Genomic DNA, 56814 nt, shown 5'->3' on the forward strand with positions numbered 1-56814 from the left:
GCCGGACTGGTCGCGCCAGAACCGCTTCAGATGAGATCGCGCAGAAACGCCACCAGCGGGGCGTCCGCCGGCGGCATCGGATAGTCCGTGAGCTTGTCGGGTTTGACCCACGCCAGCGCCTCGTGCTCCAGCGCCGTGACAAAACCGTCCCAGCGCCTGCACAGATAGAGTGGCATGAGCAGGTGAAACGAATCGTAACCGTGGGACGCGAAGACGAACGGGGCCAGGCAGGCCTCGGTGACGTTGATGCCCAGCTCTTCCTTCAGCTCTCGGATCAGGCAGGCTTCCGGCGTCTCGCCGGCCTCGACCTTGCCGCCGGGAAACTCCCAGAGGCCGGCCAGTTGCTTGCCCTCGGGGCGCTGGCAGATCAGCACGCGGCCGTCGGTGTCGATCAGGGCCGCGGCGGCGACCAGCAGGAGAGGCTTTTCCGTCATGCCTCTCCATTCCGCGCCTTGGCTGCAAATGCAACAGGACGGGACAATCTGAGGGCTGGGCGCCTCTCCCGACGACTTTGGGTTGACTTCGCACCTGCGAAGGACGATGTGTGCGTTGCGCCCTGATTGGCGCTATCGGTGCTCCAGCCCGCGTGAGGGCCTCCTGAAACGGGGGTTCGGCCTGTTGAGCGCCCTAAGAGATCGCATAGATCGCCCCGCCACGCGGGGGCTTTCCCCAAACTGACCCGCGTCCCGCGGCCCTTGCACAGCAAGCGGCCGCCTTCGGCGCACTCCGAAAGACTGTAAGTCACTTGACCCAATTTTCTGAACTCGGCCTGGCCAAGCCTCTTTTGAAGGCCCTGGCCGACCAAGGCTATGAGACCCCGACCCCGATCCAGGCCAAGGCCATTCCGGGCGTGCTCTCCGGCCGTGACATCCTGGGCATCGCCCAGACCGGCACCGGCAAGACCGCCGCCTTCGCCCTGCCCATCCTCCATCGCCTGGCGGCTGATCCCAAGCCCGCGCCCCGTCGCGGTTGCCGGGTTCTGGTCCTGTCGCCGACCCGCGAACTGGCCACCCAGATCGCCGAGAGCTTCCGCACCTATGGCCAGCACCTGGGCCTGACCGTCACCGTGATCTTCGGCGGCGTGAAATATGGCGGCCAGATGCGCGCCATGGCGGGCGGCGTCGATGTCCTGGTGGCCACGCCTGGCCGCCTGATCGACCATCTGGGCGAGAAGACCGTCACCCTGCAGGGCGTCGAGACCTTCGTCCTCGACGAAGCCGACCAGATGCTGGACATGGGCTTCATCGTCCCGATCCGCCGCATCGTGAAGCACATCCCCGCCCAGCGGCAGAACCTGTTCTTCTCGGCCACCATGCCGACGGAGATCGGCAAGCTGGCCGGCGAGCTGCTGAAGGACCCGCTGAAGGTCTCGGTGACCCCGCAGGCGACCACCGTCGAGCGCATCAGCCAGAAGGTCCTGTTCGTCGAACAGACCCGCAAGCGCGCCCTGCTGGCCGAACTGTTCGCCGAGAAGGACTTCAAGCGCGTCATCGTCTTCACCCGCACCAAGCGCGGCGCCGACCGGGTCTCCAAGAGCCTGGAACAGGGCGGCGTGGAAGCCTCGGCCATCCACGGCGACAAGAGCCAGGGCCAGCGTGAGCGGGCGCTGGCCGACTTCAAGGCCGGCAAGATCCGCGCCCTGGTGGCCACCGACATCGCCGCCCGCGGCATCGATGTCGATGCGGTCAGCCACGTGGTGCAGTACGAACTGCCCAACGTGCCGGAGGCCTATGTCCACCGGATCGGGCGGACCGCCCGGGCCGGCGCCGACGGCTCGGCCATCGCCTTCTGCGCCGATGACGAACGCAACCTGCTGCGCGACATCCAGAAGGTGACGCGTCAGACCATCCCGTCCTTCGATCGTCGCAACGACAAGGGCCTCGCCCTGATGACCAAGGCCATCGCCGACGTCACCCCGGAAGAACCCCGTCAGGCCTCGGGCCGTTCGCGCGATCCGCGCAATGACGTCCCGGCGGCCCTGCGCCAGACTCGTGGCCGGCGTCCCGACCAGGCCCGCGGCGGCGGTGAAGGCCGTGGCGGCGGTCAGCCCCGTCGTGACGGCGCCAAGCCGGCCCAGGGCGCCAAGGCCAGCGCCGGCGCTGGCGGCGGCGGCGGCGGCGATCGTTTCCGCGGTCCCAAGCGCGAAGGCGCGGCCAAGGCCTGGAGCCCGATCGACTAGGATCGCGCTCTGCCCACCTCTCCAGCACGGGCGGCGACCTGTTCGCCGTCCGTGCGTTGGTGTCTGGGCGACCAACAGGACCTGCGATCCCCTATGAACCTCAGAACCACCCTGCGGACGGCCACGCGCCAGGATCACGAGCGCGTCGACCAGCTCGGCGGCGGCTTCGACCTGGCCAAGCCCGCTGACTATGGCGCCTTTCTCCTGGGCCACGCCGCGGTGCTGCCGCCGCTGGAAGCCGCATTGGACGCCGCCCCGCCCCAGGACCTCCCGCCCGGATGGCCAGAACGCCGCCGGGCCAAGGCCCTGCTGGCCGATCTGGCCGAACTGGGGCTTACAGCGCCACCTCCCTCGCCTATCGCCGTCCCCGCCACCTCCGCCGCGCGTGTGGGCGCGCTTTATGTTCTGGAGGGCTCCCGCCTGGGCGGGATCCTGCTGCGTCGTCGGCTGGCCCAGGCGCAGCCCGGCGCCCCCTCCGCTTATCTGGCGCACGGAGACGGCCAGCCCCTGTGGCGCACCTTCCTGGAATGGCTTGACAGCCGCGCCTTGGACCCCGCCGAGACCCATGCGGCCATTGATGGCGCCCGCGGCGTGTTCGCGGCCTTCGAGGCCGGTTTCAGACATGCAGCCACCCGGCCCGCCTGAGCCGAAGCCCCCGAAAGCGTCCGCTACCCGACAGACCTGCGACCGGATTTGATATTCTATTGGCGGTGAAGCTCCCCGCCGACGCCGCGTTGCGCGTCTAGACCTCCCCCTGGAATTGGATCGTTCGCGGCCTTGTCCGAAGTCGACCTGACGAACTGTGATCGCGAACCGATCCACCTGCTGGGCGAAATCCAGCCGTTCGGCTTCCTGCTGGCGGTCACCGGCCAATGGATGGTGGCGCACGCGTCCGACAACACCCAGGCCTTCCTCGGCGACGCCGCCGAGGACCTGATCGGGCGTTCCCTCACCGAGGTGCTCGACGGCCACGCCGTGCACGAGATCCGCGGCCGCCTGCAGATCATGCGCGGCGCCGATTCGGTGGAGCGGGTGTTCAACCTGCCGCTCCGGGCCGGCGGCGAGCCCTTTGACGTGGCCGTCCACTATTCCGGCGACCTGCTGGTCATCGAGGCCGAGCCCAGCCGGGCGGAATCTTCGCTGGAAGCCGCCTCGGCCGTGCGCTCCATGTCCAACCGCGTGGCCGAGCGGAAGACCATCGAGGACATCGTGCACGAGGCCGCCCGCCAGGTGCGCGCCCTGACCGAGTTCGACCGGGTCATGGTCTATCGCTTCGACCAGGACGGCGCCGGCGAGGTGATCGCCGAGTCCGTGCGGCCCGGCATCGGGTCCTTCCTGGGCCAGCGCTATCCGGCCTCGGACATCCCCAAGCAGGCCCGCGCCCTCTATGAGCGCAGCTGGCTGCGGATCATCGCCGACATCGACGCCGAGACCCCCAAGGTTCGCCCGGCGCTGGGTCCCAGCGGCGGGCCGCTGGACCTGTCGATGTCGATGTTGCGGGCGGTGTCGCCGATCCACATCGAATATCTGCGCAATATGGGCGTCGGCGCCTCGCTCTCCATCTCGATCCTGCGCCAGGGCAAGCTGTGGGGGCTGTTCGCCTGCCACCACTATGGTCCCCACCACGTCTCCTATGAGCGGCGGACGGCGGCCGAACTGTTTGGCCAGATCTTCTCCTACATGCTGGAAAGCCGCGAGCAGGAGGTCGAGGCCCGCCATGTGGAGCGCGCGCGCAACCTGCACGACCGGCTGGTCAGTTCGGTGGCCACCGCCTCGGGGCCCGAAAGCCTGAAGCCGTTCCTGGGCGAGCTCTGCGCCCTGGCGGGGTGCGAGGGCGTGACGCTGCACATGGGCGGCCAGACGGCCAGCCATGGGGACGGCCTGGACGCCGACCGGCTCAGGACCCTGGTCGCCTTCCTGGACGGCCATCCGACGCTGGGCGTGTTTCACACCCACCATCTGGCCGCCCATCTGCCGGAGGCCGAGGGCTGGCGCGACGCCGCCGGGATCATCGCCGTGCCCCTGTCGCGGGAGCCGGGGGATTATCTGATCTTCCAGCGCGCCGAGGTTATCCGCGACGTGGCGTGGGGCGGCGATCCCAACAAGGCCGTCACCGTCGGGCCGCTGGGCGCCCGACTGACGCCGCGCGAGAGCTTCGAGACCTGGAAGGAAACCGTCCGAGGCCAGTCCAAACCCTGGTCGGCCTCGGAGCTGGCGGCCGTGGACAGTCTGCGCCTGACCCTGCTCGAGGTGGTCATGCGGCTGACCGACCTGGCCCATGCCGAGCGCGGCAAGGCCCAGCATCGGCAGGAAATCCTGATCGCCGAGCTGAACCACCGGGTGCGCAACATCCTGGGGCTGATCCGCGGCCTGATCTCCCAGAGCCGCGACGGGGCGACCAACGTCCAGCAGTTCTTCGAGGTGGTGTCGGGCCGGGTCCAGGCGCTCGCCCGGGCCCATGACCAGATCACCCAGCAGCACTGGGGCCCCGGCGCCCTGAATGACCTGATCCGGAGCGAGGCCGAGGCCTATCTGGCGGCCAAGGCCGACCGGCTGATCCTGTCGGGCCCCGACGTGCTGATCGAGCCGCAGGCCTTCTCGACCCTGTCCCTGGTGGTCCACGAGCTGGTGACCAACTCGGCCAAGTACGGCGCCCTGTGCGACAGCCGCGGCAAGGTGCATGTGAACTGGACCACCGACGCCTCCGGCGCCCTGGATCTCACCTGGCGCGAGGAGGGTGGGCCGGTGGTCCAGGCCCCGTCGCGGCGGGGCTTCGGCTCGACCATCATCGAACGCTCCATCCCCCATGAGCTGGGGGGCGAGGCGCAGGTGACCTTTGATCCTGCAGGTCTGCGGGTGGCCCTGCGGGTCCCCGGCCGCTTTGTCGTGGAGGGTCGCCCGGCCGATCCGGGCAAGATGGCTGCGCCGGTCGCTGATGGCCGCATGGCGGGTCCCAACCACGTGCTGGTGGTCGAGGATAATATGATCATCGCCCTCGACCTTGAGGGCGTGCTGCAAAAGCTCGGCGTGGGCCAGGTCAGCATGGCCTCCACGGTCGCCTCGGCCTTTGAGGCGATCGCCGACGACCGGCCGGACTTCGCCTTCCTCGACCTGAACCTGGGGGAAGAGACCAGTCTGCCGGTGGCCGAGCATTTGAAGGCCGAAGAGATTCCCTTCGCCTTTGGCACCGGTTTTGGCGATCAGGCCGACCTGCCAGATCACCTCTCTGGCATGACGATCATCAGCAAGCCCTATTCCGAAAAGGCCCTGCGCGACGCCCTGCGGGCGGCGGTGGCGCCGCGGAGCTAGGTCAGGACCGGTAGTCGCCGTTAATCGCCACGTACTGCTTGGTCAGGTCGCAGGTCCACATGGTGGCCGTGGCCTTGCCGACGCCCACATCGATGAAGACCTCCAGTTCCTGGCGCTTCATGTAGGCGCTCATCTTGGCCTCGTCATAGGTGGGCGAGATCAGGCCATCCTGGGCGGCCCAGTGCTCGCCGAAGCGCACCGACAGCGCGTCGCGGTTCACCGGCTCGTCGGCCCGGCCCACGGCCATGACGATCCGGCCCCAATTGGCGTCCTCACCGGCGAAGGCGGTCTTGACCAGGGGGCTTTCGGCCACCGTGCGGGCGATCTTGCGGGCTGAAACCGGGTTCTCGGCGCCGGCCACGGTGATCTTGACGAACTTGGTCGCCCCTTCCCCGTCCCGGACCAGTTGCTGGGCCAGGTCCATCAGCACCCCTTCCAGCTTGTCGCGGAAATCGGCCAGGCGCTTGTCGCCGGCCCGGGTGATCTTCGGCGCGCCGGACTGACCGGTGGCGAACAGCATCAGGGTGTCGTTGGTCGAGCGGTCGCCGTCCACCGTCACGCAGTTGAAGGTGGTGCGGACATAGAGGTTCACCAGGCTCTGCAGGGCGGGCGCGGCGATGGCCGCATCGGTGGCCACAAAGGCCAGCATGGTCGCCATGTCGGGGGCGATCATGCCCGAGCCCTTGCAGATACCGGCGATCCGCACCTTGGTCCCGTCGATCTCGGCCTCGGCCACGGCCCCCTTGGGGAAGGTGTCGGTGGTCATGATGGCCCGGGCGGCCCCGTCCCAGCCGTCCGGCTTCAGCTTCTGTTCCACCTCCGGCAGGCGCTGGGTGATCTTGGCGTCGTCCAGCAGCACGCCGATGACGCCGGTGGAGGCCACCATCACGTCCCGCTGGCGGCAGTCGAACCGCTTGGCGACCGCCGAGGCGACCCGGCGCACGGCGTCGGCGCCGGGCTTGCCGGTGAAGGAATTGGCGCAGCCGGCGTTGACCACCAGGGCGCGGACCTCGGTCCCCTTGGTGGCCGCCAGCTGCTTCTGGCACCAGTCCACCGGCGCCGAGCCCACCTTGTGGCGGGTGAAGACGCCGGCCGCCGTGGTGCCGGCGTCAAAGCTCATGACCAGCAGGTCGTCGCGCTCATGCTTGTAGAAGCCGGCCCGGCCGGTCGCCAGGCGCACGCCCGCCACGGGGGTCATGGCGGGAAACGGCACGACCAGGGGCGAGACGGGCAGAGCGCCCTTGGCGGGCTTGGGCGCCTGTTGTGTGGAATCCAGGGCGCGGCTGGTCTTGTCGGCCCGCTTCAGGGCGGCGCGCTTGATGGCGCTGGCCAGGGGATCGAGGGCGCGCTCGATCTTCTGGCCGACGGCGTCGGTGACGCTTTCGGACGGGCGGGGCGCGGTCTTGGCCGGGACGGCGGCGACAGGCTTCGCCATCTTAGGCGCCTTGGGCTTGTCCGTGTTCTTGCGCGCCATCACTTGGCCTCGGGAGTCTTGGCCACAGGGGCCTTGGCGGCGGGGGCCTTGGCGGCGGGGGCTTTCGCCGGCTCGGCCGCCTTGGGGGCCTCGGGCGCCGCATCGGCGGGCTCCACCGGCGCGCCGGGGACGTCTTCGCCGGCGCCGATCAGGGTTTCGACCTTGGCGCGGCCGCGCAGCTTCTCCAGCAGATCGCGGACCTGGTCATAGGTGAGGAAGCGGATGATCTGCGGGCGGGCGGCCTCAAGCGTGATCGGCTCTTCCAGGCGACGGTCCTCGATACGGACCACGGCCCAGCCGCCTTCGACCTCGAAGGGGCCGACGATCTCGCCGGTCTTGGCCGCCTTCAGGGCGCCCTCATAGGCCTCGGGCATGACATCGGTGGTGAAATAGCCCAGGTCGCCGCCGTTGAAGCGGGTGGCCGCGTCGGTGGAACGCTCCATGGCCAGGGCCTCGAAGGAGGCGCCCGTGGTCAGCAGGTTCTTGACCGCCTCGCCCTCTTCCGGCGTGGCCACCACGATCTGGCGAGCGCGGATTTCTTCAGACTGACGGGCGAGCTTGAGTTGCTCCTGATAGAGGCCGCGGATGGCGTTCTCATTGACCGCGTCGGACACCACGCTCTCCACCAGCATGTCGCCGAGGATGCGTTCGCGGGCCGCGGCCAGCCGGCGCTGGGCCACCGGATCCTCGTCCAGGTTGCGCGACAGGGCCTCGGCGGCCAGCAGCTTCTGGTCGATCACCTCGTCCAGCACCCGGCGGAACAGGTCCGAGGAGATGTCCAGAGGCTCGCCCTCGCCGATCAGGCCCTGGGCCACGGCCTCGCGCTTGACGTCGGAGGCCCAGACGGCCCTGCCGTCCACCCGGGCCACAGCTTCGTCCCCAGGCTGGGGCGGACGATCATCGCCCCCGCGATCGCCACAGGCGGCCAGGGTGAGGCCAACGACCACCAGAAGGGCCGCCAAGCCTCCGAAACGAGAGGGCTTTTCAACGATCATAGGCTGCTTCCCATGGACCCGGGACGAGAGCGCGGGCGCAGTCCGTCCCTAGCCATTTCCCTCGCGGGATGCAAAGGTTGCCGCGATCATAGCCAGGCGACCGCACCACAAGCGGGCCGCCGGATCGCATTCATTTGGGAGAATTTCGTATGCGCGAAGCCGTTATCGTTTCCTATGCCCGCACGGGGCTCGCCAAGTCGGGCCGCGGGGGCTTCAACATGACCCCGACCATGAGCATGGGCGCGCATGCGGTGAAACACGCCGTTGAGCGTTCGGGAATCGACGCTTCCGAGATTGAAGACTGCATTATGGGCAATGTGTCCCATGGGGCGGGCAATCTCGGGCGCCAGGTGGCCCTGCTCGCCGGCCTGCCGATCACCACCTCGGGTTCGACCGTCAACCGGTTCTGCTCCTCTGGGCTGAACACCATCGCCACGGCGGCCAACTATGTGCGCAATGACGGCGCCGATGCGGTCGTCGCCGGCGGCGTCGAGTCCCTGTCGATCCCCGGCGGCGGCGGCGGTCGCGACAACATCGACCCGGTGCTGGTGAAGCAGTATCCGGCCATCTTCATGCCGATGATCGACACCGCCGACATCGTCGCCGAGCGCTACAACGTCAGCCGTGAGTCCCAGGACCAGTACTCGCTGGAATCCCAGCAGCGGATGGCTGCGGCCCAGCAGGCGCAGAAGTTCAAGGACGAAATCGTCCCCATGAAGACCAAGATGAAGCAGGTCAACAAGGAGACGAAGGAAGAGACCATCGTCGACTACACGGTCGATCGCGACGAGTGCAATCGTCCCGAAACCACCCTCGAAGGCCTGGCCAAGCTTCAGCCGGTCCGCGGCGAAGGCAAGTTCATCACCGCCGGCAACGCCAGCCAGCTGTCGGACGGCGCCGCCGCCGTGGTGATCATGGAAGCCAAGGCCGCCGAGCGTAAGGGCCTGAGCCCCATGGGCGCCTTCAAGGGTTGGGTCGTCGCCGGCTGCGAGCCCGACGAGATGGGCATCGGCCCGGTCTTCGCCATTCCGCGCCTGCTGGAGCGCCATGGCCTGAAGGTCGACGACATCGACCTGTGGGAACTGAACGAAGCCTTCGCCTCGCAGTGCCTCTATTCCCGCGACCAGCTGGGCATCGACCCTGAGAAGTACAACGTCAATGGCGGCTCCATCGCCATCGGCCACCCCTATGGCATGACCGGCGCCCGTCTGGCCGGCCACATCCTGCAGGAAGGCAAGCGCCGCGGCGCCAAGAACGTCGTGGTGTCCATGTGCATCGGCGGCGGCATGGGCGCGGCCGGCCTGTTCGAAGTCTACTAAACACCAGACGACCTGTTCCTCGGGGCGGAGGCCACGCTTCCGCTCCGAGGACTTCCTTTACCGGTCCTGCGGTAATTCTCAGATCTGCTTCGTCTGTCCGATCGCCCCTGGCGCTGGATGACGATCTGATCGCTGGGAACGCCACGAGGCCGTCATGAAGATCGCCACCGCCTTCAGCCTCGCCGATTGCGCCGAGCAGGCCGCCTTCGAAACCTCCCGCGATCTGCACGGCCGGCTCGGGGGCGCCCCCCAACTCCTCATCCTCTACGCCACCGAACACCGCGCCGAGCCCGCCCTGGTCGCCGCGCTGAGCGCCCATCTGCCCGGCGTCCAGATCGTCGGCGGCACCTCCTGCGGCGGGGTGATGACCGAACAGGGCTTTCACAGCGGCCCGGACGGCGCCGTCGGCGTCCTGGGCGTGACCGACGCCGAAGGCGCCTATGGCGTCGGCGCGTCCCCCGTGGGCGAGGACGCTCATGCCGCCGGCGCCGCAGCGGTCGAGCGCGCCCTGGTCGCCGCCGGCCGCGACTTCGAGATCCCGACCCTGGTCTGGTGCTGTCAGCCGCCGGGCTGCGAAGAGGGCGTGCTGGCCGGCATTCAATCGGTGATCGGCGCCCAGACCCCGATCATTGGCGGCAGCTCGGCAGATGAATCCATCGCCGGCGCCTGGCGGCAGTTCTCCAGCGACGGCGTGCTGCAGGACCATGTGGTCGTCGCCGTCCTCTTCCCCAGCGCGCGTCACGGCGCGGCCTTCCAGAGCGGCTACGCCCCCACCGGCCTGTTCGGCGTGGTCACCCGCGCCCATGATCGCCAGGTGCTGGAGATCGATCATCGGCCGGCCGGCGAGGTCTATGGCGCCTGGACCTGCGGCGCGGTGGGCGGCGATGGCGCAGGCGCCATCCTGGCCAAGAGCACCCCCACCCCCCTGGGACGGGTCGCCGCCGAGGTTCAGGGCGTGCCGATGTTCGTCCTCTCCCACCCGGCCCTGCTGGGGGTGGCTGGCGACCTCTCCCTGTTCACCGACATCAGCGAGGGCGATGTGGTCCACATGATGCGCGGATCGCCGGAATCCCTGGTCAAGCGCGCCGGGCTGGTGATCGACGACGCCTGCGCCATGGGCGGATGGGCCGGCGCCGACAGTCTCGGCGGCCTGGTCATCTATTGCGGCGGCTGCATGCTGCATGTGCGCGACCAGATGGACGAGGTGGTCGAGGAAATCCGCCGCGCCATGCCAGGCGCCCCGTTCCTCGGCGCCTTCACCTTCGGCGAACAGGGGGCGATCGTCGATAACTGCAACCGCCACGGCAACCTCATGGTGTCGGCCCTGACCTTCGGCTGATCATGCTCGACCCGGACAAGGAACAACTCCGCGAGGCCCTGGCCTCGGCCAAGCAGATCGAGGCCTCCCTGCGCGAGCGTCTCCGTGAGCAGGACCTGGTCCTGGGCGGGCTCGAGGCGCTGCAGGGTGAGGAGGACCCCGCAGCCCTCCAGGCGCGGGTCTTCGATCTCCTGAGCCGCAGCGTGGCCTTCAACCTCGCCCTGGTGATCGAGCCTGAGGGCGAGGGTTTCGTCTGCACCGCCGCCACCGACCCCGCCGCCGTCGGCGCGCGCTGGCCTGGCGGCGGCTTCTTCAGCCGCGTGGCCCACGGCCGCGCCGCGGTTGTGCCCGACAATCGGCGGGTTCCGGAGTGGGCCCAGTGCGAGAGCCTGTCACCCCTTCCAGGCGCCGGCATCTATGCGCCCATCCTGGCGGCGTCAGGCCCCGGCCTGCTCGTGCTCTGCTGTCATCAGCCCGGGGCCTACAGCGCCCGCGACGGCGCCCTGGTCTCCCGCCTGAGCCTGCTGGTCTCCCAGACCCTGGCCGCCGCCCAGCGCCGTCGCCTGTCCGAGGCCGCACGGTCCGCAGACATGGCCCGCCAGGCGGCCGTCGAGGCCAGCGAGGCCAAGTCACGCTTCCTGGCCAATATGAGCCACGAGATCCGCACCCCGCTTAACGGCGTCACCGCCGTGGCCGACCTGCTGGCCATGACTGACCTCGCCCCGCGGCAGCAGGAGATGGCCCAGTTGATCGCCCAGTCGGGCCGGATGCTGGAGCGGCTGCTGAACGATGTGCTGGACTTCGCCAAGATCGAGGCGGGCCAGCTGGATATCGAGTGCGAGCCTTTCGACCTTGAGCCTGCGCTCCACGCGATGATCGATCTGTTCACCGCCAAGGCCGACGCCAAGGGGCTGACCTTCAGGGCGAATATCGCTCCGGCGGCGGCGGGGGCCTTCGCGGGCGACAGCCTGAGGGTGCGGCAGATCCTGGGCAACCTGCTCAGCAATGCGGTGAAGTTCACCGAGGCCGGCGAGGTCAGTCTCGACGTTTCGGCGCAGGACGGCCCCGAGGACTCCCTGATCACCCTGCGGGTCACCGACACCGGCTGCGGCTTCACAGTCGAACGCGGCGCGCGGCTGTTCGACCGCTTCGAGCAGGGGGATGATTCCATGACCCGCCAGTTCGGCGGCACGGGCCTGGGATTGGCGATTTCCCGCTCCCTCGCCGAGATGATGGGCGGCGCCATCACCTGGCGCTCCACGCCCGGCCAGGGCTCGACCTTCGAGGCGAGTTTCCGCGCAAGGCGGCTGCGGGACGCCGGTCCTGCGATCACCGAAGCCAACGCCCCGCCCCGTCCCCAGGACCTGAGCGTGCTGGTGGTCGAAGACAATCCCAACAACCGGCGGATCGTCGCCATGGTCCTCGATCTGGTCCAGGCCCAGGCCACCTATGCCGAAAACGGCCAGGAGGCGCTCGATGTGTTCGAGCCCGGTCGTTTCGACATCATCCTCATGGATCTGCAGATGCCGGTCATGGACGGCCTGAGCGCCACCCGGCGAATTCGCGAGCTGGAACTGGCCGCCGCCGCGGCCCCGATTCCGATCATCGCCCTGTCGGCCAACGCCATGACGCACCATGTGGCCGAGGCCCTGGCCGCCGGCGCCACCGCCCATGTGGCCAAGCCCATCCTGCCCGCCCGGCTGATCCAGACCATGATCGACCTGGTCCAGGACGGCCCTGCTCCCACCGCGGTCAAGGCGGCGGGCTAGGCGCGGCGTTCTGCGCTCCATGCCGCGCCTGCGTTGACACTGGGGAGGCCGCTGCTTAAGTCTCGGCCTCGCTCAAAGAGCGGGACTCCGGGCAGGCGAAGGTCAGACGGCGCGCCGTGCGAAACGCCCGCGACCCCGCATCGACTGCATCTCGGACGCCCCCACACATGTTCTTCCAACGGCTCTTCGGCTCCGCACCCGACCGCAAGGTCAAGGCCTTCCAGGCCCGGGTCGCCAAGATCAACGCCTTCGAACCCCAGCTCGAGGCCCTCTCCGACGAGGCCCTACGCGGCAAGACCGAAGAGTTCCGCGCCCGCCTGGCCAAGGGCGAGACCCTGGACCAGCTACTGGAAGAAGCCTTTGCGGTCGTCCGCGAAGCCTCCAAGCGCACCATCGGCCTGCGGCACTTCGACGTGCAGATGGTGGGCGGCATGGTCCTGCACCGGGGCGGCATCGCCGAGATGCGCACCGGTGAGGGCAAGACCCTGGTCGCCACCCTGCCGGTCTATCTCAACGCCCTGGAGGGCAAGGGCGTCCACGCGATCACGGTCAACGACTACCTGGCCCAGCGCGACGCCGAGTGGATGGGGCAGATCTACACCTTCCTGGGCATGACCGTGGGAGTCATCGTCCACGGCCTGTCGCAGGGCCAGCGTCAGGCCGCCTATCAGTCAGACATCACCTACGGCACCAACAACGAGTTCGGCTTCGACTATCTGCGCGACAACCTCGCCTATGAGATGAGCGAGATGGTCCAGCGCGGCCACAACTTCGTGATCGTCGACGAGGTGGACTCCATCCTGATCGATGAGGCCCGCACCCCGCTGATCATCTCCGGCCCCACCGAGGACCGCAGCGAGTTCTACAAGACCATCGACGTCCTGGTTAAGGAGCTGATCAAGGACCCGACGAACTTCGATCTCGACGAGAAGCAGCGCCAGGTGCTGCTGACCGAGACCGGCTCTGAACGCATCGAGGAGATGCTCGAACAGAGCGGCCATCTGGTGGAGGATTCCGCCGGCCTCTACGACCCGGCCAATGTGTCGGCGGTCCACCATGTGAACCAGGCCCTGCGCGCCAACGTCCTCTATACCCGCGACAAGGACTATATCATCCGCGCCGGCGAGGTGATCCTGATCGACGAGTTCACCGGCCGCATGATGCAGGGCCGGCGGCTGTCGGAAGGCCTGCACCAGGCCATCGAGGCCAAGGAGGGCGCCCGGGTCCAGCCCGAGAACCAGACCCTGGCCTCGGTGACCATCCAGAACTATTTCCGCCTCTACAAGAAGCTGTCGGGCATGACCGGCACGGCCTCGACCGAGGCCCAGGAGTTCGGCGACATCTACAAGATGGAGGTCGTCGAGATCCCCACCAACCGGCCCGTCAGCCGGGTGGACGAGGACGACGAGGTCTATCGCACCGCCGCCGAGAAGAACCAGGCGATCCTCAAGCAGGTCGAGGAATGCTATGTCCGCGGCCAGCCGATCCTGGTGGGCACGGTCTCGATCGAGAAGTCCGAACTGCTGTCGGAAATGCTCAAGACCCACGTGTTCGAGTACCAGGGCAAGAGCCAGACCGGCATCCCGCACAATGTGCTGAACGCCCGTTATCACGAGCAGGAAGCCCTGATCGTCGCCGACGCCGGCGTGCCGGGCGCGGTGACCATCGCCACCAACATGGCCGGCCGCGGCACCGACATCCAGCTGGGCGGCAGCATCGACATGCGCCTGGCCAAGTGGCGCGACGAACAGCGCGGCCTGGGCATCGAGCCCGGCGCCGAGGCCACCCAGGCCCGCCGCGACGAGATCGAGGCCGACATCGTCGAGCTGAAGGAAAAGTCACTGGCCGCGGGCGGCCTCTATGTGCTGGGCACCGAGCGCCACGAAAGCCGCCGGATCGACAACCAGCTCCGCGGCCGGACGGGCCGCCAGGGCGACCCGGGCCGCTCGAAGTTCTTCCTGTCCTGCGAGGACGACCTGCTGCGCATCTTCGCCGGCGATCGGCTGGACTCGATCATGCGCACCTTCGGCGTCCAGGAAGGCGAGGCGATCACCCACAAGTGGCTGAACGGCGCCATCGCCACGGCCCAGAAGCGAGTCGAGCAGCGCAACTACGAGATCCGCAAGAACCTGCTCAAGTACGACGACGTGGTGAACGACCAGCGCAAGGCCGTGTTCGAGCAGCGCCAGGAGTTCATGGAGGCCCAGGACCTCACCGACGTCATCGCCGAGATGCGCGCCGACACCATCGAGGACATGGTCAACCGCCACCTGCCGCCCAAGGCCTATGCCGAGCAGTGGGATGTGGACGGCCTGGACGAGCGGGTCCGGGAACTGCTGGGCCTGGAGCTGCCGATCCGCGAATGGGCGGCCGAGGACGGCATCGCCAACGAGGAGATCCACGAGCGGATCACCCAGGCGTCGGAAGCGCGCGCCGCCGAGCGCGAGGTGATGCTGAGCCCCGAGCGGATGCGGCTGCTGGAAAAGAGCTTCCTGCTGCAGACCATCGACCTGCAGTGGCGCGAGCACCTGATGCATCTCGACCATCTGCGCAATGTCATCGGCCTGCGCGGCTACGGCCAGCGCGACCCGCTGAACGAATACAAGACCGAGGCCTTCTCCCTGTTCGAGAAGCTGCTCACCGATCTGCGCCACAACGTCACCAAGTGGATGATGAATGTGGAAATCCGGCTCGAGCCGCCGCCCGAACCCCTCCCGCCGGAGCGCCTGACGGAGGTCCACCTCGATCCGCTGACCGGCGAAAACGCCGCCACCGCCGGCGCCCTGCCCTCCGGCATGGCCCGGGACCAGCGCGAGGCCCTGCCGTTCTCATCCCTGCCCGCCGGCTGGGAGCAGACCGGCCGCAACGCCCCCTGCCCCTGCGGTTCGGGCAAGAAGTTCAAGCACTGCCATGGGGCCCTGGTCTAGATGAGCGCCGCGCCGTTCCTGGAGTGCCCGGGCTGGTGTCCCGTGTGCGAACAGGACGTGGTGTTTGCTTCCCCCGACGCCTGGCTGCGGGACGGGCTCAAATGCTCGGCGTGCGGCTCGATCCCGCGGGAACGCGCCCTGATGCGGGTCTTGGCTGAACTCGCCCCCGACTGGCGTCGGTTGGCCCTCCACGAGAGTTCAGGCTGCTCGATCTCCAGCAACCGGCTGCGTGAGCAGTGCCCCGGCTATGTGGCGACCCAGTACGATCCGGCCACCCCCTGGGGACACAAGCATCCCAACGGCTATCGCAGCGAGGACCTTGAGGCCCAGACCTTCGCCGACGAGACCTTCGATATCGTCGTCACCCAGGACGTGTTCGAGCACCTGTTCGCACCTGACCGGGCGATCGCCGAGATCGGCCGCACCCTGAAGCCGGGCGGCTTCCACATCTGCACCGTGCCCATCGTCCGCAAGGCCGAAGGCTCTGTGCGTCGCGCGCGGCGACGGCCGGACGGCTCGGTGGAGCATCTGGCCGAGCCCGAATACCACGGCAATCCCATGGACCCGGACGGCTCCCTGGTGACGGTCGACTGGGGCTATGACATCGCCGACTATCTCGACCAGGCCAGTGGCCTGTCGACCACCATCCATACGATTGACGACCTCAGCCAGGGCATCCGCGCCGCCTATATCGAAGTGCTGGTGTCCCGGAAGACCCTTCCCTCTGCAGTCGACCTGGACGGGGCGAGCGACCGCCGCCCCCGTCGGCGGAAGCCCTTCGCCGCTCTTGCCCGCCGGCTGCTGGGCTGACCCCGGCCCGGTCTCATCAGTTGCCATGCTAGTTATAGTATAACATCATTCGGGCGCCGGTTGACCGGCGGGGGCCTTGGGGAACGACGATGTTGCAGCTGGACTTCTGGACCGGGCGGATGCGCCTGCTGGGCCTGATTGCGGTGGCGATCAGCATCCTGACCTGGACCGCCGAACTCACCGGCTTGGTCTATGTCTGTCCCTATTGCCGGACCCAGCGGACGGTGATTGGCCTGCTCGGCCTGCTGATGCTGACCCCCAATCCCGGCTTCTGGATCACCCGGTATCTGGGCTCGGTCCTGGCGGTGTTCGGCCTTGTGGTGGGATCGACCCAGCACTTCAACGGCTGGCGCAAGGTGATGAAGGGCGAGTTCGTCCTCTCGCCCAAGATCTATGACGACGCCTTCCTGCTTTCCGGGGCGGCCATCTTCATCATCGTCGCCCAGGTCCTGCTGCTCTACGCCTATCGCAAGCCGGCGGCCGCGGCGGAGCCCGTCACCCCCGCAGGGTGACGAAGGTCTCGCTCTCGATCAGCCACTGACCGCGGACCTTGGCCCAGACGGCCAGGTACCAGCCGGCCATGTGCTCGCCCTGGCTGCGGGAGACCGCCACCCAGCTTCCGCGCTCGGCGGCGCGTTCACCGGCGGCGTCCAGTTCGACCGCCTCAGGCGTGCGGACGAAGGCCTGGAAGTCGGGATCGGCGAACTGGGCGGCGAAGGCCGCGATCACCGCCTCGACGCCGCTAATCACCCCGCCGTCGCCGACGATCACCGTGACGGCGGGATCGAAGAAGGGACGCAGGCGGGCGGCCTCCTTGGCGGCGATCAGCCGGTTGGTCAGGCGGCGGCGCGCCAGGATGGCGTCCTGGGGGGTGGTCACGGCTCGACCACCACCGTGCCGACCTTGGTTCCGGCCTCCACGGCCTCGTGGGCCGCAGCGCAGTCTTCCAGCGGATAGGTCCCGGCGACCGACAGGACAGCCTGGCCCGTGCCGATCCAGGCGGTGATGTCGGCCTGGGCGCGGCGCCTCGCCTCATGCGGGCTGACCGGCAGATAGACCCCGTGGATCGAGAGGTTCAGCCCCATCAGCACGCCGGCCGGGATCGCCGGCTCGCGGGACCCCTTGGTGGCGTAATAGGCCACAGAGCCGTTCAGGCTGACGCTGGCCAGGGTGGCCGCGGCGTTGCCGCCGAAGTCCACCTCGACCACGTGATGCACGCCCTGGCCGCCGGTCAGGTCCCGCACCTTGGCGGCCACATCCTCGCGGCGATAGTCGATGGTGTGATCGGCGCCGCCGGCCCTGGCCCGTTCGGCCTTGTCGGCGTTGGAGACGGTGGCGATCACCGTGGCGCCGGCCCACTTGGCGAGCTGCACCGCATAGTGGCCCACCGCGCCGGCCCCGCCTGTCACCAGGACGGTGCGCCCCTGGACCGGACCGGCCAGGAACAGCGCTCGGTGGGCGGTCATGCAGGGAATGCCCAGGGTCGCCCCTTGCGCGAAGGACACCTCATCGGGCAGGGCGCGGATCAGATCCACGTCCAGCTCGATATAGTCCGCCGCCGCCCCGAAGGCCCGGCCGTTGCGCTGGCCGTTATAGAACCAGACGCGGCGCCCGACCCAGGCCGGCGAGACGCCCGGCCCCACGGCCTCGACCACGCCGGCGCCGTCGCTGTGGGGAATGATCCTGGGATAGGCCATGGGCGCGCCGGACGCCCCGCCGCGCATGCCCACATCGGAGGGATTAACGCCCGAGGCCTTCACCGCGATCAGCACCTGCCCCTGGCCGGCCTGGGGCTTGGGCTGTTCGCCCAGTTGCAGGACCTCCCGGGCGGGACCTGTTCTGTCGTACCAGACGGCGCGCATGTGACCTCCCGCAATGCTCATCGCCCCTGGATGGCCCGCTGGGCCGAGGGATACAAGCCGGGCCTTCCGCTACGGCGCCCCTTCGTTGCGGCGACAGCCTCGTCTATGAACGGGGTTCACCTGACGCCGGAGACGAGACCATGGCCGCGCCCGACCTGTTTGCGCCCCTCAGCTTCGCCCACGGGCCTGCGATGAAGAACCGCTTCATGCTGGCGCCGCTGACCAACACCCAGAGCCATGCCGACGGGACCCTGTCGGACGAGGAGTTCCACTGGCTGACGATGCGGGCCAAGGGCGGCTTTGGCCTGACCATGACCTGCGCCTCCCACGTCCAGAAGATCGGCCAGGGCTTCCCCGGCCAGCTCGGCGTATTCTCCGATGACCATCTGCCGGGGCTGAGCCGCCTGGCGTCCGCCATCAAGGCGCAGGGCAGCGTGGCGGTCCTGCAGCTGCATCACGCCGGCAACCGCTCGCCCAAGGAGCTGATCGGCGAGGCGCCGGTCTGCCCTTCCGACGACCCGGAAACCGGCGCCCGGGCGCTGAGCGAGGCCGAGGTGGCGCAGCTGATTGAAGCCTTCATCGCCGGGTCCGAGCGCTCGAAGGCGGCGGGGTTTGACGGGGTCGAGGTGCATGGCGCCCACGGCTACATTCTGTGCCAGTTCCTCTCGCCGGAGCTGAACCGGCGCACCGACGCCTATGGCGGCTCGCCCGAGAACCGCGCCCGGATTATCGTCGAGATCGTCGAGGGGATCCGCGCCCGCTGCGGCGCGGACTTCCTGCTCGGCCTGCGCCTGTCGCCGGAGCGCTTTGGCCTGAAGCTGGCCGAAATCCGCGACCTGGCCGCCCAGATGCTGGTCCATCCGGCCCTCGACTTCCTCGACATGTCGCTGTGGGACGTGCGCAAGGAGCCGACGGAGGCCGAGTTCAAGGGCGCCAGCCTGATGTCCTATTTCACCGATCTGCCCCGCAAGGATGTGCGCCTAGGCGTGGCCGGCAAGATCATGACCGGCGCCCAGGCTCGCGACGCCCTGACCGCCGGCGCCGACTATGTGCTGATCGGCCGGGCCGCCGTCCTGCATCATGACTATCCGCTAAAGGTCCAGGCCGATCCGGACTTCGAGCCGGTCGCCCTGCCCGTCAGTCGCGCCCATCTGGCCGCGGAAGGCCTGAGCCCCACCTTCATCACCTATATGAATAACTGGCCGGGCTTTGTGGCCCAGGACCAGACGGAGGACGCCCTGTGAGACAAGACGCCGAGTTCGACATCATCGTCTATGGCGCCACCGGCTTCACCGGCCGGCTGGTGGCCGAGCACCTGGCCAAGCGCTACGGCGTCGGGGCTGAGGTCAAATGGGCCATGGCCGGGCGCAGCGCCGACAAGCTGGCCGCCGTCCGTGACGAGATCGGCGCCCCGGCCGACACGCCTCTGGTGACAGCCGACGCCGACGACAAGGCCTCGCTGAAGGCCATGGTCGAGCGGACCAAGGCGGTGATCACCACGGTCGGTCCCTATCAGCTCTACGGAAACGACCTGGTCGCCGCCTGCGTCGAGGCCGGGACCGACTATCTCGATCTCTGCGGCGAGCCCGTCTGGATGCGCCACATGATCGACGCCCACGAGGCGAAGGCGAAAGAGACCGGCGCCCGGATCGTCTTCTCCTGCGGCTTCGACTCCATCCCCTTCGAGCTCGGCGTCTTCTATCTGGCTCGGGAAGCCAAGGCGAAGTTTGGCCACGCCCTGCCCCGGGTGAAGGGGCGCGTGCGCAAGATGAAGGGCGGCTTTTCCGGCGGCACCGCCGCCAGCCTGAAGGCCACCATGGCGGCCCTGTCCAAGGACCCCAGCCTGTTCGCCCTGATGGTCGACCCCTTCGCCCTGACCCCGGGGTTCAAGGGCCCCGAGCAGCCCCGGGGCGACAAGGTCGAGGAAGACAAGGACCTGGGCGCCACGGTCGGCCCGTTCGTCATGGCCGCCATCAACACCCGCAACGTCCACCGCTCCAACCTGCTGACCGGCCACGCCTATGGGGAGGGCCTGGTCTATGACGAGATGGTGGTGGTCGACCCCAACGCCCCGCCGGCCCCGGCCCTGGGCGCCGAGGGCGGCCCCAAGCCCGGCGAAGGCCCCAGCAAGGAGGAGCGGGAGACCGGCTTCTTCGACCTGCTGTTCATCGGCCTGGGCGAAGGCGGCGAGCAGATGCGCGTGGCCGTCACCGGCGACAAGGACCCCGGCTATGGCTGCACCTCCAAGATGATCGGCGAGGCGGCCATCTGCCTGATCACAGAGGCCCTGGACACCCCGGGCGGTGTCTGGACGCCGGGCGCAGCCATGGGGATGAAGCTGGTGGAGCGCCTGCGCGCCAATGCCGGCATGACCTTCGAGGTGGAGGCTTAAGGGGCGCCACCCCACGCGCGGCGGCGGGCCGCAGGCGATCCTGGTTGATTTTACGACGTAAATGTAACAGTGAGGGAGTCACACCCCTGCTGATCAGCCAGCCCTGCGAGCCCGATGCCCCGCATCCTCTCCGAGTCCGACGTCGCCGACTTCCGTGACCGGCTGTGCGACGTGGCCGAGCAGCTGTTCGCCGAAAAGGGGCCAGAGGCGGTGACCATGCGCCAGCTGGCCTCGGCGCTGGGGGTCAGCCCCATGACTCCCTATCGCTATTTCAAGGACAAGGACGACATCCTGGCCGCCGTGCGCACGGCTGGCTTCGACCGGTTCGCCGAGGCCCTGGAGGCGGCCTACGCCCAGCCCGGCGACGCCCGGGCCAAGGGGGCGGCGGTGGGCGAGGCCTATGTGACCTTCGCCTTCGAACATCCCCAGACCTACAAGCTGATGTTCGACATGTATCAGCCCAATGAGGTCGACTATCCGGAACTGGCCCGCGCGGCCGGCCGGGCCCGCCAGACCATGAGCCAGTATGTGCGCAGCCTGGTGGAGACCGGCCATCTGGCGGGTGACGCCGTGCGGATCGGCGAGATGTTCTGGGCCTCGACCCATGGCTGCATCGTGCTGGAGATGGTGGGCAAGCTGCCGCCGGGCGGCGCGCGCAAGCTGATCGCCGAACTGATCCCGGCCATCTCGCGGGGCCTGCGCCCTGCCGCCTGATCGGCCTTGACGCGCCCCGGGTCAAGCCAGGCACCTTCGGGCAAACAGAAGCTGGAGGGAGCGCGCCATGAGCCAGGTGAAACCGTTCGAGGTTCGGTGGGATGAGGGCGAGGTCGCCGCCGTGCTGGACAAGGTCTCCGCCTATGCGTGGCCGCCGATCCCGCAGGTCCCCGACGGCTGGGCCTATGGCTGCGACGGCGCCTGGCTGAAGGGCCTCTGCGACCACTGGACGAGCGCCTATGACTGGCGCGCCGCCGTGGCCGAGCTCAACCGCTTCCCGCAGTTCACCGCCCGGGTCGAGGATTTCGACCTGCATTTCGTCCATGTGGTGGGCGAGGCTAAGGGTCAGCGCCCGCTGCTGATGTCCCACGGCTGGCCAGGCTCGCACTACGAGTTCTGGGGTGTGATCGAGAAGCTGGCCTTCCCCTCGCGGTTCGGCGGCGATCCGGCTGACGCCTTCGACCTGGTCATTCCCTCCCTGCCCGGCTTCGGATTCTCGTCCAAGCCCTCGCGCCCCATAGGCCAGCGCAGCACGGCGCGGCTGTTCAACACCCTGATGACGCAGGTGCTCGGCTATCAGACCTATCTGGCCCAGGGGGGCGACTGGGGGTCCATGATCACCTCGTGGCTGGGGCTCGATCACGCCGCCCACGCCCGCGCCATCCACCTGAACATGATGGCCTTCCGCGCGCCCGGCGGCCCCCAGACGCCGGAAGAGACCGCCTGGATGACCCGGCAGGCCGGCATGATGGACGTCATGGGCGCCTATTTCCGCCTGCAGGCCTCCAAGCCCCAGTCCCTGGCCTGGCTGGGCGCCTCGAACCCGGTGGGCCAGGCCGCCTGGATCGCCGAGCGGTTCCACGACTGGTCGGACCTGCGGAGCAAGGCCTTCGACGCGGTCTATTCCAAGGACCAGTTGCTCACCAACATCATGCTCTATGTGATGACCGACAGCTTTACGACCGGAGCCTGGTACTATCGCGGCATGCTGGAGGAAGGCGGGATCGCCCTGCAGCCGGGCCAGCGGTGCGAGACGCCGACCGCCTTCGCCAACTTCCCCGGCGAAGCCCTCTACCCCGCTCCGCCCCGGTCCTTCGCCGACCGCGGCTACAATATCGTCCGCTGGACCGACATGCCGAGCGGTGGCCATTTCGCCGCCATGGAGGAGCCCGATCTCTTCGTGGACGATGTGAGGGCCTGGGCTAGAACGGCGGGATGAACCCCCGCTACGACTTCGCCTCCGACAACACCGCCCCGGCCGCGCCGGAGGCCATGGCCGCCCTGACGGCCGCCAATTCCGGCTTCGCCGCCAGCTATGGGGCGGACGGGACCACCGCCCGGGCCGCCGATCTGATCCGGGAGATGCTGGACGCCGACGCCGAGGTCCGCTTCGTCACCTCGGGCACGGCGGCCAATTCCATCTGCCTGGCGGCGCTGGCCCGGCCCTTCGAAGGCGTCCTGGCCCATCGGAACTCCCACGTGGCCACCGACGAGACCGGCGCGCCGGGCTTCTTCGGCCACGGCCTGGCGATCCAGGGGCTGGACGGCGCCTCGGGCCGCATCGACCCGCAAGCCCTGCACGCCGCCCTCGCTCGCCCCGAGAGCGCCCACGCCCAGCCGCCAGCGGCCCTGTCCCTGACCCAAGCCACGGAATACGGCACGGTCTATTCGGTGGAGACCCTGTCAGCGTTGGCCGGGCCGGCGCGCGAGCGCGGCCTTGGCGTGCATCTGGACGGCGCCCGTCTCGCCAACGCCGCAGCCGCCGGCTTCGACCTCAAGGCGATTGCGGGCCTCGGCGTCGATTTGCTGGTGATCGGCGGGACCAAGGCGGGCATGACGCCGGCCGAGGCCATCGTCATCTTCCGCAAGGACCTCGTCCCCCGCTTCGACGCGCGCCTGAAGCAGTCGGGGCAGTTGCCGTCCAAGGGCCGCTTCTACGCCGCCCCCTTCGTCGGCATGCTGGAGAGCGGCGCCTTCATAAGCCGCGCCGCCCACGCCAACGCCATGGCCGCCCGCCTGGCCGAGCTCATGCCCCTGCCCCTGCGCCATCCCGTGGAGGCCAACGCCGTCTTCGTGGAGATGGATGAGCCAACCCTGAAGCGTCTGCAGGCCAGAGGCTGGTTCGTCTATCGCTTCATCGACGGTTCCGTGCGGTTCATGTGTTCCTGGGCCACGACGATCGAGGCCATCGAGACGCTGATCGCAGCGCTCACGGACGTTCTGCCCTAACCGACCTCGTCGGCCGCCAGCCAGGCCAGGATGTCGGGCCAGTGCTTGTGGGCCAGATAGTGTCCCACGCCTTGGACCACGCGGACCTCAGCGCAGGGGCGGCCCAGCCAGGCCAGCATGCGCTCGGGCGAGCCCCCGGGGTCGTCGGCGCCATACCAGACGCTGACCGACGCACTCAGCCGCGGCAGGTCGAGGCGGGGCGTGTTGGCGCAGAGCACCAGCTCGCGAGCCGCCCCCTTGGAGCCGCGGCTCAAGGCCTCGCTCATATAGTCGTAGATGTAGGTCGTCACGTCGGGGTGGCTGCGCAGATAGGCGCCGTCGCTGGGCGCCGAGGCGGCCGTGCGCACCATGGTCTCCACCTGCCTGAGCGAGAGCCTGCGGCGCAGCAGGGCGTAGAGCGGTCCGACCGCCCAGGCCGACCGCGCCATGCGCCGGCGCAACAGAATGATGGGATGGCTTCGGTCGCCCTCGGTTTCCGGCTCGGCGCCGGTGGGCCGAGCCGAGGCCAGCAGAAGACGCCCGGCCCGCGGCCCCAGGGCGTTGGCATAGGCCAGGGCGAAGGCCGCCCCGTTCATGAAGGCCGCGATCCGCACCCGGTCCAGACCGAGGGCGTCGGTGAGACCGACGAGATCCTCGGCGATGGCGGCGAAGCTGGGCTCCTGGCGGGGATCGGAGCGGCCAGTGCCCGGGCGCTCGGCGCAAATGATATACAGGCCAAGGTCGCGGGCGAGCTGGTCGGTCCCCCGGGGCAGCAGGCTCGACCCCAGGCCCTGGTGAACCATCATGCAGGCGCGGCCGGCGGAATCCCCATAGGCGCGATAGGCCAGGGCGCGGCCATCGGGCAGGCGGTGGGTCAGCACCGGCGGCGCCGAGGCCAGGGCGCCAGCCTCGGTGGCCGCGACGGTGGCGGGCGCGGCCGACTGCAGAGATGAGGACAGGGCGCTGAGCTGGGCCAGCGCCCGAACCAGCTCGCTCTGGCGGTTGAGGCCCATCTTCTCGAACACCGCCCGCAGCTGGTTGCGTACGGTGTTGAGGGAGACGTTCAGGTCCTCGGCCGATTCCTTCAGAGTCAGGCCGTCCTTGAGCCGCGCCGCCAGCCGGGTCTCGGCCGGCGTCAGGCCGAAACTCTCCCGGATGGTGCGCCAGAGGTGGTCGGTGGTCTCCACGGCCGGGAAGATCAGGGCCGCCGAGGCGCGATCGGCGCCGGGAATGTCGATGATCATCTGCGCCGGCGTCGCCGACAGGGGCGCCATATAGGCGAAGTGCGGGTCGTCGTCCTCGGCCTGGACGAACTTGACGATCACCTGGCTGGCGCGGGAGTCGGCCAGCCGCGCCCGGGCGTGGGCCAAGGCCTCGTGGTTGGACGGGTTGAAGAAGCGCAGCCCCCGGCTTTCGACCACCCCCAGACGGTCGCGGAACACCGCCTCGCCCGCACTGTTCCAGCCGACGACGCCGCCGGCCGGCGACAACAGGATCACCCCAAGGTCCGGCTTGCCCCCCGATGGGGCGTCGTCCTCCAGGCCACGGAGATTGGCCAGGGCCGCATCGGCCTCGGGGCCAGCCTGGGGGGCGGCGCCCACGGCGGCGATGATCTCCTCCCATCGCTCCGGCCGCGCAGCGACGGCGTAGATGGTCTCGATCAGCTGAGCGGCGTCAGCTTTCGGCGCGACGGAAGGGGACAAGGGCGATCATACTATGGCTGGGGCCGCCCAGATTACACGGGTCGGCATCTTGACCAAGCTTGCTGATGATCGCCCCCAAAAGTCAGGCCAGCGCAGGCGCCCGGTGGCCCAGCATCCGCGAGAGCCGCGCGTCGATGATCTCTTCAGCCTCACGGACGATCCGGCTGACCAACTCCTGGCAGGTGGGGATGTCGTGGATCAGGCCCTGGATCATGCCGGCCGACCAGATGCCGTGCTCGGGATCGCCGGTCTCATAGACCACCCGGCCGCGGGTCCCGGCCACCAGTTCGCGCACGTCCTCGAACTTGGCGCCGGAGCGCTCCAGCTCGACCACCTGCCGACTGATGTCGTTGCGCGCCACCCGGCTGGTGTTGTGCATGGTGCGGAAGATGAGGTCGGTGGCCCGTTCGTCGTTCTCGACGATCTGGCGCTTCACGTTCTCATGGATCGGGCTTTCCACCGTGCACATGAAGCGGGTGCCCATGTTGATGCCCTCGGCGCCGAGGGCGAGGGCGGCGGCCAGGCCGCGCCCGTCGCCGAAGCCGCCCGAGGCGATCATCGGGATCTTCACCTTGTCGGCGGCGGCCGGGATCAGGATCAGGCCGGGAATGTCGTCCTCGCCCGGATGGCCGGCGCATTCGAAGCCGTCGATGGAGATGGCGTCCACCCCCATCCGCTCGGCCGACAGAGCGTGGCGGACGGCGGTGCACTTATGGATCACCAGGATGCCGTGCTTCTTGAATTCTTCGACATGCTCGGCGGGCTTGTTGCCGGCGGTCTCGACGATCTTGATGCCTGCGTCGATGATCGCCTGGCGGTATTCCGCATAGGGCGGCGGGTTGATGGCCGGCAGGATGGTCAGGTTCACGCCGAAGGGCTTGTCGGTCATGGACCGGCAGCGCTCGATCTCCTTGACCAGGTCCTTGGGCGTGGGTTGGGTCAGCGCGGTGATGAAGCCCAGGCCGCCGGCATTGGCGACGGCGGCCACCAGCTCGGCGCGGCCGACCCACTGCATGCCGCCCTGCACGACCGGATGCTCGACGCCGAACATCTCGGTGAAACGGGTCTTCAAGGCCATCACGTCCTCCCAAACAATTGTTTGAGACACTCAAGCCGCTGAACGCCGTTCAGGCAAGCCGCGCTGTGCAAGCCTTCGAAATCGGCCCGCGGAAGGGCCTGGGTCGGCCCGCCCGTCAGAGGCCGGAGCGGCCGATGGCGTAGAACCGCTCGGCGCGGGCGGCCCGCAGCTGGTCGGGGGACAGGCCTTGCAGGGCGTCCAGCTCCTCCTCCAGCACGTCGCCCAGGATCTGCAGCATGGCCGCAGGGTCGGAATGGGCGCCGCCGGGGGGCTCGGGCACGATGCGGTCGACGATCTTGCGCTTCAGCAGGTCATGGGCGGTGATCTTCATCGCCTTGGCCGCTTCTTCGGCGGTGCGCGAGCCGCGCCAGAGGATGGAGTTGGCCCCCTCCGGCGAGATCACCGAATAGACGGCGTGCTCCAGGATCAGCACCCGGTTGCCCGCCGCAATGGCGATGGCCCCGCCGGACATGCCTTCGCCGGTGATGAGGCAGACCATGGGCACGCTGAGGGTCAGACACCGCTGCGTCGACCGCGCGATCGCCTCGGCCACGCCGCGCTCCTCACTGCCCACGCCAGGATAGGCGCCCGCCGAATCGATGATGCTGATGACCGGCATGTTGAAGTTCTCGGCCATGTCCATCAGACGGATGGCCTTGCGATAGCCTTCGGGGCGCGCGGAGCCGAAATTGTGCTTCACGCGGCTGGCGGTGTCGTGGCCCTTTTCGTGGCCCATGATCACCACCGGCCGGCCGCGGAACCGGCCGACGCCCCCCAGCAGGGCCTGGTCGTCGGCATACTTGCGGTCGCCGCGCAGCTCGACGAAGGCCTCGATCAGGCCTTCGGCATAGTTGACGAAGTGCGGTCGCTCGGGGTGACGAGCCACCTGCATCTTCTGCCAGGGATCGAGATTGGCGTAGGCCTTAACGCGAAACTCCGCCGCCCGCGCCCGCAGGGCGGCGATCTCGGCGTCCATGGCGCCGCCTTCCGCCGTCTCGGAGAGGCGCTGGAGTTCCTCGATCTTGGCTTCGAGCTCGGCGATGGGGCGCTCAAACTCGAGATAATGGGCTGCCATCGAGGTGTCTTGTCCTTGGCTGTGCGCGAAGCGCGGGAAGTTAGGCGGGAACCCGCACGGTCACAAGGGCGCCCTCGTCCCAGGGGAAATGGGGGTCGTGGCCAAGCGTTCCTTTTGTCAGGGCGGACCCGCCACATCCGGCGACGCGGTTTCTGGTCCCGCCTCCGGGTCGGGCTCGGGATCAGGCTCGGGCAACGGCCGCGAGACATCCTCGGCGGCGTCATTGACCGAGGCCGGCGGGGGCTCGACCGGCGCCGCAGCGTGCGGCATCTTCAGGCCCAGGGATTCCAAGGCGCCCTCGCCCTCGTGGCCGAAGAAGCTACGGATGCGCAGGTCCTGCTGCGGATAGGGGATTTCGATATTGGCCGCCCGCAGGGCGTCGTCGATGGCCCAGGTATAGGCCGCCAGCATGCCGTTCGGCCGCTTGGCCGCATTGAGATCGGGCCAGACCAGCAGCTCAAAGTTCAGCGCCGAATCGCCGAAGCCCACCAGCCAGACCTGCGACTTGTGCACGTCGCTCTCAGGCAGGGTGAAGGGCAGGGCCCGGGCGGCGGCCAGGACGGCGTCGCGCACCTTGTCCTTGTCCGCCCCATAGGCCACCGAGAAGGGGATGTGAATCCTGCGGGTCGCCCCGTGCAGGGTCCAGTTCACCAGGGTCCCCTCGATCAGATGCGAGTTGGGGACAATGATGTCGATATTGTCGTTGTTGCGGAGCCTTGTCGCCCGAGGTCCGATCTCCTGAACCTGTCCGCGCTGGCCGCTCTCCAGCTCCACATAGTCGCCGATATTCACGACCCGGTCGAAGATCAGCACCAGACCGGAGACGAACTCCTTCACCACCCCTTGCAGGCCAAGACCCACCCCCACGCCGACGGCGCCGGCGAAGATCGCCAGGGACGAAAAGTCGAGGCCGACGGTGGAAAGCCCCGCCACCAGGCCGATGATGACCACCCCATAGGTGACCAGCTTCTCGACGATATAGAGGGCCGCGCCGCCGTAGCGGGCTCGGGCGCGAAGCCGCCGGAGACCCTGGGCGGCGGCCCAGGCCACGCCGAAGGCCACGACCACCACCAGGGCGCCGGCGATGATGCCGCCCAGGGTCACCGGGGTGCGGCCGATGGTGAAGAGGATGAACTCTTCAAGGCCTGCGAGGTCGTCCTGCATTCAGCGCTTACGCCCCAGTGGATGTTTCGTTTCCACCACCTCGCGCAGATGGTCGCTGGCGAGGTGGGTGTAGATCTGAGTGGTGGCGCTGTCGGCGTGGCCCAGCAGGGTCTGGACGACCCGCAGGTCGGCGCCGCCCTCCAGCAGGTGGGTGGCGAAGGCGTGGCGCAGGACGTGGGGGCTGACCCGCGCCGGATCGACGCCGGCCTCCCGGGCGGCCTCGTCCAGCAGCTGCGCCAGCCGCCGCGGCGTCAGCCGCCCCCCCTGGCCGCGGGAGGGAAACAGCCAGGGATTGGCGGCGTCGCCCTTGGGCAGGAAGGTTTTGCGGACCTCGAGATAGGCCTTCACCGCCGTGCGCGCGGCGTCATTCAAGGGGGCGAGCCGCTCCTTCCCGCCCTTGCCCTTGACGATCAGATAGGCCGGGTCGCGGGCCAGAACCGCCAGGGGCAGGGCCGTCAGCTCCGACACCCGGAGGCCCGAGGCGTAGAGCAGCTCCACCATGCAGGCCAGGCGCAGGCCCTGGGCGCCGTCCCTGGCCGCGGCGGCGGCGATCAGGGCGTCCACCTCGGCCCGGCTGAGCACCCTGGGCAGCGGGCGGCCCTTGCGCGGCGCGTCCACCCGGCGGGACGGGTCGTCGGCCCGCCAGCCCTCCCCCAAGACGAAACGATAGAACTGCCGCACGCTGGCCCGGCGACGCGCGGCCGTCGCCGGGGCCAGGCCCCGGGCGCCGAGCTCGGCGAAATAGGCCTCGATGTCCTCGGCCGCCGCCTCGGCGAGGCTGGTCCCCTGCCCCGCCAGAAAGCCCTGGGCGTCGCTCAGGTCCTTGCCATAGGCCGTCAGGGTGTTGCGCGCCGCCGCCCGCTCCACGGCCATCATCTCAAGGAAAGCCTCGACCCAGCCCTCGGCGGTTTGTGCGCTCATCGCAGGGCCAGCAGGCCTTCCACCGCAAAGGCCCGCGCATGGTCGGCCAGGCCTGCGGCGCTGAGGGCGGCGATGATGCGCGCCCGGTCGGCGGGGGCAGGTCCGGTCGCGCCGGCCTCGGCGCTGGTCCACAGGGCCAGCAGGGCGGTCTCGCCCTGAAGGGCGCTGCGGGCCGCCTGCTCCATGGCGAAGATCCGGGCCGGGGGCGCCTTGGGCGCGGCGATGGCGAAGGCCGCGAATTCCCCGCGGGCCTGGGGATCGAACGGCGTGCCCAGGGCGCTCAGCAGCAGGGCCGCATCCTGGGCGCGACGGCGATCGCGGGCCTCGCCGATCCCGCCCCGCTCCACCAGCCGGTCCAGGGTCGGCCGGTCATGACGGCCGGCCGCCGCGGCGATCAGGGCGTCCAACAGGGCGAGATCGAGCACCTCGGCCTGGGGGATCTCGTCCTGGATCAGGGTGGCCCGCACATTTTCGGCGAGCGCCAGATCGCCCTGGGCCAGGACGGCGACGGCGGCGGCCACCGGCCCCTCGGTGGCGATCACCGGCCAGCGGGCGGTCTGCGGCGGAGCCTCGCCGGCCAGGGCCGCGGCGATGGGGGCGGCGATGGGGGCGGCGGGCTCGGCCTCCGAGAGATCGAGGCCCAGATTGCGCGACAGGGCATAGTCCAGGCTGTTGCGCAGGGACGGCGCGCCGGGATCGCCGGAGCCCGCCAGCCGAGCCCCCAGAAGGCGGCCAAACACCGCGTCGCGCTCGACGTTCTGGGCCAGGTCCAGGGTCAGCTGGGCGGCAGGCGCGCCGGCCAGGGCCTGGCAATAGGCCCGCAGCCGCAGCCAGTAGATCTGGTCGCGATCGACGCTGAGGGCCTGGGCGGCCTCACAGGCGGCCGCATCGTCGCCGGCCAGAAGGGCCGCATCGGCGGCCGCCCGCGACAGCCCCTCGTGACGCTCGACGCCGCCCGAACGCGCCAGAATGCTGCGGGCGGCGGCGATCTCGCCCAGCACGATCAGCGTGCGGGCCCGGGCCGCAGCCATGCCCAGCTCCTCGCCGGCGCCCCGCGGTCCTCGCGCGCCTGTCGCCAGGACCGCCCGGGCCAGGGCCGAGGCCGCCGGGCTCAGAGGTCGCTCGGCCAGCAGGGGGATCACCGTCCTGGCGGTGGCGGCCGAAGCGTCCTGCCAGAGGTCGGGGCCAAGCCCCGTGTCGCGCCCGGCGGCCGAGAACAGGTCCGGCGCCTGCAGGGTGGTGACTGTCACCGTCTCACCCGAAACCTCCGCGGGCGTCTGGGCCAAGGCTGCAGACGGAAGGACCAGGGCGCAGGCGGTCAGGGCGGCGAGAATCCGGGGGCGGGCGATGTGCATGGGACCACCTTAGGCCAGCCACAGCGGGCGTCATGCCCCTTGCGGAGAATTTCGGATGACAGCCCCGGCGTAAACCGAGCTTCACTGGTTTCGAGGATCACCAGGAGAGCCGCCGATGACCGCATCCGCCGAACCGACCCATGAGGACATGCAGCGCGTCCTCGCCCGCCAGAAGGCCGCCCAGCTGGCCGAAGGCCCGCCCTCGGCCGAGCTCCGCGCCGCGCGGCTGGACCGCTGCATCGACCTGCTGGTCGATCATGCCGAGGCCATCGCCGAGGCGATCAATGACGATTTCGGCTCCCGCTCCAAGGCGGTCACCGGCCTGACGGACGTCGCCGCCTCCATCGGCCCGCTGAAGCACGCCAAGGCCAATCTGCGGAAGTGGATGGCGCCGGAGAAGCGCAAGACGACGCCGGCGATCCTCGGCCTGTTCGGCGCCAAGGCGCAACTGCAGTTCCAGCCCAAGGGCGTGGTGGGCGTGATCAGCCCCTGGAACTTCCCGGTCAACCTGACCTTCGGGCCCCTGGCTGGCGTCCTGGCGGCGGGCAACCGGGCGATGATCAAGCCTTCGGAGTTCACCCCGAAGACCTCTGAGCTGATGAAGACCATGTTCGCCAAGGCCTTCAGCGAGGACGAGATCGCCGTCTTCACCGGCGGACCGGAGGTGGGCCGGGCGTTCTCCAGCCTGGCCTTCGACCACCTGATCTATACCGGCGGCACGGCGGTGGCCCGCCACGTCATGCGGGCGGCGGCCGACAACCTGGTTCCCCTGACCCTGGAGCTTGGCGGCAAGAGCCCCGTCATCCTGTCGGAGGGCGCCGACATGGGCCTGGCCGCCGCCCGCATCATGGCCGGAAAGACCCTCCACGCCGGGCAGATCTGCCTGGCGCCCGACTACGTCCTGGCCCCCGAAGGCCAGGTCGGCGCCTTCGTCGAAGAGGCCCGCGGCGCGGTGGCCCGCATGTTCCCGACCCTGAAGGACAATCCCGACTACACCGCCATCATCGCCCAGAACCACTATGATCGGATCACCGGCTATATCGAGGATGCCCGGGCCAAGGGCGCAGAGGTGGTCGAGCTCAATCCCGCCGGCGAGGACTTCAGCCAACAGCCCTTCCGCAAGATCCCACCGACCCTGATCCTCAACCCCACCGACGACATGGCCGTCATGCAGGAGGAGATCTTCGGCCCCGTCCTTCCGGTGAAGACCTATCGCGGGACGAAGGCCGCCATCGACTATGTGAACAGCCATGAGCGGCCCCTGGCGCTCTACTGGTTCGGGACCGACGAGGCCGAAAAAGACCGGGTGCTCACCCAGACCACATCAGGTGGGGCGACGGTCAACGACGTGATCTTCCATGTGGCCCAGGAGGACCTGCCCTTTGGCGGGGTCGGCCCCTCGGGCATGGGCTCCTATCACGGCCATGACGGCTTCAAGGAGTTCAGCCACCGCAAGTCAGTCTACAGCCAGCTGAAGAAGGACATCGGCCCCCTGCAGCGGATGCGGCCGCCGTACGGGCCAGCCATCGCCGGCTATCTGAAGGGCGCCGTCAAACGCTGACGCCTAGACTTTGAGTTTAGAGCCTGGCTCGACCGTGCTGCGCAGCGCCGAGGTCCAAGATCGAGAAACTGTCTTCCGTCGCCAGGGGGATGTGGATGACGCACCGCACGCCCTCGGCGGAAAAGTCGATGTGGGTGCGGCCATCCCCATCCTGCCCGAAACTCCGGGCGATCAGGCGCATGCCGAAACCATCCTGGCCCTGGGGCGGCGCGATCGGAATCGGACCACCCCGCTCGGCCCACAGAAGCGTCATCCGCCGGCCGCCCGCGCCGTCATGGGCGAGGTTCCAGCTCAGGCTCACCCGGCCCTCGGGAACCGACAGGGCGCCGTGCTTGATGGCGTTGGTGGTCAGTTCGTGCAGCACCAGGGACAGGGGCACCGCCTGTTGCGGACTGAGCAACACCCGCGGCCCGTCCACCTCGAAGCGGTCATCCTCGGCCTGAACATGGGGGGCGAGCGCCCGCTCCACGATCGTGTGCAGGTCGGCGCCGGCCCAGTTGTCATCGACCAGGACGTTATGGGCCTCCGCCAGGGCGATCAGGCGGTCGGTCAGGGCCCGGCGGGTGCGCAGGGCGACGCCTTCGGCGCGCAGGGTCTGCTCGATGATCGACTGGACGGTGACCAGGGTGTTCTTGATCCGGTGGTTGAGTTCATTGAGCAGCAGGACCCGCTGGTCCTCCGCCAGCTTGGCGGCGGTTTCGTCACGCAGGACCTTGATCAGCTCGGGGCGGTCGCCCAGGCGCATGGTCACCCCGTTGGCCCAGAAGCGGCGGCCGTCCTTGCGGCGATGCCAGCGGGTGTCCTCGGCGCGGCCCAGGCTCAGGGCCCGATGGAGTTCGGCCTGGGGCACCCCAGCGGCGATATCGGAGTCCAGGAACAATTCCTCGAAGCTACGCCCCACCACCTCATCCGCCGGAAAGCCGAAGACATGCTCGGCGCCCGGCGACCAGGCGATGACCCGCCCCTCCGGCGTGAGGGTGAGGACGGCATAGTCGCGGGCGTTGTCGAGGATCAGATAGGCCAGGTCGGGATCGATCACGGCGCTCACCCGGTTTGTTGAGTTGAGCACAGCAACGTTCGAACGCGGGAAAGGTGTCGGCGTCGGCGTCTGGCTTCGCGTCGCGGTTGGCGCGGACCGGGCGGCTCGTGTAAAGCCTTGCATTTCATGGATCGCTACGCCCCCCTCCGCACCCGCACCATCGCCCTCGTCGGCCTGATGGGAGTCGGCAAGTCCAGCGTGGGCCGCCGGCTCGCCAACGCCCTTGAGCTGCCCTTCCGGGACGCTGACGCCGAGGTCGAGGCCGCAGCCGGCCGCTCGATCAAGGAAATCTTCGCCGAGCTGGGCGAGGCGGCCTTCCGCGATGGCGAACGCCGGGTCATCCAGCGCCTGCTGGAAGAGCCCCCGCACGTTCTGGCCACCGGCGGCGGGGCCTTCATGAACGACGACACCCGCGCTTTGCTGACGTCCCAGGCCCTGGTGGTCTGGCTGAAGGCCGATCTCGACCTGCTGGCCCGGCGCGTCGGACGCAAGGACACCCGGCCCTTGCTGCAGGATTCCGATCCCCTGACCGTGCTCAAGAGCCAGGCCGAGATCCGCTATCCGTTCTATGCGCAGGCCCATGTGACCGTGGAGACCGGCGACACCGCCCACCACGTCACGGTGGGCCAGGTGATCGAGGGACTGACCCGCTATCTGGAGGGCGACAAGGCATGAGCGCGGCGGTGAATGTCGGCCTGGGCGACCGAGCCTACGAGGTCATGATCGGTCCCGGCCTCGTGGCCGGCGCCGGCGCCCACATCGCGCCTCTGCTCAAGCGTGGCCGGGTGGCGGTGATCAGCGACGAGACGGTCTGGCGCCTGCATGGGGCGCGGCTGACGCAAGGCCTGGCGCAGGCCGGCGTGGCGGCGAGCCCCATCCTGGTTCCGCCGGGCGAAGGCTCCAAGAGCTTCGAGATGCTGGCGAGGGTCAGCGACGACCTGCTGTCCCTCGAGCTCGACCGGGGCGACCTGATCGTGGCGTTCGGCGGCGGCGTCGTGGGCGACCTCGCCGGCTTCGCCGCGGCCATCTACAAGCGCGGCGTCGACTTTGTTCAGATCCCCACCACCCTGCTGGCCCAGGTGGACTCCTCGGTGGGCGGCAAGACCGCCATCGACACCCCCCGGGGCAAGAACCTGATCGGCGCCTTCCACCAGCCCCGGCTGGTCCTGGCTGACCTCGACGTCCTGGCCACCCTGCCCGTCCGCGAGATGGGCGCCGGCTATGCCGAGATCATCAAGTACGGCCTGCTGGGCGACTTCGCCTTCTTCGAATGGCTGGAGACCGCCGGTCCCAAGGTGATCGACCGCGACGCCGCAGCCCTGGACCGGGCCGTGCGCCGCTCGGTGGAGATGAAGGCCGAGATCGTCGCCCAGGACGAGCGCGAGGCCGGCCGCCGCGCCCTGCTCAACCTCGGCCACACCTTCGGCCACGCCCTGGAGTCGGAGACCGGTTACGGCGACGCCCTGCTGCACGGCGAAGCGGTGGCCATCGGCATGGCCATGGCCTTCCGGTTCTCCGCACGACAGGGTCTGTGCGCCGGCCAGGACGCCGAGCGCGCCCAGGCGGCGATCGCCGCGGTGGGCCTGCCGGTGCGGCTGGACCAGTTGGCTGGCCACCCGTTCGACGCCGCTCGCCTGCTGGCCCATATGGGCCAGGACAAGAAGGCCGAGGGCGGGCGGCTGACCTTCATCCTCGCCCGGCGCCTGGGGGAGGCCTTCGTGGCCCGCGACGTCGATCCCGCGGCCATCCATGAGTTCCTGATTGCGGAGGGCGCCGGTTCAGCCGGCGCGGCGGCATGATCACAGCGATCCTCGTCGGCCTGGCGCCGGCCATCGTCATCCTGCTGTTCTTCTCGGCGGTGATCTCGGCCACCGAGACCTCGATGACGGCGGCCAGCCGCAGCCGGATGCACCGCCTGGAGCGGGATGGCGACAAGGCCGCCGCCCGGGTCAACAAGCTGATCGGCAACCAGGAGAAGATGATCGGGGCGATTCTCCTCTCCAACAACGCCATCAATATCGGCGCCTCGGCGCTGGCCACCACCGTGCTGACCGCCGCCATCCCCGGGGCGACGGGACCGCTGATCGCCACGGTGGTGATGACCGCCCTGGTGGTTATCTTCGCCGAAATCCTGCCCAAGACCCTGGCCATCGCCCAGCCCGACCGGGCCGCCCGGCTGCTGTCGATCCCGGCCACCTGGGTGGTGAAGATCTTCGGCCCGCTGGCCAATGGCGCCCAGTGGGTCGTGCGCCTGACCCTGCGCCCCTTCGGCATCCGACTGGACATGGCCACCGACGTCCTGGCCGCCCACGAGGAGATCCGCGGCGCGGTGGACTATCACCATTCCGAGGGGCTGGTGGAGAACCGCGACCGCCTGATGCTGGGCGGGGTGCTGGACCTGGCGGACATGGATGTGGGCCAGGTGATGGTCCACCGGAAATCGATCTCCATGATCGATATCAGCATGCCGGTGCGCGAGTTCGTGGCCGCGGTGCTGGGCAGCGCCCACACCCGCATGCCGGTCTATCGGGACGAGCCGGAGAACATCGTTGGCATCCTGCATGCCAAGGACCTGCTGCGGGCCATGGCCGAGACCGACGGCCGGATCGACAGCCTGGACATCGCCAGCTTCCTGCGCGAGCCCTGGTTCATCCCCGACACGACCAACCTCAAGGACCAGCTCAACGCCTTCCTCAAGCGCCACACCCACTTCGCCCTGGTGGTGGACGAGTATGGCGGCCTGAAGGGCCTGATCACGCTCGAGGACATCCTCGAGGAGATCGTGGGCGAGATCGAGGACGAGTACGATGTGGCCGTGCCGGGCGTGCGGCCCCAGCCGGACGGCTCGGTCAATGTGGACGGCTCGGTGCCCATCCGTGACCTGAACCGCGCCATGGACTGGGAATTGCCCGATGAGGACGCCGTGACGGTGGCGGGCCTGGTGATCCACGAGGCCCAGACCATCCCGCGGGTGGGCCAGACCTTCATCTTCCATCGGCACCGCTTCCAGATCGTCCGGCGCGAGCGCAACCAGATCACCGCCCTGCGGGTCTCGCCACCGATCGAAGCGCCGGTGGAGGACTAGACTGCAAGTCTTTGGCGCGGTTCGTCCGATAACCGGTTTCCAATTACCAGAACCCGGCCAGGCGCGGGGCGGGAACCCAAGCGCGGCTATAGCGTTTTCTGCGACCGGGCCGGAGGAAGACGTCTGAGCATGAGTATCGCCAGAGCCAGGGCGCAAGCCAGCAAGATCCCTGCGGCGCTGTCGCCTCGCGCCCTTTGCATTTCTCCAAGCTATGCTGCAACACTTGCCGGCCGCGCTGGCCTCCTGGAGCCTCGTCTATGACCGACCTCGCCAAGCTCGCTGGCCTTCGGGTTCTCGTCGTCGAAGACGAGATGATGGTTTCGATGCTGATCGAAGACATGCTCAGCGATCTCGGCTGCAAGGTGATCGGGCCGGCCTCGCGGCTGGAGGAAGCCATCGCTCTGGTGGGATCGAGCGAGCTGGATTGCGCCGTGCTCGACGTGAACCTGGGCGGACAGCCGATCTTCCCCCTCGCCGATATCCTGCGGGAAAAGGGCGCGCCCTTCGCCTTCGCCACCGGCTATGGCGATGCCGGCCTGCGCGACGTCGACAAGGGCACGCCGGTTCTGCAGAAGCCCTTCCGCGAGAGCGACCTGGCCCGCATCCTGGGCGAACTCCACGCCCGCGTCTGAGCCGAAACGCCCCGCCGCTTCAGGGCAGGGCGGCCAGGACCTTTTCCGGCGTTAGGGGATATTGCCGGATCCGCGCGCCGCAGGCGTTGTAGACCGCATTGGCGATAGCCGCGCCTGCGCCCGCAATGCCGAGTTCGCCCACCCCCTTGATCCCCATGGGATTGGCCTTGTCGTCCACCTCGTCGAGGAACATGGCCGAGAGATCGGCGATGTCGGCATGGGCGGGCACGTGATAGCCGGCCAGATCCTGGGCGATGAACGAGCCGTAGCGGGGATCGACCGCGTTGTACTCGTGCAGGGCCGTGCCGACGCCCCAGATCATGCCGCCGGTGATCTGGCTCATGGCGGTCTTGGCGTTCAGGATTCGGCCGGCGGCGAACACCCCGAACATGCGGCGCAGGCGCACCTCGCCGGTGTCGGGATCGACGCCCACCTCAGCGAAATGGGCGCCATAGGTGTGCTGGGAATAGTCGCGGGCGTCGGCGGCCGGCGTGATGGAGCCCTCCACATAGATCCCGTCCGGCGCGGCGCGCGCCACCAGGCGATCCAGCGGCTCGGCGCGGTTGTCGACGGCGATATGGCCGCCGCCGAAGGTCACCAGCTCCGGATCATCGCCATACAGCGGCGAGTTGGGATCGCCGGTGGCGAGTTCGGCCAGGGCCGTGCGCAGGTTCATGCCGGCGGCGAAGGCCGCAGAGCCCGCCGTGGCCGCGCCGAACTGGCCGCCGGAGCCCGGGGCCGGCGGGAAGTCTGAATCCCCCAGCTCCACCTTCACCTGGGCCAGGGGCACGCCGAGCGTCTCGGCGGTGATCTGGGCGAGGATCGTATAGGTGCCGGTGCCGATGTCGGTCATGCCCTGGCGCAGGGTGATGGTCCCGTCGGCGTCGATCCGCACGCCCGCCTTGGCCGGCAGCAGGAAGTTGCCGCGGATGGCCGCGGCCATGCCCAGGCCCACCAGCCAGCGGCCGTCGCGGACCTGACCGGGCTTCGGGTGGCGGCGGTCCCAGCCGAACCGCTGGGCGCCTTCGGTCATGCAGCGGACCAGCTGGCGGGTGCTGAAGGGCTTGCCGGTTTCGGGATCGGTTTCCGGTTCGTTGCGCAGGCGCAGCTCGATGGGGTCGAGGCCGAGTTGCTCGGCCAACTCGTCCATGGCGCATTCCAGGCTGAGCATGCCCGAGGCCTCGCCGGGCGCCCGCATGGGGCCAGCCGCAGGGATGTCGAGCTTGACCAGGCGGTGGCCGGTCAGCCGGTTAGGCGCCGCATAGAGGCTGCGGGCGAAATTGGCCGCATGTTCCGTGAACGGCGTTTCGCGGCGGCAGTGAGTCACCGCCTCCAGGGCGAAGGCGTCGAGGCGGCCGTCGGCCTGGGCGCCCAGGCGAACCCGCATGTGTACGGCCGGGCGATGGATGGTGGCCTGGAACATCTGCTGACGGGTGTAGGCGACCTTGACCGGCTGGCCGAGTTCGCGGGCCGCCAGGGCCGCCAGCGTCAGGTCGTCATAGGCCTGGCCCTTGCCGCCGAAACCGCCGCCGATATAGCGGGTCACCAGGCGGACCTGGGTCGAGGGGATCATCAGGGTCTCGGCCAGGGTGTGCTGGCCGCCCTTCACCATCTGGATCGAGGTGTGAACCGTGACGTTGTCGCCATCCCACCAGGCCGTGGTGGCGCAGGGCTCCATCTGGGCGTGGTTCTGCAGCGGGCTGACATAGGTCTCGTCCAGGCGGACGGGGGCGCCCGCAAAGGCGGCCTCGAAGTCGCCGACCCGGACGTCTTCTTCGCCCTCGGGCTGGTCGGCCGCATCGAGGTTGTCCTCGAAGATCAGGTCGGCGGGCTCGGCGGCGTAGTCGAAGCGCACCAGGGCCGCGGCGGCCTTGGCGTTCTCCAGGGTGTCGGCGACGACGAAGCCCACATGCTGGCCGAAATGCTCGATCCGCTCGGCCAGGGCCGGATTGGAGCCCCGCTGGCTGCGGGGATTGATCTTCGCCCCGCGTTCGCCCTGGGCCGGGACATTGTGCGGGGTCCAGACCAGCAGGACTCCAGGGGCCACCCGGGCCTCGGAGATATCGGCCAGGGTGACCGTACCCTTGGCGATCGGCGAGGCGATCAGCACCCCATAGGCCGGCGGCGAAGGCGCCTCGACCTCATAGGCGAAGGGGGCTGACCCGGTCACTTTCAGCCGGCCTTCGTAGCGATCGACGCCCTTGCCGATCAGGCCGCCGCGGTTCTCGCTGATGGGGGTCGGCGCCGCCCAATCCTTGACCGAGCTCATTGGCCGTCTCCTGCGCCGGTGGTGGTGAGGCAGGCGGCGCCCAGGCGCGCCATCAGCTTCAGCTTGTAGTCGTTGTGACCGTCAGGCCGTGCAGCCCTCAACTCAGCGTCCATGGCCTCGGCGGGGCTGGCCCCCTGCTCCAGGGCCAGCTCGGCGGCTTCGGCGCGCCAGGGCTTGTGGGCCACGGCGCCCAGGGCGACCCGGCCGCCGGCCACCGCCACGCTGCCGATGGCGAAGGCGTAGGAGGCTCGCTCGCGCGCCTTGCGATAGATCTGGCCGCCCGGCGGGGGCGGCGGCAGGACGACGGCGGTGATCATCTCGGCCGGACGCAGCTCGGTCTCGACATGGGGGGTGTCGCCCGGCAGGCGGTGGAAGCCCTCCAGGGCCAGCACCCGGGCCTCGCCGGCGCCGGACTGCGTCTCGACCTTGGCGTCCAGGGCGGTCAGGGCCACGGCCATGTCCGAGGGATGGGTGGCGATACAGGCGTCGCTGGCCCCGAAGATGGCGGTGTTGCTGGAGATGCCGCCGATGGCGGCGCAGCCGGCGCCCGGCGCGCGCTTATTGCAGGGCTTGGAGGTGTCGTAGAAATAGGGGCAGCGGGTGCGCTGCAGCAGGTTGCCGGCGGTGGTCGCCTTGTTGCGCAGCTGGCCCGACGCCCCCGACAGGATGGCTTGGGCCAGCGCCGGATAGCGGGCGCGGACGCGCGCGTCGGCGGCCACCTGGCTGTTGGTGGTCATGGCGCCCAGGCGCAGGCCGCCTTCTGGGGTGTCCTCGATCTCGGCCAGGGGCAGGCGGCTGACATCGACCAGGTGGGTCGGCTGCTCGATCCGCAGCTTCATCAGATCAACGAGGTTGGTGCCGCCGGCCAGGAAGCGGGCGCCGGGGATTTCGGCCACCAGGGCCAGCGCCGTGGCCACATCGCCGGGGCGCTCATAGGTGAAGGCCTTCATGCCAGGCCTCCGGCGGTGCGAATGGCCGCCAGGATTTGCGGATAGGCCGAGCAGCGGCAGAGATTGCCGCTCATGCGCTCGCGGATTTCTTCGTCGGTCAGAACGATATCGGCGGTGAGATCTTCCGTCGCCAGGCTCGCCCAGCCGTCGGCCGCCTCCTTCAGCATGCCGATGGTCGAGCAGATCTGGCCCGGCGTGCAGTAGCCGCACTGGAAGGCGTCCTGCGCCAGGAAGGCCGCCTGGACCGGATGCAGGGTCTCGTCCTGCGCCAGCCCCTCGATGGTGGTGATCTCGTCCCCCTCATGGGTGACCGCCAGCGACAGGCAGGCGTTGATCCGCCGCCCATTGACCAGGACCGTGCAGGCCCCGCACTGGCCGTGGTCGCACCCCTTCTTGGAGCCCTTGAGGTCGAGTCGTTCGCGCAGGGCGTCGAGCAGGGTCGTGCGCGGATCAAGGTCCAGGCTGGCGGCCTGGCCATTGAGCGTGAAACTGGTCTTCAACGGGCGTCTCCCCAAACGCCGGGCGGAAAATGACGCCCGAACAGACTTCTATGTTTTTGAACGCGCTCAGGCCTCGCCGGGCGCCAGGGCCTTGAGCGACAAGGCATGGACCGGGCCGGCCATCTCCTCGGCCAGCGCCCGGTAGATCATGCGTTGCCGAGCGACCTTGGGCGCTCCGGCGAAGGCCTCGGCCTCGATCAGAACGTTGAAATGGCTCTCTCCGCCAGGCCGGGCGCCGGCATGGCCGGCATGGCGCGAAGACTCATCCTCGATCACCAAGCGGGTCGGCGAAAAGGCCTCGGTCAGTTTTTGTTGGATGGCATCGAATATGGCGCCCATTGCTCACATCTTCAATTCTTCAAAAGTGCGGGCCGTGGCCCCATACTTGGGGCATGCCCGGCGCGTTTCAATACAGGCCCAAGTTCGTCGATATCCGCGTTCGCCCCCCAAAGCCCGGGGAAGCGGAGCAGGCCGACGACGTTTTCGCTCTCAAGCCCGGTGAACGCCGTTGCGATCACCCCGGCTGCTCCATGCCCGCGGCGGCCCGGGCGCCGAAGTCCCGGGACATGATGAACGAGCACTACTGGTTCTGCCAACCGCACGCGGCGGAATACAATCGCAACTGGAACTTCTTCGCCGGCATGAGCGAAGGGGAGATCAAGGCGCGCCAGGAACAGGAACAGACCACCGGCGGCCGGCCGACCTGGGACTTCAAGGCCAGCCGCAACTCCCGGGAATCGGCGACGTTCGCCAACAACTTCGCCCGCGGCAAAGGCGGCTACCAGGACCCGTTCAACATGTTCGGCCACGGGGGCGCCCACGGGCCGGGCCCGCAGGCGGCGCCGGCCAGACGGCTGGGCAAGATCGAGCGTAACGCCCTGGCCGACCTCGACCTTGACGACAACGCCGAGGGACCGGCCATCCGCGCGCGCTACACCGAGCTGGTCAAGCGCTGCCACCCGGACGCCAATGGCGGCGACCGCTCGGCCGAGAACAAGCTGCAGCGGGTGATCAAGGCCTATCAGGCCCTGCGCAAGGCGGGCATGGTCTAGGGAGACACGAGGGGCGAGGTGCTACGCGGCGAACCCACCATCGCGGAGTCGAGGGCCGACCAGGACGCGGTGCGGCGGCGTCGGCCGCTGGCGCGACGTCGTCTCGCCGTGCGCCTGACAGCCGGCGCGCTGGGTGTGATGGCCCTGAGCGCCGGAGCCCTGGTCCCGCCCCCGGCCACCCCTGGCGCTGGAGAACAGGCCATGGCCACCTGGGCCGCCTTGCATTTCCCCACGCCGCCGCCCCAGGCCCCAGCGCAGCTCGCCCAGCAGATCACCGACCTCGGCGCCCGCTTCAATGGTCGGGCGGGCATCGCCGTTCGCGACCTGCAAGGGGGCTGGACCGCGACCCATGACGGCGACACCCTCTATCCGCAACAGAGCGTGAGCAAGCTGTGGGTGGCGATCAGCGTGCTGGACGCCGTCGACCAGGGCGCCATCACCCTGAACGACCCCGTCACCGTGCGGCGGGAGGACCTGTCCATCTTTCACCAGCCGATCCGCGACCATGTGGGGCGGCGGGGTTACGCGACCACGGTGGGCGCCCTGCTGGAGAGCGCGGCCACCCGCAGCGATAACGCCGCCAATGACGTCCTGATGCGGCTGGTGGGCGGGCCCGATCAGGTTCGCACGGTGATGACGCAGAAGGCGCTGGGCGCCATCAGCCTCGGGGATGAGGAGCGCTATTTCCAGACCCGCATCGCCGGCCTCGACTGGCGGCCGGAATTCTCCTTCGGGCGAAGCTTCTGGCAGGCGCGGGCGGCCATACCCCAGGAGATCCGCCGCCAGGCCCTGGAAGCCTATCTGCAGGACCCCGCCGATGGCGCGAGCCCCGAGGCCGTGGTGGCGGCCCTGGACCGCCTGCAGGCGGGGGACCTGCTGTCGCCGGAGTCCACCGCTCACCTCCTGGGCCTGATGGCCGCCAGCCAGACGGGGCCCATGCGCCTGGGCGGCGGCCTGAGCGAGGGCTGGCGTCTGGCCCACAAGACCGGCACCGGCCAGGTCATGGGGGCCCGGGCGACGGGCTATAACGATGTCGGCCTGCTGACCGCGCCGGATGGACGGGCCTATGCGGTGGCCGTCCTGATCGCCGACACGGAGGCCTCGATCCCCGAACGGCAGGCGCTGATGCAGGCGGTGACCCGGGCGGTCATCGAACAGCATCAGGTCTTGAGCCCCCTGCCCGCCGATGACGCCCCCTTCGCGCCGGGCGCCCTGGAGACCGCCAATGTCGGGGCCGACCTCAGCCTGAGATCGGGTTTCCCGGCGCCTTCGCCTCTGCCTTGACCATCGCCTCGAAGTCCAGCCGATCGCGGGGCAGCACGTGGGGCAGTTCGGTTTGCAGGAAGGCGATCATCTTTTCCCGCACCTCGCAGCGCAGGTCGAAGGTGGTCGGCGCATTGCGGGCGCTGACCAGGCAGCGCACCTGCATGGTGCGCTCCGACGCGTCGGTGACCGCCAGATTGACCACATTGCCGTCCCACAGGGGCGAGGCCTTGGCGATCTCCTCCAGCTTGGCGCGCAGGACGTCTATGGGCGCGGTGTAGTCCACATAGAGCATGGTCGTGCCGATCAGGGAGGCGGTCTCGCGCGTCCAGTTCTGGAACGGCTGCTGGATGAAATAGGTGAGCGGCAGGACCATGCGCCGCCAGTCCCAGAGCCGGACCACCACATAGGTCGAGGTGATCTCCTCGATCTGCCCCCACTCGTTCTCGACGATGACGGCGTCGTCGATGCGGATCGGCTGGGTGGTGGCGATCTGCACCCCGGCGATCAGGTTGGTCAGGAAGGGCTGCAGGGCGAGGCCGGCGATGATGCCCGCCGCCCCGGCCGAGGCGAGCAGGCTGATGCCGTACTGGCGAACCCCCGGGAAGGTCATGAGGGCCGCGCCCATGGTCAGGACGACGATCAGCGTCCCCGCCGTCCGGGTCAGGATCTTGGTCTGGGTGACATGCTTGCGCGCCAGGAGGTTGTCTTCGGCGTCAAGCTTCAGGCCCCGAACATAGAGCAGGCTCCAGATGTCGAGGGCGGTGAGCGCGCTCCAGCCCACCAAGGCGACGAACCCTAGGCCCAGCATGCGGCGCAGGGCTGCGACGCCGCCGTCCCCAAGCTGGGCGAAGCTGGCGGCGGCGGCGAGGCCAAGGATCAGGGCCGCCAGGCGGGTCGGCCTGCGGAGCTTGGCGACGAGGGTCGACCAGTAGACGTCCTTGCTGCGCAAGCTCCGGCGGATCATCCGCGCCACGAGTTCGTGCAGCAGGAGGCCGAGCGCGGCCCCCACCGCCAGGATGGCCAGGTTCACCAGCCAGAGCGGCGCCCATTCGGGCCGGTAGGAGAAGATCAGATCCGACATGGGTGGACTCTCAGGGCGCCTCGGGGGCCGGAACAAGGCTCCAACGCCGAAGGACGCCAAGAGATCGCCCGGCCAGCTCCCGATCGTGTCGGAAACCCGCAGGCGCCCGCCTGACAGGCGCCGGCGTCACGTCAGCGGTTCAAGGGGCGAAGCTGGACCGCGCCTTGATCCCCCAGTGGCCGCCCTCGCAGGTCACCACATAGATGGAGTCAAACCCGCCGATGATGCTGCCGTCTGTCCGATAGCGGGTGAAGCGGGTGTTGATATGCACCTTGTCCGGCCCCGAATGGATGATCTCGCGCTTCTCCCAGGCCGAGTGATCCCAGTCCTTGAGGGAGGCGTGGTCGAACGTCGCCTGCGTCTGGTCGCCCTTGTTGATGATCCGCATCGTGTTGGACGCCAGACGGATCGAGGGGAAGTTGAAGGTCTGTTCGAAGGCCTTCATGTCGCGGCCATTGAAGGCGGCCATGAAGGCGTCGAGGCAGGCCATGGCGGCGGCCTCGGAGTGTTCGTTGCGGCTCATCGGCTCCTCCCGTCGGCCTGTGATCGGCCGTGCGGGAGGAGCTTAAGCGCGCGAAGGCGGCGATGAGAAGGCGATCAGGACTCGGCCTGAACCCAACCACCCCCCAGGGCCTTGAACAGGACGATCTGGGCGTCGGCCACCTGGGCCTGCGACAGGGCCAGCTGAGCCTGCAGTCCGGCCAGGGTGCGCTCGGCGTCGAGCACGCCCAGGAAGCTGTCGACCCCGGCGTCATAGCGCATCCGCGAGAGGCGGGCGGCGCGTTCCCCCTGGTCCCGGGCCCGCTGCAGGGCGGCGCGGCGATCCAGGGCCTTGGCGTACTGGGTCAGGGCGATCTCGGTTTCCTGGAGGGCCGTGAGGTTGACCTGCTCGAAGCTCGCCAGGGCCGCATCGGCCGCAGCGCCGGCCTGGCTGATGCGCGATCGCGCCGCCAGGATATTGGGGAAGCTCCAGGAGATCAGAGGGCCGACGCTGAACTGATAGTCGTCGCCCAGGTCCGAGGCGTCGGCGCCCAGAGTCGAGATGCTGCCCCCCAGGGTCACGCTGGGATAGAGGCTGGCCGTGGCCACGCCGATCCGGGCCGTCGCCGCCGCCAGCCGGCGCTCGGCGGCGCGCACGTCGGGACGCCTCGCCAGAAGGGCCGCACCATCGCCGACGGGAATGGCGGTGGTGACTTCGGGCACGACGTTGCAGGCCGCCGCGGCGATCGGCGCCTGGGCCGGCGGACGGCCGGTCAGCACCGCCAGACGGAACAGGGCGCTGTCGCGCTGAGCCTCAAAGGGCGGCAGGGTGGCGCGGGTGGATTCCAGCTCGGTCTGGGCGCGGGCCACATCGAGGCCGGCCCCGCGGCCGAGGTCGAACTGGCGGCCGGTGAGATCGGCCGTCTCCTGCTGCAGGTCCAGGGTCTGGCGGGCCGTGGCGATCTGCAGATTGGCGGCGCAGAGATCGGCATAGGCCCGGGCGGTTTCCGCCGCCACGGTCACCCGGGCGGAGTCCAGCAGGGCCTCGGCCGCGCCTGCGTCGGCGCGGGCCGCCTCCACCGATCGGCGCACCCGACCGAAAAAGTCGACCTCGTAGGCGGCCTCGAAGCCCGCCTGGAAGCTGTCGTTCTCCCCGTAGGCGCCGGTGACAGGATCTTGCTGCCGAACCCGGGCGGCGCCCGCCGTGGTGGTGGTCGAGGGCAGGAAGCCGACGCGGGCCTCCCCCAGGGCCGCGCGGACCTGGGCCAGGTTGGCGGCCGCGACGGCGATGTCGCGGTTGGCGCTGAGGGCCTCGGCCACCAGATCGTCCAGCAGCGGATCCTCATAGAGCCGCCACCAGTCGTCGGGCGCTTGGGCCCCGGTAAAGGGGCCATCGGCCGCGGCGATGAAGGGACCGGTCTCAGCGCTCACTGCGGGCGGGAGCTGATAGTCGGGGCCGGCCGCGCAGGCCGACAGGAGAGCCGCGCCGGCGAAAAGGGCGGCCAGACGGGACGGGATCACGGGCGGGGCTCCGGAGCTTGGTGAATGATGACGCCGGGTTCGGCGCCAGAGTCGGGGGTGGCGCCCAGCACGACCTTGCGCCCAGGGAGGCGCTCAGCCAGACGGCGACAGACCACATAGAAGACCGGCGTGAAGATCAGGCCGAAGATGGTCACCCCGATCATCCCGAACACCACGGCGGTGCCCAGGGCCTGGCGCATCTCCTGGCCGGGGCCGGAGGCGATGGCCAAGGGCAGCACGCCGAAGATGAAAGCGAACGAGGTCATCAGGATCGGGCGTAGTCGGGTCTTGGCCGCATGCACCGCCGCGTCGAAGCGGTTCATGCCCATCTGATCCTCGGCCTGCTTGGCGAACTCGACGATCAGGATCGCGTTCTTCGCCGCCATGGCCACCAGGACGATCAGCCCGACCTGGGTGAGGATGTTGTTGTCCATGCCGCGCATCCAGACCCCGAGCATGGCCGCCAGGATGCTGAGCGGCACGATCAGGATAATGGCCAGCGGCAGGGTGAAGGCCTCGTACTGGGCGGCCAGCACCAGGAAGACGAAGACCACCGCCAGGGCGAAGACCAGCAGGGTGGTGTCCCCGGCGGCCTGTTCCTGATAGGCGAGTTCAGTCCACTGGTAGCTGATCCCGGCCGGCAGGGTCTCGGCCGCCAGGCGCTCCATTTCGGCCAGGGCCTCGCCCGACGAAATGCCGGGCGCCGCGCCGCCGATGATCTCCGCAGAAGGTGCAAGATTGAACCGCACCACCCGGGCCGGGCCGGAGTCGTCGCGCAGGGTGGCGATGGAGCCCAGGGGCGCCATGCCCCCCGACACGGTGCGCACCTTCAGATTGGCGATGTCCGACACCTGGGAGCGGCCGGAGGGCTCGGCCTGGGCCGTCACCCGGAAGGTCCGGCCGAGCATGTTGAAGTCGTTCACATAGGTGGAGCCCAGATAGGTCCCCAGGGTCTGGAACACCTCCGCCGGCTGAACCCCCAGGAGGAGGGCGCGCTCGCGATCGACATCGGCGGTCACCCGGGGGGCGCCGGTGTTGAACTGGTTGTACACCCCGACGAGCTTGGGATTCTGGGCCGCGGCGCCGGCGAGCTGATTGGCCGCCTGCTCCAGAGCCGCATAGCCGACGCCGCCGGTGTCCTGGACCATCATCTTGAAGCCGCCGGCGTTGCCAAGGCCTTCCACCGGCGGGGGGGCCAGGACGAAGATGTTGGCCTCTTCGATGGCGCCCATGCGCTGCATGATCATGCCCGCTATGTTCTGGGCGGCGAGTTCAGAGCCGCGCTCGCCCCAGTCGGTCAGGCGAATGAAGATGGTGGCGCTGTTGGACGCCATGCTGAAGCTGGCGCCGTCGAGGCCGACGAAGGCGGCCATGTTCTGGACGCCGTCCATGGCGCCGATCTCGGCGGTCGCCCGCTGCACCACCGCGTCTGTGCGCTCCAGGGAGGCGCCGGGGGGCAGCTGCACCACGCCGATCAGGACGCCCTGGTCCTGTTCGGGGATGAAGCCCGTCGGCGTCTCGCCCAGGCGCCAGCCGGTGGCCACCAGCAGGACCACATAGGCGACCAGCATGATGAAGCTCATCCGCACCAGGCGCGCCGTCAGGCGGCCAAACCGATCGCTGAGCCAGTCGAAGCCCTTGTTGAAGCGGTTGGCGGCGCCCGTGAGCGGCGCCATCCAGCGGGGGCCGTGGGGGGCGTCGTCCTCCCGGTGCGGCTTGAGCAGCAGGGCGGCCAGGGCCGGCGACAGGGTCAGAGAGACCAGCAGCGAGATCACCGTCGCCGCGGCGATGGTCACCGCGAACTGGCGGTAGAACATTCCCGGAATGCCCGAGACGAAGGCCGTCGGCACGAACACCGCGACCAGCACCAGGCTGATGGCGACCAGGGCCCCGGAGACTTCCTTCATGGACCTGTGGGCCGCCTCCCGAGGCGAAAGCCCCTCGCGTATGTTCCGCTCCACGTTCTCGACCACGACGATGGCGTCATCGACGACGATGCCGACGGCCAGGACCAGGGCGAAGAGGGAGAGCGAGTTCAGCGAATAGCCCAGCGCCAGCTGGACCGCGAAGGTGCCGACCAGGGCGATCGGGATCGCCAGGATTGGAATGATCGCCGCCCGCCAGGTGTGCAGGAAGATCACCACCACCAGGACCACCAGCAGCACGGCCTCGATCAGGGTGTGCTGCACCGCGCTCACCGAGGCGGCCACATATTCGGTGGGGTTGTAGGGGATCTGATAGCTCAGGCCGTTGGGGAAGTTGGGCTCCAGGTCATCCAAGGCCTCGATGATGCCCTCGGCGGTCGAGAGCGCGTTGGAGCCGGGCTGCTGCAGGACGGCCAGGGCCACCCCACGCTCGCCGCCGAAATAGCCGCGGACGCCATAGTCCTGGGCGCCGATCTCGACCCGCGCCACGTCGCGCAGGCGAATGGTGCGGCCTTCGTCGTCGCGGCGCAGGACCACGTCGCCGAAGGCTTCCGGCGTCGAGAGGCGGCCCTGGACTTCCACAGGCAGTTCGCTGGCCACGGCCGGGCCGAAGGGCGGCTGTCCAACGGTGCCGCCGGCGGCCTGCAGATTCTGGGCGCGCAGGGCCTCGACGATCTCATTGGGCGTCAGATTGCGTTCGGCCGCCTTGCCGGGATCGATCCAGACCCGCATCGAGTAGAGGCCGCCGCCGAAGATCTGCACCTCGCCCACCCCATCGACCCGCAGCAGCCGGTCGCGAACGGTGGAGTTGGCGTAGTTGCCCACATAGTCGGCGCTCAGATCCTCCGCATCGGCGGTCAGGCCAACCACCATGAGGAAGCCGGTGGACTGCTTGTTGACCACCACGCCCACCTGCCGGACCTGTTCGGGCAGCCTGGGCTCAGCCAGGCTCACCCGGTTCTGGACCAGCACCTGGGCCGAATCCAGATCCGTGCCGGGCTGGAAGGTGACCGTGATCTGCACCGTCCCGTTGGATGAGGACGAGGTCATGTAGATCATGTCCTCGACGCCGTTGATCTCCTGCTCGAGCGGCGCGGCGACCGTCTCGGCCAGGGTCTCGGCCGAGGCGCCGGGATAGTTGGCGATGACCGCGACGGTCGGCGGCGCGATATCCGGGAACTGGGACAGGGCCAGCAAGGGATAGGCGAACAGGCCGACGAGGGTGATGAACACCGACAGCACCCCGGCGAAGATCGGGCGCTCGATGAAGAAGTGCGACAGACGCATGAAATGCGGTCCCGGAAATGCAGTCGGAAAGGGGGTTAGATCAGTTGGCCGCGGTGGCGGAGGCGGCCGGGGCAGAGGTCAGGCGCGGCTGATCGGCGCCGCTCTGCTCCTGCCGGGCGATCTTGCCGGGCTGGACCTCGACCTTTTGCCCGGGCATGGCCCGCTGAAGGCCGCCGACGATCACGCGATCGTCCGGGCGAAGACCCGTGCGCACGACCCGCAGGCCGCCGCTGGCCGGGCCAAGCTCCAGCGCCTTGACCTGCACCGTGCCCTCGCCATCGACCACATAGGCCACCCGGCGAACCCCGTCGGTGACGACGGCGGCCTCGGGGATCAGCAGGGCGGGATAGGCGTCGGCGCCGATCATCCGCCCCTGGCCGAACATGCCCGGCTTCAGGAAGCCATTAGGATTGGCGACCGTGGCGCGCAGGCGCACCGCGCCGGTGTCCCGGTCCACCAGGGCGTCGACGAAGTCCATGCGGCCGGTCCAGCCGTATTCGGTCTCGTCCTGGAGGCGCACCTGCACCTGAGCCCCCTGGCGCTTTTCGGTCTGCCGCTGATACTTCAACAGCTGAGCTTCAGAGGCGTCGAAGGCGAAGTGGATCGGGCTGATCGAAACGATGGTGGTGAGGATGTCGCCCGAAGAGGCGCCGCCGCTGACCACATTGCCGGGGTCCACCTGGCGCTGGGATACGATGCCGGAAACCGGCGCCGTGACCCGGGTGAACTCGACGTCGAGGCGGCGGGCCCGCAGGGTCGCCTGAGCCACCTGGGCCTGGGCCCGGCGGCTGTCGAATTCTTCCTGCGAAATGGCCTGCGCTTCCAGAAGGCCTTCGGCCCGGGCCAGGTCGGCGCCGGCCAGATCAGCCTGGGCCTGGGCCGCAGCGAGCGCCGCCTGCGCGGGACGCGGATCGAGGGTGAAGAGCAGCTGGCCCTTGCGGACGGTCTGGCCGTCGGTGAAATGGACGCCCTGAAGGTAGCCGCCCACCCGGGCGCGGACCTCGACGCGCTCAGGCGCCTCGAAACGGCCGGTGAAGTCGTCCCAATCGACGACCTCCTCCTGCAACGGAACCGACACCGACACCGTTGGCGTCGGCATGCCCTGTCCCGCATTGGGGTCGCCGCCGCAGGCGGCAAGACCAAGGAAACCTGCTGCGAAAACCGCAGCTACAAAGAGTCGTCGCATGCCCTATCCCCGAGGCTAGCGCACCCGGTGGAAGGACCGGGCCATGTCATCAGTTGGTGACTTCTAGGTGGGAATGCGTTTCTATGTCTACAAGTGATGACAAAAAAATATTGGAGGAAAGTTTTTGAGCCCGCCCATGACCCCTGCCCGGACCCGGAACGCCGCAGCCACGCGCACCGCCATCCTGGAAGCCGCGCGCAAACGGTTCGCCCATGAGGGCTATGACCAGACTGGGGTCCGGGAGATCGCCAGCGACGCAGGTGTCGATGCGGCCCTGATCTCGCGCTATTTCGGGGGGAAGGAAGAGCTGTTCGGCGAGGTCCTCGCCTGCGCCCCCAATATCGCCGAGTTCCTGGATGGCGACCGGGACTCCTTTGGGGAGCGCGTCGCCCAGATGCTGGCGGTCGAGCCCATGCGCGAGGAGAAGTTCGAACTCTTCCTCATCATGCTGCGCTCAGCCTCTTCGCCCAAGGCGGCCGAGGCGATCCGGCGCCATTCGCACGACGCCTTCTACCAGCCCCTGGAGACCTGGCTGGGCGGGGACGATGCGGCGGTGCGCGCGCGCCTGCTGTCCTGCGTCATGATGGGGGCGACCATGAACCGGGTGATCTATGAGGACTACCTGCTGGATGGCCAGCAGCGGCAGGAGCTCTGCGAGGCCCTGGCCCGCACCCTGGACAACTATGTGAGCGGCCCCGTCTGAGGCGACCGCCGGGCCCCCGTTGGCCGGAGGCGGGAACAGGAGCTTGGCTTATCCGCTACAGCGGCTGGCCTGAAGGGAGCCGTCCATGTTTCCCAACCTCCACAGTCTGGTCGTGGCCGTCGCCACGCTGCTCCAGTATTTTTCAGTCCTGGTCCTGGTGTTGGCCGTGATCGGCGCCACGACGCGCTTCACGGTTCAAGGCGTAAGGAGCCATGACTGGCGTGACGCCTTCGACCAGTACCGCGCCAATCTGGGCCGCGGCATCCTGCTGGGCCTCGAACTCCTGGTGGCGGCCGACATCATCGCCACGGTGACCGAACCCCTGAGCTTCGACCGCGTCGGCCCCTTGGCGGCCATCGTCTTGATCCGCACCTTTCTCAGCTTCGCCCTGGAGACTGAGATTCAGGGTCGCTGGCCGTGGCGACGGGCGGACGCCGATCCGGGCGAGGCCAAGCGCTAGGACTTGGAGTCTAGGGCCCACGCCTCGGCCACCTGGAACATCTCCCGCCAGTCGAACAGGTCGAGCTTGCAGCAGAGCAGGCCGGTGGAGACGGTTTCGAGGTAACCCCATCGCCAGATCGCCTCGGCCTCCACGCCTGTGCGGGCGGCCAGTCGCGCACAGCGGGCCCTTCCCGCCGCCAGGGGATCGCCCCCCTCCAGCAGGACCTCTGGCCACTCCCGCATGATGACGCCCAGGTCGTAGGCCGGCTCGATCAGGAGGCCGTCGGGATCTATGAACTTGAACCCGTCGCCGTCACGGGCCCGTAGGGCGTTGGCCGCATGGGCGTCCCCGTGGGCCAGGACCGCGCGGGCAGGATCATGCGCCCTGGCCCGATCGGCGGCGTACTCGCGGGCGCGCGCCAGCACCGGGGCCGACAGGGGGGCGTCCAGGACCTGGGCGGTTTCCGCGATGAACTGGCCCAGGCGGCGCGCCTTTTCCGCGCCGTCCATCAGCCCGCCCGGGGGAACCGGCGCCCGCCATACCGCCATCAGCGCTCCGCACAGGGCCTCCATCTGCGCCTCGGGCGTCCAGCCCAGCAGGTCGAGGCGCGCCCCGAGCCGCTCCAGCAGCAGGGCGTGCGCCGCCTCGTCCACGGCGTAGAGCTCCGCAAAGCCCGATCCGCCGGCCGCCGCCAACACCCGGCGTTCGGCCCCCAGAAGGTCCGCCCAGGGCGGCGCGATCTTGAGAACCGCCTGGCGCGCATCCGGCATCGTCGCCGCCAGGGCCACGGCCTCGCTGCCGCCGTCCAGGATGTGGAGGTCCTCAAGGCGCCACTGGACCGCAAGCCGCGCCAGGCTCTGCGGCAAGGCCGCCAGCCATGTGCGCCCCCGTTCCCCTTCGTCCAGGGCGCGGCGGCGCACCGCCTCCGGCAACCGGCTGAGGTCTGCAGGCAGGCTCAGACCGGGACCTCCCCGGCCACGGTGGTGCGGTGCATCACCCGCAGGTGGCCGTCATAGCCGCCCTCGGCCAGATGCACGGTCCGGCGATTATCCCAGATCAGCAGGGTGTCCCTGGCCCAGCGGTGGCGGAAGATGAACTCCGGCTGGGTGATGTGGCCGAACAGATAGCCCAGGATGGCCTGGCTCTCCCCCGGGGTCAGGCCCTCGATCCCCACCGTATAGACCGGGCTGACGAACAGGGCCTTGGCGCCGGTCACCGGATGGGTGCGCACCAGGGGGTGGGTGTGGGTCTTGTCGGCTTCTTCGGAGACGATGATCTGCATCGTCCGCTTCTCGGTCTCGCGGGCGAAGACGCCTTTGGTTCCATAGGCGCGCCCGGCGCTGTGGATAGCCCGCAGCGGCGCCAGCATCTCCTGGAAGGTCGGCGACAGGGCGGCGTAGGCGGCTGTGCAGTCAGCAAACAGGGTGTCGCCGCCCACCGGCGGGATGACCTGGCCGTGCAACAGGGTGGCCGCCGGCGGGATCGGCTGGAAGCTCCAGTCGGAATGCCAGCCGGCCCCGAAATTGGTCGCCCTTTCGTCGGGCTCCCGGCGCAACTCCAGCACATTGGGCCGCCCCGGCATCGGGGCGATGAAAGGGTCGACGCCGAACGGCCCGAACTGCAGGGTCACCGCCTCCAGCTGGTCGAGGCTGAGGGGCTGATCCGGGAAGCTCAGCACCCCATGGGCGGCCCAGGCCTGGCGCACCTCATCCATGACCGACTCGGCCAGGGGCCTGGCGAGATCGAGACCGGTCACGACGGCGCCGAAACCCGAAGCCGTCGGGGTCACTTCAATGGTCGAATTCTGCTTGCGAACCCTGTCGAGCATGGCGCCGGCGTCTCCTCATTGTTTTTGATCGGCCGCCTATGAAACACACGTTTGCTTTGCGGGCGTAACCCTGTATGCGAACCTCGTCATGACCACGCTTTCCCAGACCCACGACGACGAGCTGCTGACCCTTGTCCCCGACAAGAAGGTCTCCGTACGCGAGACCTTCGGCGTCGATATGGACATGACCGTGCCGGCCTTCTCGCACCGCGACAGCCACGTGCCGGAGATCGACGACACCTATCGGTTCGATCCCGAGACCACCAAGGCCATCTGCGCGGGCTTCGCCTACGACCGCCGGGTGATGATCCAGGGCTATCACGGCACCGGCAAGTCGACCCACATCGAGCAGGTCGCCGCCCGCCTCAACTGGCCGCTCATCCGGGTGAACCTGGACAGCCATGTCAGCCGCATCGACCTGGTGGGCAAGGACGCCATCGTCCTGAAGGAAGGCAAGCAGGTCACCGAATTCCGCGAGGGGATCCTGCCCTGGGCCCTGCAGCGCCCGATCGCCCTGGTGTTCGACGAGTATGACGCCGGCCGGCCGGACGTGATGTTCGTGATCCAGCGCATCCTGGAGGCGCAGGGCAAGCTGACCCTGCTCGACCAGAACCGCGTGATCCGTCCGAACCCCTTTTTCCGCCTGTTCTCCACGACCAACACCATTGGTCTGGGGGACACGACGGGGCTCTATCACGGCACCCAGCAGATCAATCAGGGCCAGATGGACCGCTGGTCCATCGTCACGACGCTCAACTATCTCGACCACGACGCTGAGGCCGAGATCGTCCTGGCCAAGTCGCCCAACTACGACACCGCCGAGGGCCGGCGGACCATCAACGCCATGGTCCGGGTGGCCGACATGACCCGCAACGCCTTCATGAACGGGGACATCTCCACGGTCATGAGCCCGCGGACGGTGATCACCTGGGCGCAGAATACCGAGATCTTCGGCGGCGACGTGGCGCTGGCCTTCCGCATGACCTTCCTGAACAAGTGCGACGAGCTGGAACGCGGCACCGTCGCCGAATTCTTCCAGCGCGCCTTCGGCCAGGACCTGCCCGAGAGCACGGCGCGGGTGCGGGTGGCCTAAAGGCGCAAAACGCCCATCAGACATGGAAACGGCGGCCTTTGCGGGCCGCCGTTTTTCGTTTCAGGCAGGTGGAGCGCTTAGCGGCTCAACAGGGCGCTGAGCTTGGCGGCCTCCACCTCGCTGACGCAGCGGGGCGCGGACCAGTCGTCGGCCGCGCCGGTGAGCGCCTGCTCGGCGGTGACGAACTTCACCTCGCCATGCTCGCGGGCGAAGGCCCGGCGGGTCAGTTCGGAACGGTCGCAGACATAGACCACCCGCTCAGCCTTCGCGGTTTCGCGCGCTTGGGCCACGGCGTCCTGGGCTGCGGCCTGGGCGCTAGGCGCCTCCTTGGCCTGGACAGCGCCGGCGCACAGGGCCATGGCGGCTGCGGAGATGACGAGAATCCTCATGAATTTCCTCCACTTGTCGCGGGATCGATCTCCCGGCTTGCGGAAAGCGTCTCATGGGCAAGCTATCCTGTGAAGGATTTATGACGGTTAAACGTCGCATTTGCGACAATTGACCGCCACCGTCAGCCCTCCCGCCATAGGGGTCTGGTATCTTCTTTAGACGGATGATTTTCTAGGGTCGCCCGTGGCGGGAGACCCCGGCTTGGCGCTGGACGCACGGCGTTCTCCAGGCGATGGTCCGGCCCATTGATGCAAGCCAATTTGCACGTGGGGAAGACATGACCAGGAAGATGATCGCCGGCCTGACGGCCACCGCCGGGGCCTTGGCCCTGGCCGCCGGGGTCTGGCAGGCCCAGGCGCAGGACACAGCACCCGCGCCCAATGACTATGCCGACAAGGCCAGCTGGCTGTGCTGGCCCGGCCGGGACGACGCCTGCGCCGGCGACAACACCACGACCGTGGTCCAGGCCGATGGGTCGGTCTCGACCGAGACCTGGGCGGTCAATCCGGCCGCGCCGGTGGACTGCTTCTATGTCTATCCCACCGTGTCCAACGATCCGGGCGTGATCAGCGACATGACCGCCAACGCTGAAGAGCGCCGGGTGGTGGAGCAGCAGCTCTCGCGCCTGGGGGCGCAATGCCGCGTCTATGCGCCCCTCTATCGGCAGTTCACCCTGACGGCCCTGCGCGCCGCGGTGATGGGCGGAACCCCGCCCGGCGGGTCGGCCCGCCCCAACACCGGCTATCAGGACGTGGTCGCCGCCTGGAACCACTATCTGGAACACGAGAACAATGGCCGCGGCGTGGTCCTGATCGGCCACAGCCAGGGCGCCGGTGTGTTGACCCAGCTGATCGCCAACGAGATCGACGGCAAGCCCGTTCAGGACAAGCTGGTCTCGGCCATGCTGCTGGGCTCGAACCTGGCCGTGGACAAGGGCGGCAAGACCGGGACCTTCAAGTCCATCCCCCTGTGCGAGGCCGCCGAACAGACCGGCTGCGCCATCTCCTATGTGAGCTTCCGGGCCGATGCTCCGCCCCCGGCCAATTCTCGCTTCGGCGTCCCGCGGGAGCCGAACTCCCCCATGGAGGCGGCCTGCGTGAACCCCGCCGCCCTGGTGAACGGCAAGCCTGAAGGCAAGGTCGATCTGCACGCCTATCTGGCCAGTTCGGGTACCCTGCTGGGGTCGTCGGACGCGCCGGCGCCGTGGGTGAAGGATGGACCTGAGGTGACGACGCCCTTCGTGTCGGTTCCTGGCCTGCTCAGCGGGGAATGCGTGCGCCAGGACGGCTTCCACTATCTGGCCGTCACCGTGAACGCTGATCCGGCTGATCCGCGGGTCGACACCATCGCCGGCGACGTGGTCCAGAACGGGGTGATCGCCAAGGACTGGGGCCTGCACCTGATCGACGTCAATCTGGTGATGGGCGACCTGGTCAAGCTGGTGGAGACCCAGGGCGCGGCCTGGACCGCAAAGTCCGGCGACCACAGCCACCACTAGGCTCTATCGCCGGCAGACACGAAAACGCCCGCCGCTCATTCCGAGCGGCGGGCGTCTTTGCGTTTAGATCGAAGGCTAACCGCCGGTGATCTTCCTCCCGGCCATGACCCCCAGGACCAGGAAGATCACGAAGCCGATCAGGAAGAGGAAGAACAGAATCTTGGCCACGCCGGCGGCCGCGCCGGCGATGCCGCCAAAGCCGAGGGCGCCGGCCACAAGGGCGACGAGCGCGAAGATGAGGGCCCATTTGAGCATTGGTGTGTCTCCTGAACAGCCATTGAGTGTTGCGGAGACAACGCGAGCGCCAGCGCCGACGTTCCATGAAGGCCCGTAGAGCGCCATCTCCCCTTCCCCAGGAGCCTTGCGGCGCCTTATCTAGGAGGCGATGGCCAAGTCCCCTCCCGAAAGCCCGGTCGAACCGTTCAAGCGCGCCCTGGCCCATGCCGCCCGCTCG

General features: G+C 68.9%; 50 protein-coding genes and 1 pseudogene (1 of these 51 only partly in view). 26 read left to right on the forward strand and 25 right to left on the reverse strand.

The window, feature by feature from the left end:
• Positions 1–26: 26 nt before the first annotated feature.
• Positions 27–434: a (deoxy)nucleoside triphosphate pyrophosphohydrolase gene (locus Q7S93_RS04220; protein ID WP_304712416.1), complete on the reverse strand. Its 408-nt coding sequence runs from the start codon at positions 432–434 to the stop codon at positions 27–29.
• 311 nt (positions 435–745) lie between these two features.
• Here Q7S93_RS04220 and Q7S93_RS04225 point away from each other — a divergent pair, with 311 nt between their 5' ends.
• The 3 genes from Q7S93_RS04225 to Q7S93_RS04235 all read left to right on the forward strand — a co-directional run bounded on the left by Q7S93_RS04225 (position 746) and on the right by Q7S93_RS04235 (position 5488).
• Positions 746–2179: a DEAD/DEAH box helicase gene (locus Q7S93_RS04225; RefSeq protein ID WP_304712418.1), complete on the forward strand. Its 1434-nt coding sequence runs from the start codon at positions 746–748 to the stop codon at positions 2177–2179.
• 93 nt (positions 2180–2272) lie between these two features.
• Positions 2273–2824 (forward strand): biliverdin-producing heme oxygenase, encoded by a 552-nt coding sequence (locus Q7S93_RS04230; RefSeq protein ID WP_304712420.1) that lies wholly within the window; start codon positions 2273–2275, stop codon positions 2822–2824.
• A gap of 132 nt (positions 2825–2956) precedes the next feature.
• Positions 2957–5488, forward strand: coding sequence for an HWE histidine kinase domain-containing protein (locus tag Q7S93_RS04235; RefSeq protein WP_304712422.1), 2532 nt, complete (start codon positions 2957–2959; stop codon positions 5486–5488).
• Between the two features lies 1 nt (position 5489).
• Here Q7S93_RS04235 and argJ read toward each other — a convergent pair whose 3' ends face one another.
• Positions 5490–6962, reverse strand: coding sequence for a bifunctional glutamate N-acetyltransferase/amino-acid acetyltransferase ArgJ (argJ, locus tag Q7S93_RS04240; RefSeq protein ID WP_370652069.1), 1473 nt, complete (start codon positions 6960–6962; stop codon positions 5490–5492).
• Complete coding sequence (locus Q7S93_RS04245) at positions 6962–7957, reverse strand: peptidylprolyl isomerase (RefSeq protein WP_304712426.1); 996 nt, start codon at positions 7955–7957, stop codon at positions 6962–6964. Before Q7S93_RS04245 ends, argJ begins: the two co-directional genes overlap by 1 nt.
• Positions 7958–8106: 149 nt before the next feature.
• Between Q7S93_RS04245 and Q7S93_RS04250 the strand changes: the two genes are divergently transcribed.
• From Q7S93_RS04250 to Q7S93_RS04275, 6 genes are all read left to right on the forward strand, one after another.
• The gene (locus Q7S93_RS04250; RefSeq protein WP_304712428.1) at positions 8107–9276 is read left to right on the forward strand and encodes an acetyl-CoA C-acyltransferase; all 1170 of its coding nucleotides are present in this window, start codon (positions 8107–8109) and stop codon (positions 9274–9276) included.
• 154 nt (positions 9277–9430) lie between these two features.
• The gene (locus Q7S93_RS04255) at positions 9431–10615 is read left to right on the forward strand and encodes an FIST signal transduction protein (RefSeq protein ID WP_304712430.1); all 1185 of its coding nucleotides are present in this window, start codon (positions 9431–9433) and stop codon (positions 10613–10615) included.
• 2 nt (positions 10616–10617) lie between these two features.
• On the forward strand, positions 10618–12363 hold the full coding sequence (locus tag Q7S93_RS04260) for an ATP-binding protein (protein ID WP_304712432.1): 1746 nt from the start codon (positions 10618–10620) through the stop codon (positions 12361–12363).
• Between the two features lie 167 nt (positions 12364–12530).
• Positions 12531–15290, forward strand: coding sequence for a preprotein translocase subunit SecA (secA, locus tag Q7S93_RS04265; RefSeq protein ID WP_304712433.1), 2760 nt, complete (start codon positions 12531–12533; stop codon positions 15288–15290).
• Entirely contained in the window at positions 15291–16100 is an 810-nt protein-coding gene (locus Q7S93_RS04270; RefSeq protein ID WP_304712435.1) for a class I SAM-dependent methyltransferase, read from the forward strand.
• An 89-nt stretch (positions 16101–16189) separates the two neighbouring features.
• A complete protein-coding gene (locus Q7S93_RS04275) occupies positions 16190–16612 on the forward strand; it encodes a hypothetical protein (protein ID WP_304712437.1) in 423 nt (140 codons plus the stop codon).
• Here the strand turns inward: Q7S93_RS04275 and Q7S93_RS04280 are convergent.
• Both Q7S93_RS04280 and Q7S93_RS04285 read right to left on the reverse strand, forming a co-directional pair.
• Positions 16596–16979: a nuclear transport factor 2 family protein gene (locus tag Q7S93_RS04280; protein ID WP_304712439.1), complete on the reverse strand. Its 384-nt coding sequence runs from the start codon at positions 16977–16979 to the stop codon at positions 16596–16598. The genes Q7S93_RS04275 and Q7S93_RS04280 overlap by 17 nt on opposite strands.
• Positions 16976–17962, reverse strand: a complete 987-nt coding sequence (locus Q7S93_RS04285; RefSeq protein WP_304712441.1) for an NADPH:quinone reductase — start codon at positions 17960–17962, stop codon at positions 16976–16978. The genes Q7S93_RS04280 and Q7S93_RS04285 overlap by 4 nt, the downstream gene beginning before the upstream one ends.
• Before the next feature lie 140 nt (positions 17963–18102).
• Here Q7S93_RS04285 and Q7S93_RS04290 point away from each other — a divergent pair, with 140 nt between their 5' ends.
• The 5 genes from Q7S93_RS04290 to Q7S93_RS04310 all read left to right on the forward strand — a co-directional run bounded on the left by Q7S93_RS04290 (position 18103) and on the right by Q7S93_RS04310 (position 23297).
• Entirely contained in the window at positions 18103–19206 is a 1104-nt protein-coding gene (locus Q7S93_RS04290) for an NADH:flavin oxidoreductase (RefSeq protein WP_304712443.1), read from the forward strand.
• Positions 19203–20354, forward strand: coding sequence for a saccharopine dehydrogenase family protein (locus Q7S93_RS04295; RefSeq protein WP_304712444.1), 1152 nt, complete (start codon positions 19203–19205; stop codon positions 20352–20354). The genes Q7S93_RS04290 and Q7S93_RS04295 overlap by 4 nt, the downstream gene beginning before the upstream one ends.
• A 114-nt stretch (positions 20355–20468) precedes the next feature.
• A complete protein-coding gene (locus Q7S93_RS04300) occupies positions 20469–21068 on the forward strand; it encodes a TetR/AcrR family transcriptional regulator (protein ID WP_304712445.1) in 600 nt (199 codons plus the stop codon).
• 67 nt (positions 21069–21135) lie between these two features.
• Positions 21136–22287 carry an epoxide hydrolase family protein gene (locus Q7S93_RS04305; protein WP_304712447.1) on the forward strand — a complete coding sequence of 384 codons (1152 nt, stop codon included), beginning with the start codon at positions 21136–21138 and terminating at the stop codon, positions 22285–22287.
• Complete coding sequence (locus Q7S93_RS04310) at positions 22284–23297, forward strand: threonine aldolase family protein (RefSeq protein ID WP_304712448.1); 1014 nt, start codon at positions 22284–22286, stop codon at positions 23295–23297. The genes Q7S93_RS04305 and Q7S93_RS04310 overlap by 4 nt, the downstream gene beginning before the upstream one ends.
• Here the strand turns inward: Q7S93_RS04310 and Q7S93_RS04315 are convergent.
• From Q7S93_RS04315 to Q7S93_RS04340, 6 genes are all read right to left on the reverse strand, one after another.
• Entirely contained in the window at positions 23294–24979 is a 1686-nt protein-coding gene (locus tag Q7S93_RS04315; protein WP_304712450.1) for a LuxR C-terminal-related transcriptional regulator, read from the reverse strand. The genes Q7S93_RS04310 and Q7S93_RS04315 overlap by 4 nt on opposite strands.
• An 82-nt stretch (positions 24980–25061) precedes the next feature.
• Complete coding sequence (locus Q7S93_RS04320; RefSeq protein WP_304712452.1) at positions 25062–26057, reverse strand: NAD(P)H-dependent flavin oxidoreductase; 996 nt, start codon at positions 26055–26057, stop codon at positions 25062–25064.
• A 115-nt stretch (positions 26058–26172) separates the two neighbouring features.
• Positions 26173–27132: an acetyl-CoA carboxylase carboxyltransferase subunit alpha gene (locus Q7S93_RS04325; protein ID WP_304712454.1), complete on the reverse strand. Its 960-nt coding sequence runs from the start codon at positions 27130–27132 to the stop codon at positions 26173–26175.
• A gap of 117 nt (positions 27133–27249) precedes the next feature.
• Positions 27250–28296: a mechanosensitive ion channel family protein gene (locus Q7S93_RS04330; protein ID WP_304712455.1), complete on the reverse strand. Its 1047-nt coding sequence runs from the start codon at positions 28294–28296 to the stop codon at positions 27250–27252.
• The gene (locus Q7S93_RS04335; RefSeq protein WP_304712456.1) at positions 28297–29217 is read right to left on the reverse strand and encodes a tyrosine recombinase; all 921 of its coding nucleotides are present in this window, start codon (positions 29215–29217) and stop codon (positions 28297–28299) included.
• Positions 29214–30572, reverse strand: a complete 1359-nt coding sequence (locus tag Q7S93_RS04340; RefSeq protein WP_304712457.1) for a hypothetical protein — start codon at positions 30570–30572, stop codon at positions 29214–29216. Before Q7S93_RS04340 ends, Q7S93_RS04335 begins: the two co-directional genes overlap by 4 nt.
• Positions 30573–30687: 115 nt before the next feature.
• On the opposite strand from Q7S93_RS04340, the gene Q7S93_RS04345 reads away from it, so the two are divergent.
• On the forward strand, positions 30688–32133 hold the full coding sequence (locus Q7S93_RS04345) for a coniferyl aldehyde dehydrogenase (protein WP_304712458.1): 1446 nt from the start codon (positions 30688–30690) through the stop codon (positions 32131–32133).
• Between the two features lie 16 nt (positions 32134–32149).
• On the opposite strand, the gene Q7S93_RS04350 is transcribed toward Q7S93_RS04345, so the two are convergent.
• Positions 32150–33172 (reverse strand): sensor histidine kinase, encoded by a 1023-nt coding sequence (locus tag Q7S93_RS04350; protein WP_304712460.1) that lies wholly within the window; start codon positions 33170–33172, stop codon positions 32150–32152.
• Between the two features lie 126 nt (positions 33173–33298).
• On the opposite strand from Q7S93_RS04350, the gene Q7S93_RS04355 reads away from it, so the two are divergent.
• The 4 genes from Q7S93_RS04355 to Q7S93_RS04370 all read left to right on the forward strand — a co-directional run bounded on the left by Q7S93_RS04355 (position 33299) and on the right by Q7S93_RS04370 (position 36889).
• Positions 33299–33847, forward strand: coding sequence for a shikimate kinase (locus tag Q7S93_RS04355; RefSeq protein ID WP_304712462.1), 549 nt, complete (start codon positions 33299–33301; stop codon positions 33845–33847).
• Entirely contained in the window at positions 33844–34971 is a 1128-nt protein-coding gene (aroB, locus tag Q7S93_RS04360; RefSeq protein WP_304712464.1) for a 3-dehydroquinate synthase, read from the forward strand. The genes Q7S93_RS04355 and aroB overlap by 4 nt, the downstream gene beginning before the upstream one ends.
• Positions 34968–36257, forward strand: coding sequence for an HlyC/CorC family transporter (locus Q7S93_RS04365; protein WP_304712466.1), 1290 nt, complete (start codon positions 34968–34970; stop codon positions 36255–36257). Before aroB ends, Q7S93_RS04365 begins: the two co-directional genes overlap by 4 nt.
• A 257-nt stretch (positions 36258–36514) precedes the next feature.
• Positions 36515–36889: a response regulator gene (locus tag Q7S93_RS04370; protein WP_304712467.1), complete on the forward strand. Its 375-nt coding sequence runs from the start codon at positions 36515–36517 to the stop codon at positions 36887–36889.
• Between the two features lie 19 nt (positions 36890–36908).
• Here the strand turns inward: Q7S93_RS04370 and Q7S93_RS04375 are convergent, their stop codons facing one another.
• The 4 genes from Q7S93_RS04375 to Q7S93_RS04390 all read right to left on the reverse strand — a co-directional run bounded on the left by Q7S93_RS04375 (position 36909) and on the right by Q7S93_RS04390 (position 40947).
• The gene (locus Q7S93_RS04375; RefSeq protein WP_304712469.1) at positions 36909–39158 is read right to left on the reverse strand and encodes a xanthine dehydrogenase family protein molybdopterin-binding subunit; all 2250 of its coding nucleotides are present in this window, start codon (positions 39156–39158) and stop codon (positions 36909–36911) included.
• Positions 39155–40108 carry an FAD binding domain-containing protein gene (locus tag Q7S93_RS04380; RefSeq protein ID WP_304712471.1) on the reverse strand — a complete coding sequence of 318 codons (954 nt, stop codon included), beginning with the start codon at positions 40106–40108 and terminating at the stop codon, positions 39155–39157. The genes Q7S93_RS04375 and Q7S93_RS04380 overlap by 4 nt, the downstream gene beginning before the upstream one ends.
• Complete coding sequence (locus Q7S93_RS04385; RefSeq protein WP_304712472.1) at positions 40105–40608, reverse strand: 2Fe-2S iron-sulfur cluster-binding protein; 504 nt, start codon at positions 40606–40608, stop codon at positions 40105–40107. Before Q7S93_RS04385 ends, Q7S93_RS04380 begins: the two co-directional genes overlap by 4 nt.
• 66 nt (positions 40609–40674) lie before the next feature.
• On the reverse strand, positions 40675–40947 hold the full coding sequence (locus tag Q7S93_RS04390) for a BolA family protein (RefSeq protein WP_304712473.1): 273 nt from the start codon (positions 40945–40947) through the stop codon (positions 40675–40677).
• 53 nt (positions 40948–41000) lie between these two features.
• Here Q7S93_RS04390 and Q7S93_RS04395 point away from each other — a divergent pair, with 53 nt between their 5' ends.
• Both Q7S93_RS04395 and bla read left to right on the forward strand, forming a co-directional pair.
• Positions 41001–41660, forward strand: a complete 660-nt coding sequence (locus tag Q7S93_RS04395) for a J domain-containing protein (RefSeq protein ID WP_304712475.1) — start codon at positions 41001–41003, stop codon at positions 41658–41660.
• Positions 41661–41678: 18 nt separating this feature from the next.
• Positions 41679–42944, forward strand: coding sequence for a class A beta-lactamase (gene bla / locus Q7S93_RS04400; protein ID WP_304712476.1), 1266 nt, complete (start codon positions 41679–41681; stop codon positions 42942–42944).
• Here the strand turns inward: bla and Q7S93_RS04405 are convergent.
• From Q7S93_RS04405 to Q7S93_RS04425, 5 genes are all read right to left on the reverse strand, one after another.
• Positions 42901–44007: a mechanosensitive ion channel family protein gene (locus tag Q7S93_RS04405; protein ID WP_304712478.1), complete on the reverse strand. Its 1107-nt coding sequence runs from the start codon at positions 44005–44007 to the stop codon at positions 42901–42903. The genes bla and Q7S93_RS04405 overlap by 44 nt on opposite strands.
• A gap of 139 nt (positions 44008–44146) precedes the next feature.
• On the reverse strand, positions 44147–44530 hold the full coding sequence (locus Q7S93_RS04410) for a hypothetical protein (RefSeq protein ID WP_304712480.1): 384 nt from the start codon (positions 44528–44530) through the stop codon (positions 44147–44149).
• 74 nt (positions 44531–44604) lie between these two features.
• Complete coding sequence (locus Q7S93_RS04415; protein WP_304712481.1) at positions 44605–46008, reverse strand: efflux transporter outer membrane subunit; 1404 nt, start codon at positions 46006–46008, stop codon at positions 44605–44607.
• Positions 46005–49220, reverse strand: coding sequence for an efflux RND transporter permease subunit (locus Q7S93_RS04420; protein WP_304712483.1), 3216 nt, complete (start codon positions 49218–49220; stop codon positions 46005–46007). The genes Q7S93_RS04415 and Q7S93_RS04420 overlap by 4 nt, the downstream gene beginning before the upstream one ends.
• 40 nt (positions 49221–49260) lie before the next feature.
• Positions 49261–50406, reverse strand: coding sequence for an efflux RND transporter periplasmic adaptor subunit (locus Q7S93_RS04425; protein ID WP_304712485.1), 1146 nt, complete (start codon positions 50404–50406; stop codon positions 49261–49263).
• 136 nt (positions 50407–50542) lie between these two features.
• Here Q7S93_RS04425 and Q7S93_RS04430 point away from each other — a divergent pair, with 136 nt between their 5' ends.
• A complete protein-coding gene (locus tag Q7S93_RS04430) occupies positions 50543–51109 on the forward strand; it encodes a TetR/AcrR family transcriptional regulator (protein ID WP_304712486.1) in 567 nt (188 codons plus the stop codon).
• A gap of 85 nt (positions 51110–51194) precedes the next feature.
• On the forward strand, positions 51195–51569 hold the full coding sequence (locus tag Q7S93_RS04435; protein WP_304712488.1) for a DUF1622 domain-containing protein: 375 nt from the start codon (positions 51195–51197) through the stop codon (positions 51567–51569).
• Here the strand turns inward: Q7S93_RS04435 and Q7S93_RS04440 are convergent.
• Positions 51566–52471 (reverse strand): phosphotransferase, encoded by a 906-nt coding sequence (locus Q7S93_RS04440; protein WP_304712490.1) that lies wholly within the window; start codon positions 52469–52471, stop codon positions 51566–51568. The genes Q7S93_RS04435 and Q7S93_RS04440 overlap by 4 nt on opposite strands.
• A 35-nt stretch (positions 52472–52506) precedes the next feature.
• On the reverse strand, positions 52507–53379 hold the full coding sequence (locus tag Q7S93_RS04445) for a TauD/TfdA dioxygenase family protein (protein ID WP_304712492.1): 873 nt from the start codon (positions 53377–53379) through the stop codon (positions 52507–52509).
• 88 nt (positions 53380–53467) lie between these two features.
• On the opposite strand from Q7S93_RS04445, the gene cobS reads away from it, so the two are divergent.
• Positions 53468–54472, forward strand: a complete 1005-nt coding sequence (gene cobS / locus Q7S93_RS04450) for a cobaltochelatase subunit CobS (RefSeq protein ID WP_304712494.1) — start codon at positions 53468–53470, stop codon at positions 54470–54472.
• Between the two features lie 77 nt (positions 54473–54549).
• On the opposite strand, the gene Q7S93_RS04455 is transcribed toward cobS, so the two are convergent.
• Positions 54550–54861, reverse strand: coding sequence for a hypothetical protein (locus Q7S93_RS04455; protein ID WP_304712496.1), 312 nt, complete (start codon positions 54859–54861; stop codon positions 54550–54552).
• A gap of 278 nt (positions 54862–55139) precedes the next feature.
• Here Q7S93_RS04455 and Q7S93_RS04460 point away from each other — a divergent pair, with 278 nt between their 5' ends.
• Positions 55140–56360, forward strand: a complete 1221-nt coding sequence (locus Q7S93_RS04460; RefSeq protein WP_304712498.1) for a DUF3089 domain-containing protein — start codon at positions 55140–55142, stop codon at positions 56358–56360.
• Between the two features lie 75 nt (positions 56361–56435).
• Here Q7S93_RS04460 and Q7S93_RS04465 read toward each other — a convergent pair whose 3' ends face one another.
• Positions 56436–56615: a DUF1328 domain-containing protein gene (locus Q7S93_RS04465; RefSeq protein WP_304712499.1), complete on the reverse strand. Its 180-nt coding sequence runs from the start codon at positions 56613–56615 to the stop codon at positions 56436–56438.
• Positions 56616–56745: 130 nt separating this feature from the next.
• Between Q7S93_RS04465 and Q7S93_RS04470 the strand changes: the two are divergent.
• Positions 56746–56814 (forward strand): annotated as a pseudogene (locus tag Q7S93_RS04470) (cobaltochelatase subunit CobT) (its annotated part continues 1075 nt past the right edge of the window); the annotation flags it as partial.

It is taken from the genome of Phenylobacterium sp., from assembly GCF_030646615.1.
In the GTDB taxonomy this organism is placed as follows: Bacteria; Pseudomonadota; Alphaproteobacteria; order Caulobacterales; family Caulobacteraceae; genus Phenylobacterium.

Bases quoted from the DNA above. Each gene is read 5' to 3' on its own strand.
- Q7S93_RS04410 (WP_304712480.1), bottom strand. From the start codon at position 44,530: ATGAGCCGCAACGAACACTCCGAGGCCGCCGCCATGGCCTGCCTCGAC.
- Q7S93_RS04405 (WP_304712478.1), bottom strand. From the start codon at position 44,007: ATGTCGGATCTGATCTTCTCCTACCGGCCCGAATGGGCGCCGCTCTGG.
- Q7S93_RS04395 (WP_304712475.1), top strand. From the start codon at position 41,001: ATGCCCGGCGCGTTTCAATACAGGCCCAAGTTCGTCGATATCCGCGTT.
- Q7S93_RS04285 (WP_304712441.1), bottom strand. From the start codon at position 17,962: ATGCGCGCCGTCTGGTACGACAGAACAGGTCCCGCCCGGGAGGTCCTG.
- Q7S93_RS04330 (WP_304712455.1), bottom strand. From the start codon at position 28,296: ATGCAGGACGACCTCGCAGGCCTTGAAGAGTTCATCCTCTTCACCATC.
- Q7S93_RS04390 (WP_304712473.1), bottom strand. From the start codon at position 40,947: ATGGGCGCCATATTCGATGCCATCCAACAAAAACTGACCGAGGCCTTT.
- Q7S93_RS04430 (WP_304712486.1), top strand. From the start codon at position 50,543: ATGACCCCTGCCCGGACCCGGAACGCCGCAGCCACGCGCACCGCCATC.
- Q7S93_RS04375 (WP_304712469.1), bottom strand. From the start codon at position 39,158: ATGAGCTCGGTCAAGGATTGGGCGGCGCCGACCCCCATCAGCGAGAAC.
- Q7S93_RS04445 (WP_304712492.1), bottom strand. From the start codon at position 53,379: ATGCTCGACAGGGTTCGCAAGCAGAATTCGACCATTGAAGTGACCCCG.
- secA (WP_304712433.1), top strand. From the start codon at position 12,531: ATGTTCTTCCAACGGCTCTTCGGCTCCGCACCCGACCGCAAGGTCAAG.
- Q7S93_RS04290 (WP_304712443.1), top strand. From the start codon at position 18,103: ATGGCCGCGCCCGACCTGTTTGCGCCCCTCAGCTTCGCCCACGGGCCT.
- Q7S93_RS04270 (WP_304712435.1), top strand. From the start codon at position 15,291: ATGAGCGCCGCGCCGTTCCTGGAGTGCCCGGGCTGGTGTCCCGTGTGC.
- Q7S93_RS04380 (WP_304712471.1), bottom strand. From the start codon at position 40,108: ATGAAGGCCTTCACCTATGAGCGCCCCGGCGATGTGGCCACGGCGCTG.
- Q7S93_RS04465 (WP_304712499.1), bottom strand. From the start codon at position 56,615: ATGCTCAAATGGGCCCTCATCTTCGCGCTCGTCGCCCTTGTGGCCGGC.
- Q7S93_RS04425 (WP_304712485.1), bottom strand. From the start codon at position 50,406: ATGCGACGACTCTTTGTAGCTGCGGTTTTCGCAGCAGGTTTCCTTGGT.
- cobS (WP_304712494.1), top strand. From the start codon at position 53,468: ATGACCACGCTTTCCCAGACCCACGACGACGAGCTGCTGACCCTTGTC.
- aroB (WP_304712464.1), top strand. From the start codon at position 33,844: ATGAGCGCGGCGGTGAATGTCGGCCTGGGCGACCGAGCCTACGAGGTC.
- Q7S93_RS04340 (WP_304712457.1), bottom strand. From the start codon at position 30,572: ATGCACATCGCCCGCCCCCGGATTCTCGCCGCCCTGACCGCCTGCGCC.
- Q7S93_RS04345 (WP_304712458.1), top strand. From the start codon at position 30,688: ATGACCGCATCCGCCGAACCGACCCATGAGGACATGCAGCGCGTCCTC.
- Q7S93_RS04435 (WP_304712488.1), top strand. From the start codon at position 51,195: ATGTTTCCCAACCTCCACAGTCTGGTCGTGGCCGTCGCCACGCTGCTC.
- Q7S93_RS04325 (WP_304712454.1), bottom strand. From the start codon at position 27,132: ATGGCAGCCCATTATCTCGAGTTTGAGCGCCCCATCGCCGAGCTCGAA.
- argJ (WP_370652069.1), bottom strand. From the start codon at position 6,962: ATGGCGCGCAAGAACACGGACAAGCCCAAGGCGCCTAAGATGGCGAAG.
- Q7S93_RS04260 (WP_304712432.1), top strand. From the start codon at position 10,618: ATGCTCGACCCGGACAAGGAACAACTCCGCGAGGCCCTGGCCTCGGCC.
- Q7S93_RS04245 (WP_304712426.1), bottom strand. From the start codon at position 7,957: ATGATCGTTGAAAAGCCCTCTCGTTTCGGAGGCTTGGCGGCCCTTCTG.
- Q7S93_RS04220 (WP_304712416.1), bottom strand. From the start codon at position 434: ATGACGGAAAAGCCTCTCCTGCTGGTCGCCGCCGCGGCCCTGATCGAC.
- Q7S93_RS04335 (WP_304712456.1), bottom strand. From the start codon at position 29,217: ATGAGCGCACAAACCGCCGAGGGCTGGGTCGAGGCTTTCCTTGAGATG.
- Q7S93_RS04300 (WP_304712445.1), top strand. From the start codon at position 20,469: ATGCCCCGCATCCTCTCCGAGTCCGACGTCGCCGACTTCCGTGACCGG.
- Q7S93_RS04460 (WP_304712498.1), top strand. From the start codon at position 55,140: ATGACCAGGAAGATGATCGCCGGCCTGACGGCCACCGCCGGGGCCTTG.
- Q7S93_RS04455 (WP_304712496.1), bottom strand. From the start codon at position 54,861: ATGAGGATTCTCGTCATCTCCGCAGCCGCCATGGCCCTGTGCGCCGGC.
- Q7S93_RS04275 (WP_304712437.1), top strand. From the start codon at position 16,190: ATGTTGCAGCTGGACTTCTGGACCGGGCGGATGCGCCTGCTGGGCCTG.
- Q7S93_RS04230 (WP_304712420.1), top strand. From the start codon at position 2,273: ATGAACCTCAGAACCACCCTGCGGACGGCCACGCGCCAGGATCACGAG.
- Q7S93_RS04310 (WP_304712448.1), top strand. From the start codon at position 22,284: ATGAACCCCCGCTACGACTTCGCCTCCGACAACACCGCCCCGGCCGCG.
- Q7S93_RS04305 (WP_304712447.1), top strand. From the start codon at position 21,136: ATGAGCCAGGTGAAACCGTTCGAGGTTCGGTGGGATGAGGGCGAGGTC.
- Q7S93_RS04355 (WP_304712462.1), top strand. From the start codon at position 33,299: ATGGATCGCTACGCCCCCCTCCGCACCCGCACCATCGCCCTCGTCGGC.
- Q7S93_RS04250 (WP_304712428.1), top strand. From the start codon at position 8,107: ATGCGCGAAGCCGTTATCGTTTCCTATGCCCGCACGGGGCTCGCCAAG.
- Q7S93_RS04320 (WP_304712452.1), bottom strand. From the start codon at position 26,057: ATGGCCTTGAAGACCCGTTTCACCGAGATGTTCGGCGTCGAGCATCCG.
- Q7S93_RS04255 (WP_304712430.1), top strand. From the start codon at position 9,431: ATGAAGATCGCCACCGCCTTCAGCCTCGCCGATTGCGCCGAGCAGGCC.
- Q7S93_RS04370 (WP_304712467.1), top strand. From the start codon at position 36,515: ATGACCGACCTCGCCAAGCTCGCTGGCCTTCGGGTTCTCGTCGTCGAA.
- Q7S93_RS04365 (WP_304712466.1), top strand. From the start codon at position 34,968: ATGATCACAGCGATCCTCGTCGGCCTGGCGCCGGCCATCGTCATCCTG.
- Q7S93_RS04420 (WP_304712483.1), bottom strand. From the start codon at position 49,220: ATGCGTCTGTCGCACTTCTTCATCGAGCGCCCGATCTTCGCCGGGGTG.